At 64.0% G+C, this 57,671-nt stretch carries 42 protein-coding genes and 1 pseudogene (1 of these 43 cut by a window edge); 21 read left to right on the top strand and 22 right to left on the bottom strand.

Translation table 11 applies throughout. The features are described 5' to 3' along the window. A protein-coding gene (locus ACWIEX_RS00315) for an ABC transporter ATP-binding protein (RefSeq protein ID WP_454031171.1) crosses the window boundary here: on the top strand, window positions 1-339 show its end. Its footprint begins 642 nt before the window's first position; the window shows 339 of its 981 coding nt (coding positions 643-981); the start codon falls outside the window, past its left edge; its stop codon occupies window positions 337-339. Next, entirely contained in the window at window positions 336-1,319 is a 984-nt protein-coding gene (locus ACWIEX_RS00310) for an ABC transporter ATP-binding protein (protein ID WP_454031170.1), read from the top strand. The genes ACWIEX_RS00315 and ACWIEX_RS00310 overlap by 4 nt, the downstream gene beginning before the upstream one ends. On the opposite strand, the gene ACWIEX_RS00305 is transcribed toward ACWIEX_RS00310, so the two are convergent. Then, window positions 1,316-2,479, bottom strand: coding sequence for an AGE family epimerase/isomerase (locus ACWIEX_RS00305; RefSeq protein WP_454031169.1), 1,164 nt, complete (start codon window positions 2,477-2,479; stop codon window positions 1,316-1,318). The two genes, ACWIEX_RS00310 and ACWIEX_RS00305, sit on opposite strands and share 4 nt — an antisense overlap. A 118-nt stretch (window positions 2,480-2,597) precedes the next feature. Then, complete coding sequence (locus ACWIEX_RS00300) at window positions 2,598-3,059, bottom strand: Lrp/AsnC family transcriptional regulator (RefSeq protein WP_454031168.1); 462 nt, start codon at window positions 3,057-3,059, stop codon at window positions 2,598-2,600. A gap of 128 nt (window positions 3,060-3,187) precedes the next feature. Here ACWIEX_RS00300 and ACWIEX_RS00295 point away from each other — a divergent pair, with 128 nt between their 5' ends. After that, window positions 3,188-4,345 (top strand): trans-sulfuration enzyme family protein, encoded by a 1,158-nt coding sequence (locus ACWIEX_RS00295; RefSeq protein ID WP_454031167.1) that lies wholly within the window; start codon window positions 3,188-3,190, stop codon window positions 4,343-4,345. A 6-nt stretch (window positions 4,346-4,351) separates the two neighbouring features. Continuing rightward, on the top strand, window positions 4,352-5,266 hold the full coding sequence (locus tag ACWIEX_RS00290; RefSeq protein WP_454031166.1) for a DMT family transporter: 915 nt from the start codon (window positions 4,352-4,354) through the stop codon (window positions 5,264-5,266). 55 nt (window positions 5,267-5,321) lie between these two features. Here the strand turns inward: ACWIEX_RS00290 and ACWIEX_RS00285 are convergent, their stop codons facing one another. Further along, entirely contained in the window at window positions 5,322-6,269 is a 948-nt protein-coding gene (locus ACWIEX_RS00285; protein WP_454031165.1) for a carbohydrate kinase family protein, read from the bottom strand. Window positions 6,270-6,512: 243 nt separating this feature from the next. On the opposite strand from ACWIEX_RS00285, the gene ACWIEX_RS00280 reads away from it, so the two are divergent. The 6 genes from ACWIEX_RS00280 to ACWIEX_RS00255 all read left to right on the top strand — a co-directional run bounded on the left by ACWIEX_RS00280 (window position 6,513) and on the right by ACWIEX_RS00255 (window position 11,935). Further along, window positions 6,513-7,685, top strand: a complete 1,173-nt coding sequence (locus tag ACWIEX_RS00280) for an ABC transporter substrate-binding protein (protein WP_454031164.1) — start codon at window positions 6,513-6,515, stop codon at window positions 7,683-7,685. 202 nt (window positions 7,686-7,887) lie between these two features. Then, window positions 7,888-8,814 carry a branched-chain amino acid ABC transporter permease gene (locus ACWIEX_RS00275; RefSeq protein WP_454031163.1) on the top strand — a complete coding sequence of 309 codons (927 nt, stop codon included), beginning with the start codon at window positions 7,888-7,890 and terminating at the stop codon, window positions 8,812-8,814. 2 nt (window positions 8,815-8,816) lie between these two features. Then, window positions 8,817-9,815 (top strand): branched-chain amino acid ABC transporter permease, encoded by a 999-nt coding sequence (locus ACWIEX_RS00270; RefSeq protein WP_454031162.1) that lies wholly within the window; start codon window positions 8,817-8,819, stop codon window positions 9,813-9,815. Next, window positions 9,808-10,557: an ABC transporter ATP-binding protein gene (locus tag ACWIEX_RS00265; RefSeq protein WP_454031161.1), complete on the top strand. Its 750-nt coding sequence runs from the start codon at window positions 9,808-9,810 to the stop codon at window positions 10,555-10,557. The genes ACWIEX_RS00270 and ACWIEX_RS00265 overlap by 8 nt, the downstream gene beginning before the upstream one ends. Before the next feature lie 165 nt (window positions 10,558-10,722). Beyond that, window positions 10,723-11,421, top strand: a complete 699-nt coding sequence (locus tag ACWIEX_RS00260; RefSeq protein WP_454031160.1) for an ABC transporter ATP-binding protein — start codon at window positions 10,723-10,725, stop codon at window positions 11,419-11,421. A gap of 55 nt (window positions 11,422-11,476) precedes the next feature. Continuing rightward, window positions 11,477-11,935, top strand: a complete 459-nt coding sequence (locus tag ACWIEX_RS00255; protein WP_061966591.1) for a cupin domain-containing protein — start codon at window positions 11,477-11,479, stop codon at window positions 11,933-11,935. Between the two features lie 147 nt (window positions 11,936-12,082). Here the strand turns inward: ACWIEX_RS00255 and ACWIEX_RS00250 are convergent, their stop codons facing one another. Further along, window positions 12,083-13,327, bottom strand: a complete 1,245-nt coding sequence (locus tag ACWIEX_RS00250) for a flavin-dependent oxidoreductase (RefSeq protein WP_454031159.1) — start codon at window positions 13,325-13,327, stop codon at window positions 12,083-12,085. 194 nt (window positions 13,328-13,521) lie between these two features. Here ACWIEX_RS00250 and ACWIEX_RS00245 point away from each other — a divergent pair, with 194 nt between their 5' ends. Then, the gene (locus ACWIEX_RS00245) at window positions 13,522-14,994 is read left to right on the top strand and encodes a protein adenylyltransferase SelO (protein ID WP_454031158.1); all 1,473 of its coding nucleotides are present in this window, start codon (window positions 13,522-13,524) and stop codon (window positions 14,992-14,994) included. Here the strand turns inward: ACWIEX_RS00245 and ACWIEX_RS00240 are convergent. The 7 genes and pseudogenes from ACWIEX_RS00240 to aspT (ACWIEX_RS00210) form a co-directional block, all read right to left on the bottom strand. After that, a pseudogene (locus ACWIEX_RS00240) lies at window positions 14,937-15,149 on the bottom strand (hypothetical protein); the annotation flags it as partial. The gene ACWIEX_RS00245 and the pseudogene ACWIEX_RS00240 sit on opposite strands and share 58 nt — an antisense overlap. A gap of 51 nt (window positions 15,150-15,200) precedes the next feature. Then, entirely contained in the window at window positions 15,201-16,319 is a 1,119-nt protein-coding gene (locus tag ACWIEX_RS00235) for an acetate/propionate family kinase (RefSeq protein WP_454031157.1), read from the bottom strand. Next, complete coding sequence (locus tag ACWIEX_RS00230; RefSeq protein ID WP_454031156.1) at window positions 16,316-17,263, bottom strand: bifunctional enoyl-CoA hydratase/phosphate acetyltransferase; 948 nt, start codon at window positions 17,261-17,263, stop codon at window positions 16,316-16,318. Before ACWIEX_RS00230 ends, ACWIEX_RS00235 begins: the two co-directional genes overlap by 4 nt. A 9-nt stretch (window positions 17,264-17,272) precedes the next feature. Next, window positions 17,273-18,394 (bottom strand): alpha/beta fold hydrolase, encoded by a 1,122-nt coding sequence (locus ACWIEX_RS00225; RefSeq protein ID WP_454031155.1) that lies wholly within the window; start codon window positions 18,392-18,394, stop codon window positions 17,273-17,275. Between the two features lie 125 nt (window positions 18,395-18,519). Then, the gene (gene aspT, locus ACWIEX_RS00220) at window positions 18,520-20,187 is read right to left on the bottom strand and encodes an aspartate-alanine antiporter (RefSeq protein ID WP_454031154.1); all 1,668 of its coding nucleotides are present in this window, start codon (window positions 20,185-20,187) and stop codon (window positions 18,520-18,522) included. 255 nt (window positions 20,188-20,442) lie between these two features. Further along, on the bottom strand, window positions 20,443-22,089 hold the full coding sequence (locus ACWIEX_RS00215) for a bifunctional aspartate transaminase/aspartate 4-decarboxylase (protein WP_454031153.1): 1,647 nt from the start codon (window positions 22,087-22,089) through the stop codon (window positions 20,443-20,445). Window positions 22,090-22,106: 17 nt separating this feature from the next. Further along, window positions 22,107-23,795: an aspartate-alanine antiporter gene (gene aspT / locus ACWIEX_RS00210; protein WP_454031152.1), complete on the bottom strand. Its 1,689-nt coding sequence runs from the start codon at window positions 23,793-23,795 to the stop codon at window positions 22,107-22,109. 493 nt (window positions 23,796-24,288) lie between these two features. Between aspT (ACWIEX_RS00210) and ACWIEX_RS00205 the strand changes: the two genes are divergently transcribed. Next, a complete protein-coding gene (locus ACWIEX_RS00205) occupies window positions 24,289-24,759 on the top strand; it encodes a DUF502 domain-containing protein (protein WP_454031151.1) in 471 nt (156 codons plus the stop codon). 226 nt (window positions 24,760-24,985) lie between these two features. On the opposite strand, the gene ACWIEX_RS00200 is transcribed toward ACWIEX_RS00205, so the two are convergent. The 11 genes from ACWIEX_RS00200 to ACWIEX_RS00150 form a co-directional block, all read right to left on the bottom strand. Then, window positions 24,986-25,165: a hypothetical protein gene (locus tag ACWIEX_RS00200; RefSeq protein ID WP_454031150.1), complete on the bottom strand. Its 180-nt coding sequence runs from the start codon at window positions 25,163-25,165 to the stop codon at window positions 24,986-24,988. 53 nt (window positions 25,166-25,218) lie between these two features. Next, a complete protein-coding gene (locus tag ACWIEX_RS00195) occupies window positions 25,219-26,217 on the bottom strand; it encodes a helix-turn-helix domain-containing protein (protein WP_454031149.1) in 999 nt (332 codons plus the stop codon). Window positions 26,218-26,596: 379 nt separating this feature from the next. Further along, window positions 26,597-27,178, bottom strand: a complete 582-nt coding sequence (locus ACWIEX_RS00190; RefSeq protein ID WP_454031148.1) for a hypothetical protein — start codon at window positions 27,176-27,178, stop codon at window positions 26,597-26,599. 357 nt (window positions 27,179-27,535) lie between these two features. After that, window positions 27,536-29,146 (bottom strand): mechanosensitive ion channel family protein, encoded by a 1,611-nt coding sequence (locus ACWIEX_RS00185; RefSeq protein WP_454031147.1) that lies wholly within the window; start codon window positions 29,144-29,146, stop codon window positions 27,536-27,538. 374 nt (window positions 29,147-29,520) lie between these two features. After that, window positions 29,521-31,113, bottom strand: coding sequence for an MltF family protein (locus ACWIEX_RS00180; RefSeq protein ID WP_454031146.1), 1,593 nt, complete (start codon window positions 31,111-31,113; stop codon window positions 29,521-29,523). A 176-nt stretch (window positions 31,114-31,289) separates the two neighbouring features. Beyond that, the gene (locus ACWIEX_RS00175) at window positions 31,290-32,939 is read right to left on the bottom strand and encodes an arylsulfatase (RefSeq protein WP_454031145.1); all 1,650 of its coding nucleotides are present in this window, start codon (window positions 32,937-32,939) and stop codon (window positions 31,290-31,292) included. 93 nt (window positions 32,940-33,032) lie between these two features. Then, window positions 33,033-33,407 carry an HdeA/HdeB family chaperone gene (locus ACWIEX_RS00170; protein ID WP_454031144.1) on the bottom strand — a complete coding sequence of 125 codons (375 nt, stop codon included), beginning with the start codon at window positions 33,405-33,407 and terminating at the stop codon, window positions 33,033-33,035. 184 nt (window positions 33,408-33,591) lie between these two features. Further along, window positions 33,592-33,888, bottom strand: coding sequence for a hypothetical protein (locus ACWIEX_RS00165; RefSeq protein WP_454031143.1), 297 nt, complete (start codon window positions 33,886-33,888; stop codon window positions 33,592-33,594). Between the two features lie 132 nt (window positions 33,889-34,020). Continuing rightward, entirely contained in the window at window positions 34,021-34,992 is a 972-nt protein-coding gene (locus ACWIEX_RS00160) for an HAD family hydrolase (RefSeq protein WP_454033430.1), read from the bottom strand. A gap of 164 nt (window positions 34,993-35,156) precedes the next feature. Beyond that, window positions 35,157-36,788, bottom strand: coding sequence for an arylsulfatase (locus ACWIEX_RS00155; protein ID WP_454031142.1), 1,632 nt, complete (start codon window positions 36,786-36,788; stop codon window positions 35,157-35,159). 122 nt (window positions 36,789-36,910) lie between these two features. Continuing rightward, a complete protein-coding gene (locus ACWIEX_RS00150) occupies window positions 36,911-37,285 on the bottom strand; it encodes a hypothetical protein (RefSeq protein WP_454033429.1) in 375 nt (124 codons plus the stop codon). 417 nt (window positions 37,286-37,702) lie between these two features. Here ACWIEX_RS00150 and ACWIEX_RS00145 point away from each other — a divergent pair, with 417 nt between their 5' ends. The 9 genes from ACWIEX_RS00145 to ACWIEX_RS00105 form a co-directional block, all read left to right on the top strand. Next, window positions 37,703-38,488: a porin family protein gene (locus ACWIEX_RS00145; RefSeq protein WP_454031141.1), complete on the top strand. Its 786-nt coding sequence runs from the start codon at window positions 37,703-37,705 to the stop codon at window positions 38,486-38,488. A 127-nt stretch (window positions 38,489-38,615) separates the two neighbouring features. Next, a complete protein-coding gene (locus ACWIEX_RS00140; protein WP_454031140.1) occupies window positions 38,616-40,337 on the top strand; it encodes a sensor histidine kinase in 1,722 nt (573 codons plus the stop codon). A gap of 133 nt (window positions 40,338-40,470) precedes the next feature. After that, a complete protein-coding gene (locus ACWIEX_RS00135) occupies window positions 40,471-41,103 on the top strand; it encodes a response regulator (RefSeq protein ID WP_454031139.1) in 633 nt (210 codons plus the stop codon). A 179-nt stretch (window positions 41,104-41,282) separates the two neighbouring features. Further along, window positions 41,283-42,275, top strand: a complete 993-nt coding sequence (locus tag ACWIEX_RS00130) for a hypothetical protein (RefSeq protein ID WP_454031138.1) — start codon at window positions 41,283-41,285, stop codon at window positions 42,273-42,275. A gap of 31 nt (window positions 42,276-42,306) precedes the next feature. Further along, window positions 42,307-43,893, top strand: a complete 1,587-nt coding sequence (locus ACWIEX_RS00125) for a TolC family protein (RefSeq protein ID WP_454031137.1) — start codon at window positions 42,307-42,309, stop codon at window positions 43,891-43,893. 6 nt (window positions 43,894-43,899) lie between these two features. Then, the gene (locus tag ACWIEX_RS00120) at window positions 43,900-44,643 is read left to right on the top strand and encodes an efflux RND transporter periplasmic adaptor subunit (protein ID WP_454031136.1); all 744 of its coding nucleotides are present in this window, start codon (window positions 43,900-43,902) and stop codon (window positions 44,641-44,643) included. Window positions 44,644-44,723: 80 nt separating this feature from the next. Beyond that, the gene (locus ACWIEX_RS00115; RefSeq protein WP_454031135.1) at window positions 44,724-46,100 is read left to right on the top strand and encodes an efflux RND transporter periplasmic adaptor subunit; all 1,377 of its coding nucleotides are present in this window, start codon (window positions 44,724-44,726) and stop codon (window positions 46,098-46,100) included. Then, window positions 46,097-48,229, top strand: a complete 2,133-nt coding sequence (locus ACWIEX_RS00110) for a site-2 protease family protein (protein ID WP_454031134.1) — start codon at window positions 46,097-46,099, stop codon at window positions 48,227-48,229. Before ACWIEX_RS00115 ends, ACWIEX_RS00110 begins: the two co-directional genes overlap by 4 nt. A 112-nt stretch (window positions 48,230-48,341) precedes the next feature. Then, a partial coding sequence (locus ACWIEX_RS00105) for an Ig-like domain-containing protein (protein ID WP_454031133.1) occupies window positions 48,342-57,671 on the top strand: 9,330 nt, incomplete at its 3' end.

Below are 57,671 nucleotides of genomic sequence, written 5' to 3'. Positions count from 1 at the left end.
ATGGGCGTGGTCGCCGATCTCGCCGACGATGTCTGCGTGATGTATGGCGGCCGGATCGTCGAGAGCGGCCCGGTCGATGCCATCTTCGCCGAACCGAGCCATCCCTATACCCGCCTGCTGCTGGGCACGATCCCGAAGCTCGACGGCGCGAGGAAGACGGTACTGCGCACGATCGAGGGCATGGTGCCGCCAGCCGGCGCCTGGCCGGAAGGCTGCCGCTTCCGCACGCGCTGCCCACTCGCCGATGAGGCCTGCGTTGAGGTGCCGCCCGCCGTCGCTGTCGGCGCCTCCCACCGCGCCGCCTGCTGGCATGTCGACCGGCTGGAGGCGATGGCATGAGCGAGCCTTTGCTGGAAGTCCGCGACCTCAAGGTGCATTTCCCGCTGCGCGGCGGCATCGGCACGCCGGGCGGCGTGGTCAAGGCGGTCGACGGCATTTCCCTCAACCTTCAGCCTGGAAAGACGCTGGCGCTCGTCGGCGAATCCGGCTGCGGCAAGTCGACGACGGCCTATGCCGTGGTCGGGCTGGAGCGGGCGACGGCTGGCACGATCCGCTTCGACGGGCGCGACATCACCGCGCTCAAGCGGCGCGAGCGGGCGGCGCTGGCGCAGGATATCCAGATCGTCTTCCAGGACCCGTCCTCGGCGCTCGACCCCAAGATGACGATCGCGGACAGCATCGCTGAGCCGCTCGCCATCGCAGGCCGCAGCCGCGTCGACCGCAAGGCCCGCGTCGCCGAGTTATTGGATCGCGTCGGCCTGCCCGCCGCGCTGGCGGAACGGCTGCCCAGCGCACTTTCGGGCGGGCAGCGCCAGCGCGTCGTCATTGCGCGGGCGCTCTCCCTGTCACCCCGCCTGCTCGTTCTCGACGAGCCGGTCTCGGCGCTCGACGTCTCGATCCGCTCGCAGGTGCTCAACCTGCTGCTGGAACTGCAGCGCGATCTCGGCCTGTCCTATCTCTTCATCTCGCATGACCTCTCGGTCGTCCGGCACATCGCCGATGAAGCGATGGTGCTCTATCTCGGCACGGTCGCCGAGCAGGGTCCGGTCGATGCGATCTTCGAGCGGCCGCAGCACCCCTATACCAAGGCACTGCTCTCGGCGATCCCGCTGCCGGACCCGCGGGCGCAGCGCAACCGGGAGAAGATCATCCTGAGCGGCGACCTGCCGAGCCCGCTGTCGCCGCCGGTCGGCTGCCCCTTCGTGACGCGCTGCCCGGAGCGGATCGCGGTCTGCGCCGAGGAGCGTTTTCCGCTCGCCAAGGGCGATGCGGGCACCGAGGCGGCTTGCGTCCATGTCGGGCGGCAGGCGATCCGCTAGCCGCGGACGCGCTCCCATTCCGCGAGGGCGAGCAGGAGATGGTAGAGCACTCGCACCGGGATCACGGTCTGGGTCGGCGTTCCATCCTTCGCGAGCTGGTTGAACCAGAAGCCCGTATCGGGCGCGACAAACCAGCGGAACAGGCTGGCGAGATGCTTGTCGAGGCGCGCTGCCGCGTCCGCATCATCCAGGAATTCGATCCGGGCCAGGAAGGCCTTGATCGCCTCGGTCTGAGGCCAGAGCAGCTTCGTCGACGCCGTGACATTGCCTGATCGGTCGAACACGTCGAAGGCGGCGAGCGGACCTGCCGAACCATCGTCGAGGCCATGCCGGATCGCGAAGCCATAGAGCCTCTCCGCCAGATCGCGCGCCTGCGTGTCACCCGTCAGGCGCCAGTGGTGCAGCAGAAGCCAGGTCCATTCGAAATGATGGCCGGGCTCACAGACCAGACCGGCCGCACCGGAAGCCGGCTTCCAGTCATCGGTAAAATACTCGCCGAGCGTGCCGGTTCCGGCATCGACCAGATGCTCGCGCGCGAGCCGAACGATTGCACTGGCATGGTCGAGCCAGCGTTGTTCGCCGGTCGCCTCCGCCAGCGCGTGAAAGGCCTCGAGCAGATGCATATGCGGGTTCTGCCGGCGCGGCAGCGTGCCCAGCGTATCCTCGGCGAACCCGCCTTGCGGATGCGCCATTTCGCTTTCGATGAAGCCGATTACCTCGTCGGCAATCACCAGCGCGGCCTGATCCCGCGTCGCACGATAGTACCAGGCCATAGCGAAGAGGACGAATGCGAGGTCGTAGAGATCGGTGCGGGCATCGACCGGCGTGCCATCCTCGCGAACGGAGTGCAGGAAGCGCCCTCGTCCACCTTCGCGGCAGGCATCGCGCAGGAAGGCGAAGCCGTGGCGGGCAGCAGCCAACGCATCCCCTTGCGGATCGAGCAGATGGGCGTGGCTGAAGACATAGGTCAGACGGGCGGTGACCAGAGTCGTTTTCACCGGGCCGGGCTCGCGATCCGGATCGGCCGGATCGAACATCTCGACGAAGCCGGCGTGACCGGGGCGAACGGCGCGATCGATCCAGGCCGGGATGAGGGTTTCCTTGAGCCACGCCTTTGAAGGCAGGCCGGACACAGCCTTCGGGGCCTCTTCATGCGTCATCAAGCGATATCCTCGGCGAGGAAAGAACGGGCGACAGCGGCGCTTCTCGCCGCGCCGCTACGGCTTTGAGCCGATAGCGATAGCCGGGACCTGCGTCCACATCGCCCAGCGCAGAGCGCTACAGCGCACCCCGGCCGACGACTTCCCGCATGGCGATAAAGCTGTGGTATTCCGCGACATTCGGATCGTCATGGAAGACCTCGCGCGTGAAGGCCGCGTAAGCGGCCATGCTCTCGACCTGGAGATGCAGCACGAAATCGGCGCTGCCGGTGACATAGGAGGCCTGCTTGATCTCGGGCCGGGCCTGGAGCTTGCGGGCGAAATCGCCATAGGTCCGCGAGCCCTGGATGATCGAGACGGTGACATGCACCGTTACCGGCACGCCCATGACTGCCGGGCTGACGACCGAGACATCGGCGGTGATGACCTTCTCCGCCCGCAGGCGCCGGAGCCGCCGCAGCACAGCGCTCTGAGACAGGCCCACACGCTCGGCCAGCACGCGCGCCGGCGTCTGGTTATCGGCCTGCATCTCCTTCAGCAAGGCGTAATCGAACTTGTCGAGATCGACCGTTTTAGCCACCGGAAGTCCTATGATCGGCGAAATTCGTCATTCAATAGCAAAATTGGGCGACAATCGCCAAGCACTTGCCGGCATGGTCACCTTCGATGCGCCGACCCGCCGGCTCTGACGAAATCGGAAAACAGATCATGACTGCGACGAAGTGGACCAAGAGAAGCCTTGCCGCGCAGGCCATGGGCAAGATCGACCCGACCACCAGGGGCGTGGTGCCGCCGATCCATATCTCGACGACCTATATCCGCGACGAGGATAACGGCTATTCGACCGGCTTCATCTATGGCCGGCCCGACAACGAGACGGTGCATGAGGCGCAGGCCGTGCTCGCCATGCTCGAGGAGGCCAAGGCCGGCGCGCTGCTGTTCGGCTCCGGGATGGCGGCGGCGACCGCCGTGTTCCAGGCGCTCTCGCCCGGCGACCATGTCGTCGCCTCCAAGGTCATGTACTGGGCGCTCAGGGCGTGGCTGCTCAACGAGGCGACGCGCTGGGGCATCAAGGTCGATTTCGTCGAAACCGACGACCTCGCCGCGCTGAAGGCCGCAGTGAAGCCGGGTGCGACCAAGCTGGTCTGGATCGAGACTCCGTCGAACCCGCTCTGGACGATCACCGATATCGCCGGCGCGGCTGAGATCGCGCACAAGGCCGGCGCGAAGCTCGCGGTCGACTCGACTTGCGCCTCGCCGGTCCATACCCGCCCGCTGACGCTCGGTGCCGACATCGTCATGCATGCCGCCACAAAAGTGCTGAACGGCCATTCCGACGTCGTCGCCGGTGCGCTCTGCGCCCGCGAGGACGATGAGTTCTGGAACCGGGTCAAGACGGTGCGGAAGGGCCAGGGCGGAATTCTCGGCCCGTTCGAGGCCTACCTGCTGATGCGCGGCATGCGCACGCTCCATGTCCGGCAGGAGCGCCAGTCGGCCTCGGCGATGGCGCTGGCCCAGCGGCTCTCGGCCCATCCGCTGGTGGCACGCGTGCTCTATCCCGGCCTGCCGCAGCATCCCGGCCACGATATCGCGGCGCGGCAGATGGAGAACGGCTTCGGCTATATGCTCTCGGTGCAGGTCACCGGCGGCGAGACGGCGGCGGTTGCCACAGCGGCTCATGTCGAACTTTACAAGCGCGCCACCTCGCTCGGCGGCGTCGAAAGCCTGATCGAGCATCGCGCCTCGATCGAGGGCGCCGGCTCGCCCTGCCCGACCGACCTGCTGCGCCTCTCGACCGGCATCGAGGATATCGATGACCTCTATGCCGATCTCGACCAGGCCCTGAAGGCCGGGCATCACGCGTAAAGCGCCATGCCGATCTCCGCGACAGGTTCCGCGTCCGTACCGGCCAGCCAGACGGTCGGCAAGGTCCTGCTGCTCGTGACGGCCTTCGGCTGGGGCCTGAACTGGACGGTGCTGAAATTCGTCCTGCAGGACTGGCCCCCGCTCTTCGCCCGTGGGACGGCCGGCTTGCTCGGCGCGCTGTGCCTCGCCCTGCTCGCGATGGCTCGCGGCGATAGGCTTGCCGTGCCGCGGGAAGCGCGCGTGCCTCTCGTGATTGCGGCCTCGATCAATGTCTTCGCCTGGATGGGCTTTACCGCGCTCGCGCTGAACTGGCTCAAGGTCTCGGAAGGGGCGTTGATCGCCTATTCGATGCCGATCTGGGCGATGATGATGGCCTGGCCCCTGCTCGGCGCCCGGCCGACCCGGCGCAGCCTGGTGGCGCTGGGCCTGAGCCTCACCGGCATGGCCGTTCTGATGGGCGGGCCCGAATTCACGGCGGCCAAGCTGCCCGGCGTGCTGTTCGCCTTCGCGGCGGCCGTGCTGTTTGCGCTCGGCACGGTGAAGGCGCGGAAACCTCTCGCCATGCCGGGCCCGGCCGTTGCGGCCTGGCAGGTCGCCCTCGGCTGCCTGCCGATGGTCGTTCTGGGCCTTGTGCTGGAGCGGCCGAACATCTCCGCGCTCTCGGCCCCGGGTGCGCTCGGACTCGCCTACATGGCCGTCGGCCCGATGGCGCTCTGCTATCTCACCTGGTTTGGCGCGCTCAGGCGGCTGCCGACCGCGGTCGCCGCGACCAGCATGCTGATCGTGCCGGTGGTGGGAACGCTGACCGCCGTGCCGCTCCTCGGCGAGACGCTCGGGCTCCGGGAACTGGTCGCGATCGTGCTGACCATCGGCGGCGTCGCCCTGGCGCTGCGGCGCGAGCCGGCACGCCGCGAAGCCTGAATTCGACAAAGCCGCGCCGTCATCGCGAGCGCGGCGAAGCCGGCCCTTCCCGGAGCTATCGAAACCCGATGGCCTCGACCTCGGCCGCAGTCGGGAGGTCAGCGCCCCGGCGCGTGACCGTGATCGCCGCAGCCGCGGCGGCGTAGGAGAGGAGGCCGGCCAGGGCCTCGCGGTCGAGCTCCGCGATCGCCTCGGGGTTGAGCCGGCCGGTCTGCGCAAGCCGCGCGAGCAGCGCGGCGTGGAAGGTATCGCCCGCACCGACGGTGTCCTGCACGGCAACCGCGTGGCCCGGCACGGAAACCTGCCCGGCCGCGGAGAATGCGGTGGCGCCCTGCCCGCCCTGCGTGATGACGACGAGCCGCGCACCGAGACCGAGCCAATAGGCAGCGGCCTCGGCCATGCCGAGCTGCCCGTCCCAGGCGATGTGGATATCCTCGTCGCTCGCCTTGATCACCGTCGCCGTCCGATAGAAGCGCTCTGCCGCCCGATGCCAGCCGGACATGTCGCCGATCACGGTGGGGCGCAGGTTGGGGTCGACGCTGATGACGCGCCGGCCGCGTTCCCGCTCGGCCAACGCCGCGAAGGCCGATCCGACAGGCTCGACTGCCATCGTGTAGGACCCGAAGGTCAGCGCCCGGACCGTGTCCGGCAGAACCGATGGCAGGTCGGCAGAGGTAAGCGAGCGGTCGGCAGCGCCTTCGCCATGGAACGAATAGCTGGGATGACCGTCCTTGCCGGTCGCCACGACCGAAATGGTGGTGAGCCGCTCGGTCCGGACCAGATGGCGGCTATCGACACCTTCCCGCGCCAGCAGGTCGGCGAGCAGGGTGCCGAAGCCGTCGCGCGAGACGCCGCCGAGAAAGGAGGCCTCGACGCCGAGCCGGGCCAGGCCGATCGCGACATTGAAGGGCGAGCCGCCGGCCACGATCCGCGCCGGCATCTCGCTGCCCTCGCCCGCTCCGGCGAACAGGTCGACCAGCGCTTCCCCGCAGACCAGGATCATGGCAACCGACTTTCGATATCCGTCATAGCGCGATCATTGAACAGCACGCCGCGCGTTCCGGGAAGCCGCGCCGGTGCTGCGGGCGGCTGGCGTGCAAAGCCGCACCATCCGCCTTGGAGACCTCGCGAAATTTCCGTAAACTGCGACTTGCAGATATTTTAAGCTTGAAACATTATGGTCCGCGCGAGCCAAAGAAATCCAAGGGAACGGGGCCGCGCTTCAACTTCGTCCGGGAGGACATCGATGACGACACTCAGGTTCGGTCTGGCACTCGGTTGCGGCGCGCTGGCGCTATCCATCGCCTCGGCCCAGGCGCAAGAGCCGATCAAGATCGGCGTGGTCAGCGTCCTGACCGGCCCGGCCGCCTCGCTCGGCCAGCAGGTCCGCGACGGCTTCCAGCTCGCGGTCGACAAGAACGGCGGCAAGCTCGGGGGCGTCCCGGTCAAGATCACCGTGATCGACGACGAGCTGAAGCCCGATGTCGCGGTCGAGCGCGTGCGCTCGTTCGTCGAGAGCGAAAAGCCCGCCTTCGTCGTCGGCCCGGTCTTCTCGAACATCCTCGGCGCGATCGCCAAGCCAGTGCTCGATTCCGGCGCCTTCCTGATCAGCCCGAATGCCGGCCCGTCCACCATGGCCGGCAAGGCCTGCAACAAGAATTTCTTCGTCACCTCCTACCAGAACGATCAGGTGCACGAGGTTCTCGGCAAATACGCGCAGGATCAGAACTACAAGAAGGCCTATATCATCGCGCCGAACTATCAGGCCGGTAAGGACTCGCTCGCCGGCTTCAAGCGCTACTTCAAGGGCGAGATCGTCGACGAGGTCTATGCCCCGCTGAACGCGATGGATTTCTCGGCCGACCTCGCCAAGATCGCCTCGTCCAAGCCCGATGTCGTCTTCGCCTTCCTGCCCGGCGGGCTCGGCGTCAACTTCGTCAAGCAGTGGTCGCAGGCCGGCCTGCAGGGCAAGATCCCGTTCCTCTCCGCCTTCACGGTCGATGAATCGACCCTGCCGGCGCAGCAGGACGCCGCGGTCGGCCTCTATGGCGGCATGACCTGGGCGCCCAACATGGACAACCCGCAGACGAAGGATTTCGTCAAAGCCTATGAGGCGGCCTACAAGATCGTGCCCGGCTCCTATGCCCAGCAAGCCTACGACGCGGCCATGCTGATCGACTCCGCGGTGAAGGCGGCGGGCGGCACCGGCAATGCCGACAAGCTGCGCGAGGCCATCAAGAAGGCCGATTTCACCTCGCTGCGCGGCAAGTTCAAGTTCAACACCAACGGCTATCCGATCCAGGACTTCTATCTCGTCAAGGTCGCCAAGCGCGCCGACGGCAAGTTCCAGACCGAGATCGCCCAGAAGGTGTTTTCGGACTACGCCGATCCGCACGCCAAGGATTGCGCGCTGAAGTAAGGCAAAGCGTCAGATATCTCTGACGCCATCCGTCCGCCGTCATGGTCGGGCTTGTCCCGACCATCCACGTCTTCTCTCGTTGAGGATCGTGTTCAAGACGTGGATGCTCGCCACAAGGGCGAGCATGACGGGTTTAAGCAATCGCCTTCCGGAAAGACGGCAACGGCTCCGTGCCCTGAGTGAACAGGCGACAGCACCTTCCATGACCCTCAGCCTCCTGATCGTCCAGCTTCTCAACGGCCTCCAATTCGGCGTCCTGCTGTTCCTGGTCGCGGCCGGGCTGACGCTGGTCTTCGGCGTGATGGACTTCATCAATCTCGCCCATGGCGTCCAGTACATGCTCGGCGCCTATCTCGCCGTGACCTTCGTCAGCCTGACCGGCTCCTTCCTGCTGGGGCTCGTGCTCGCGCTTGCGGCCGCGCTGCTGCTGGGGCTCGCCCTCGAATTTTTGGTCTTCCGACATCTCTATGAGCGAGACCATCTCGATCAGGTGCTGGCGACCTTCGGGCTGATCCTGCTGCTCAACCAGGCGGTGAAGATGATCTGGGGGGCGGCGCCGCTCTCGGTGCCGGTGCCGGAATTCCTCTCCGGCAATGTCCGATTGATGGACGGCATCCTCTACCCCGTCTACCGCTTCGCGCTGATCGGGGCCGGCTTAAGCGTCGGTGGGCTGCTCTGGTTCGTGGTCGAGAAGACGCGCGCCGGCATGCTGCTTCGGGCCGGTGCCTCGAACGCGCCGATGGTCTCGGCGCTCGGCGTCGATATCCGCAAGCTGTTCATGGTCGTCTTCGCCTTCGGCACCATGCTCGCCGGCTTCGCCGGGGCGATGGCGGCGCCGATCCTCTCGGTCGAGCCCGGCATGGGCGACACGGTGCTGATCCTCGCCTTCGTGGTCATCGTCGTCGGCGGCATCGGCTCGATCCGCGGCGCCTTCGTCGGGGCGCTGATCGTCGGGCTCGTCGACACGCTCGGCCGCTCCTCGATGAACGACCTGCTCCGGCTGTTCATGGCGCCGGCCTCGGCCCGCGCCACCGGGGCTGCCCTATCCTCGATGCTGATCTATCTGGTCATGGCAGCGGTGCTGTTCGTGCGGCCGGAAGGGCTATTGCCAGCCAAGGGACGCTCGTGAGCATGGCGAGCGCTCCTTCGATACCCACTCCCGTGATTGCGGCGCGGCCCCCCGCGCCGATTGCCCGCCGGCTCGCGCCACTCGTCATCTTCGCCCTGCTCGCCCTCTTGCCGCTTGCTTCCACGCTCGGCCTGCCCGGGCATTGGCTGACACTGGTGACGCGGGCAATGATCTTCGCGATCGCGGCGCTCTCGCTCGACCTCGTTCTCGGCATCGGCGGACTGATCTCCTTCGGCCACGCCGCCTTCGTCGGCATCGGCGCCTATGGCGCGGGCATCCTGATCACCGAGGGACAGACCGAACTTCTGGTCGCGCTGCCGGTCATTCTGCTGGCCTGTGCCATCTTCGCGACCGTCACCGGCTATGTCTCGCTGCGGACGCGCGGCGTCGCCTTCATCATGATCACGCTGGCCTTCGGGCAGATGGCCTTCTATTTCGCGCAGGCGCTCTCGGCCTATGGCGGCGATGACGGCCTGACGCTCTACGAGAAGAGCACGTTCTTCGGGCACGAGATCTTCGGCAACCGCACCGGCTTCTACTACATCGCGCTCGGCACGCTGGCTTTCTGCTACTGGCTGGCACGTCGCCTTGTCGCCTCGCGCTTCGGCCGGGTGCTCAGGGCGGCGCGCGAGAACGCCGTGCGCGTCACCGTCACCGGCTACGACGTTAACCATGTCCGGCTCGGCGCCTATGTGATCAGCGGCATGATGGCGGGCCTGTCGGGCTTCCTGCTCGCCAACCAGACCGATTTCGTCAGCCCGGCCTATATGTCCTGGTCGCGCTCGGGCGAACTGATCTTCATGGTCGTGCTCGGCGGCGTCGGCTCGCTCTATGGCGCGATCCTCGGCGCGCTCGCCTTCCTCGTCACCGAGGACGTGCTCTCGTCGCTGACGCATAACTGGAAGGTCATCTTCGGGCCGTTGATCGTGCTTTTCGTGCTGTTCACCCATGGCGGCATTGCCGGCCTCGCCAACAAGTTCAGGGGGCGCCGCGATGACTGAGCCGGCGCTCGCATTGAAAGGGCTCGCCAAGTCGTTCGGCGCGCTCAAGGTCACCAACGGCGTCGACCTCACCATCGCGCCCGGCGAATTGCACGCCCTGATCGGTCCCAACGGCGCCGGCAAGACCACGCTGGTCCACCAGATCTCCGGAACGCTGAAGCCGGATGCCGGCGCGATCCTGTTCGGCGGACAGGACATCACCCGCCTGCCGCCGCAGGCGCGGGCCCGGGCCGGGCTCGCCCGCACCTTCCAGATCACCTCGACGATTCCCTCGCTCTCGGCGCTGGAGAATGTCGCCCTCGGCGTGCAGGCGCATAGCGTCCATCCGCTCTCGCTCTTCCGCGATGCTGCCAGCGACGAGGCGCTCAACGCGCCCGCCTGGGAGGCGCTGGAAGCGGTCGGCCTCGCCGAGCGTGCCCATGCCTCGGCCGGCAGCCTCTCGCATGGCGAGAAGCGTGCGCTGGAGATCGCGATGGCGCTGACCCTGCAGCCGAAGCTCATTCTGCTCGACGAGCCGCTCGCCGGCGTCGGCCATGAGGAAGGCGAGCGCCTGATTGCGCTGCTGAACAGTCTCAAGGGCCGCTTTGCGATGTTGCTGGTCGAGCACGACATGAGCGCCGTCTTCGCGCTGGCCGACCGCGTCACCGTGCTGGTCTATGGCGGCGTCATCGCCTCGGGCGCGCCGGCGGCGGTCCGGGCCGACCCGGCGGTGCGGCAGGCCTATCTCGGCGAGGAGGGGTGAGATGGCAGCCTATTGCTCTCACCTTGTCATTCCGGGGCTTCGCGAAGCGAAGAACCCGGAACCCACGACTGGGCGAGCCCTTACCAACGTCTCGGGCTTGTCGAACCCAGTCGTGGGTTCCGGGTTCGCTGCGCGCCCCGGAATGACAACGGGTGCGCGCGCGCCATGTTGACGGTTGAAGGGCTCGATGCCGGCTATGGCGAGGCGCAGATCCTGTTCGGGGTCGATCTCAGCGTCGGCGAAGGCGAGGTCGTGACCCTGCTCGGCCGCAACGGCATGGGCAAGACCACGACGGTGCGCACGATCATGGGCCTGCTGCCGGCAAAGGCCGGACGCATCGCCTTCGGCGGGCGCGACCTGACCGGCGCAGCGCCCTTCCGCATCGCGCAGGCCGGGATCGGCCTCGTGCCGGAAGGCCGCCAGATCTTCCCGACGCTCTCGGTCGAAGAGAACCTGATCGCCACCGCGGCCGACCGCTCCGGCAAGAAGCGCTGGGACCTCGAACGCATCTACGCCTTCTTCCCGCGACTCAAGGAGCGGCGGGAGAACCGCGGCAACCAGCTTTCCGGCGGCGAGCAGCAGATGCTGGCGATCGGCCGGGCCCTGATGACCAATCCCAGGTTGACGATCCTCGACGAGGCGACGGAGGGGCTCGCCCCCCTGATCCGCGAGGAGATCTGGAACTGCCTGACGGCCTTGAAGGCGGAGGGCGAGTCGATCCTCGTCATCGACAAGAATGTCGATGCGCTCGTCCGGATCGCCGACCGCCATGTCGTACTGGAGAAGGGGCGCGTCGTCTGGCGCGGCTCCAGCGCTGAACTGCGCAGCGACAGCGCCGTGAAGGACCGCTTCCTTCACTTCTAGCAGATCACGCCAACAACCTCCGGCCAGCCTGCCGGGAGATGAGGAGAGCCAAACCATGAACCCGCTGACAGCCGGCGTGACGCGCGCCAATGAAGGCCTGGAGGGCATTTCCTGGAGCATCCTCGGCCAGACCTATGTGCCGAAGACGCTGACGGAGGAGAGCTTCTCCTGGCATGCGACCCTGCCGCCCGGCACCTTCGTGCCGCCGCATATCCACACGACGCAGGAGGAGTTCATCTACATGCTGGAGGGCCGGCTCGACCTCCTGCTCGACGGCAAGGAAAGCTTCGCCACCGCCGGCGACCTGATCCGCCTGCCGCGCAACATCCCGCACGGCCTGTTCAACAAGAGCGACGCAACGGTGAAGTGCCTGTTCTGGGTCTCGCCGACGGCGCGGCTCTACGATCTGTTCTGGGGGCTGCATTCGATGGCCGAGCAGAAGCCGGCCGATGTCGTCGCGCTCGCGGCCAAGCACGAGGTCGACTTCCTGCCGCCTCCGCCCGACGCGGGTTGAGGGGGAAGAGCATTGTAAGGAAACACGCCGTCATCCCGGGCTTGACCCGGGATCCATTCCGGAGCGCCTCCGGTAGAGGTTCAGGCATGGTTCCCGGATCTTCGCTTCGCTGCGTCCGGGATGACCCGCCTTGGAAGGCGCGTTCGCCTAACCCTTCCGCGCCAATTGCTCCGCCGAGAACCCGGCCTTGCCGGCATAGCCCTTGACGATCTGCTCGCGTGAAGTGCGGTCGAGTACCTTCTCGACATCATCGAAACCTTGCGGCGCCAGAGCTTCGACGGCATCGATGACCCGCTCCGGCCCGCCGACCCGGTTCATCGCCACCACCTCCGCCGTCGCCGGCAGGCGCTCGGCCTCATAGGCTGCCAGCGCCTGGCGCGGATGCTCGGCTTTTGCCAGCCAGTCGGCGAGGCAGCGTGCATCGAGGATCGCCTGCGAGGCACCGTTGGAACCGACCGGATACATCGGATGGGCGGCATCGCCGAGCAGCGTGACGCGGCCATGGGTCCAGCGCGGCAGCGGATCGCGGTCGCACATCGGATATTCCCAGAAGGTAGAGGTCGCGCGGACCAGCCCGAGAATATCCATGCCGGGCACGCTGAAGCGCTTGGCGAAGGGCAGCACGTCTTCAAGGCGGCCGGGCTTCGACCAGGCCTCCTTCGGCGGGGGCTTTTCAGGATCGCCGGTGCGGATATTCACGACCCAGTTGGTCAGGCGCGTCTGCGGCGTCGCGCCCTTGCCGATCGGATAGAGCACCAGCTTTCCGGCCATGCCGCCGGCGATGATCATGCTCTCGCCATCGAGGAAGACGGGCCAGTCGCAGGCGCCGCGCCACATCTGCACGCCCTGCCAGCGCGGCGGCCCCTGATTGGGGAAGTAGTGCCTGCGCACGGCGGAATGGATGCCGTCGGCCCCGACCAGGATGTCGGCGCGCGCCGTCTCGCCGGCCTCGCCGAAGCGCGTATCGCTGAAATGCGCGGTGACGCCGCCCTCGTCCTGGATGAAGCCCTGCAAACGGCGCCCGGTGCGGATCGCATCCGCGCCCAGTCGCTCGGCAACCGCGTCGCGGATGACGCATTGCAGCCGGCCGCGATGGATCGAGAATTGCGGCACCGGCGCGCCGGCATGCAGGCCGCGCAGCTCGCGCCAGACCGTCTGTCCGAAGCGGTTCATATAATGCAGTTCGCGCGTGCGGATGCCGGCTTCGTCCAGTGCGGGCAGCAGGCCGAGATCGGCGAGCTCGCGAATCGCATGCGGCAAGGTGTTGATCCCGACGCCGACCTCGCGAATCTCGCTGGACTGCTCGTAGACGGTCGCGCTGAGCCCGCGGGCATGAAGCATCAAGGCCAGCGTCAATCCGCCGATACCACCGCCGACAATGATGACCCGCATGACGTCGCCCCTCAGCGATCTCGATATTTTAAGTTTGAAATATCCTGGTTTCCGTTGTCAATCGCGCATCGCACGGCGGGAACGGTCACCGGGCCGGCGCCCTGACACAGAACCTGTCGGGAGCCTCGTTCAACCGCCTACCGCAACAATCGCGGTGTTGTTGCGCGCCGGCCGATCGCCCATATCTACGACGGATGACGGTTCAGTTCGACAACTCCTATGCCCGCCTGCCCGAGCGCTTCTACGCGGCGGTCCATCCGACCGCCGTGGCAGAGCCCCGGCTCATCCGGCTGAATGCGCCGCTGGCGTCCGAGCTCGGCCTCGATCCGGACTGGCTGAAAAGCCCTGCGGGCCTCGCGATGCTGGCCGGCAACGGCCTGATCGACGGAGCGCATCCGATCGCGACAGCCTATGCGGGGCACCAGTTCGGCGGTTTCAGCCCACAGCTCGGCGACGGGCGCGCCATCCTGCTCGGGGAGGTCGTGGATCGCCACGGCCGGCGCCGGGACATCCAGCTCAAGGGCGCAGGTCCGACCCCGTTCTCGCGCCGGGGAGACGGCCGCGCCGCGCTGGGACCGGTGCTGCGCGAGTATATCCTCAGCGAAGCCATGGCGGCCCTGGACGTGCCCACGACGCGGGCGCTCGCGGCGGTCACGACCGGCGAAACCGTGCGGCGGGAGACGCTTCTGCCGGGAGCCATCCTGACCCGCGTCGCCTCCAGCCATATCAGGATCGGCACCTTTCAATATTTCGCGGCGCGCGGCGACATCGAGGCCCTGCGCCTGCTCGCGGACCACGTCATCGCGCGGCACTATCCCGATCTGTCGGGCTGCGAGGAGCGGTATCTCGCATTGCTGAAGGCTGTCATCGCCGCGCAGGCCGGACTGGTCGCGCGCTGGATGCTGATCGGCTTCATCCATGGCGTGATGAATACGGACAACATGTCGGTGGCCGGCGAAACCATCGATTACGGCCCCTGCGCCTTCATGGATGCCTACGATCCGGCGACCGTGTTCAGCTCAATCGACGAGCAGGGACGCTACGCCTATGCCAACCAGCCGCCGATCGCACGGTGGAACCTGACGCGTCTCGCCGAGGCGCTGCTTCCGCTGCTGGCCGACGACCAGGACAAGGCCGTGTCGCTCGCGCAGGATGCGCTCGACGATTTCGATCGGCAGATTCAAGCGGAGATGATCGCCGGCTTCCGCCGAAAGCTCGGTCTCGCCAGCGAAGACCCCGAGGATATCGCGCTCATCCGGTCGCTGCTCGAGACGATGCAGCTTGGGCAGGCGGATTTCACCCTGGTGTTTCGCGGGTTGAGCGAGGATGCCTCCGCGCCGGAGGACGGGCGCGCCTGCCGCGACCTGTTCGGAAACCCGGCTGCATTCGATGACTGGGAAGCCCGCTGGCGCGAGCGCCTGTCGAAGGAGGACAGGCCGGACGAGGTTCGGCAGCACGCGATGCGCCGCGTCAATCCGCTCTTCATCCCCCGCAACCATCGGGTCGAAGCCGTGATCGAGGCCGCCGTCGAGCGGCAGGATTTCGCGCCCTTCGAAGAGCTCCATGCCGTCTTGTCCAGCCCCTATGACAGGCAGCCCGGACGCGAGCATTACGCGCTGCCTCCCGCCGCCCATGAGCGTGTGCTGGCAACGTTCTGCGGGACCTGACTGCGCAGCCGTTTCGACCGGTTCCTCCCCGCACGACGGTGCTCAGCCGGCATGCTTATGTCCTCGAGACGATCGCGCAGAAGCGCCTCGGCATCGCGCAGGCTGTCGTCAAGCGCCGCGTTGACGGCCTGTTCGACCACGCATTCCGGCGCCTCGCGGCTACTCATCCACTCGCTTCAGCAGTTTGATGCTTTTTACCGCTACAATCACGACTCCTCCCGAGCGAGGCATGCAGTCGCCAGCAGCGCCATGACGCGCTCTTCGTTGGCCTTGATCACAACGACCTCGAAAGCTCCGAGGAAACGCAGGCGGTCGACGATCGCATCGCGCACCGGAGCTGCGTGCTCGCCGATGCCGCCGGTGAAGACGAGCGCGTCGATACCACCCATGGTGACAGTCATGGATGCCGCGAACTGGGCAACCTTGAGCGCGAAATAGTCGAGGGCGAAATGCGCACGCGGGTCGTCGCTCTTCAGCAAGGTCTCGACATCGTTGGAGAGGCCCGACAGTCCGAGCAGACCTGAGCGTTCATAGAGCGCGTCCGAGACCTGCTGCGCATTCATGCCCAGGCTCTGGAACATGTAGAGCAGGGCGCCCGCATCGAGCGCGCCACAGCGCGTCCCCATAGGCAGGCCATCGAGGGCCGTCATTCCCATGGTCGTGTCGACGCTGCGCCCGCTGCGGATGGCGCAGAGGCTCGCGCCGTTGCCGAGATGGGCTGCGACGACGCGGCCAGCGTGGAGCCTCGGATGCTTCTCCGCGAGCTCCATCTCCAGCCATTGATAGGACAGGCCGTGGAAGCCGTAGCGGCGCATGCCCTTCTCCCGCAGCCCCTGTTCGAGTGCGAAGTTGCGGGTCAGCGCATCGTGCCGGGCGTGGAAGGCTGTGTCGAAACAGGCGATATTCGGAACGCCGCCCATCAGGCGTTGGGCAGCGGTCACCGCGGCCAGGTTATGGGGCTGGTGCAGTGGCGCGAGCGGCGAAAGCGCCTCCAGCGCCGCGAAGACCTCGGGCGTGACCACGACAGCGTCGACAAAGCGCTCGCCGCCATGGACGATGCGATGGACGACGGCCTTCATCCGCCAACCATCGTCGTGGCGATCGACGAAGGCGAGGACGGCTGCGAGCGCCGTGTCATGGTCGCAGGCTTGCGGCAACGCGATGCGCTCGCTCGTGCCGTCCGCGAGGCTTGCGTCCATGGCGGGCTCCGGCTCACCGAGCCGCACGGCCTTGCCGCGCGCGAGAACGTCGAGATCGCCGACGCGAAAGACCTGGAACTTGAGGCTGGACGAGCCGGCGTTGAGGACGAGGACGGTGTCGATCACTTGATCCGCCCCGTGCGGCGCGCATCGGCCAGAAGGACCGCCAGGGCGCAGGAGAGCAGGCGCGCGCGCAGATTGTCGGCCCGGCTCGTCAGGATGATCGGCACGCGCGCACCGAGCACGATGCCCGCAGCGTCGGCGCCGCTGAGGAAGGTGAGTTGCTTCGCCAGCATGTTGCCGGCCTCGATCTCGGGCACGAGCAGGATATCGGCATGGCCGGCTACGGCCGAGGCGATGCCCTTCTCCTTCGCTGCTGCGGCGCTGATGGCATTGTCGAAGGCAAGCGGCCCGTCGACGATGGCGCCGGTGATCTGGCCGCGATCAGCCATCTTAGAGAGGGCGGCAGCGTCGAGCGTTGCCGCCATATGAGGATTGACGGTCTCGACGGCGGCGAGCACCGCGACCTTCGGCAATTCGTCGATGCCGTTCAGGGCGACATGCCAGAGATTGACGGCGTTCTGGACGATATCGGCCTTCGTCATGAGATCGGGTGCGATGTTGACCGCGGCGTCGGTGATGATGAAGGGCTTGGAATAGCTCTCGATATGCATCACGAAGGCGTGCGAGATGCGCCGCTCGGTCCGTAGTCCGGAATCGGCCCTGACGACCGCGCCCAGAAGCTCGTCGGAATGCAGCGAGCCCTTCATCAGCGCATCAAGCTCGCCGGCGGCGGCCAGCGAGACCGCCTTCGCCGCGGCTTCGTGGCTGTGCTCGGTATCGACGATCTCCCAGGGCGAGATGTCGATGCCGGCCTTCTGCGCGGCAGCGCGAATGCGGCCGGCCGGGCCGATCAGGACAGGCGCAATCAGCTGCTCGCTGACGGCATCGGCCACGGCCTCGATCACATTCGCCTTGACGGGGTGCACCACCCCGGTCCGCACAGCCGGAAGAGCCTCGCAACGGCCGAGCGCGAGCCGGAAGTACTCGGAGGAGGTCAGCGTCGTCATGGCGCCTCTCTAGCTTTGCGCAATGAGCCAGCGGGCAATGCCGGGCCATGTCTCGCCCAGCGTCTTGCGCCCCATGAACAGGCCGATATGGCCGCCGGGCACCAGTTTCTTCTCGATCTGCTTCTTCGGCGTGCCGACGAGGTCCTCCGCCGCGAAGACCTGCTCGCTGGTGGTGATGTCGTCCTCCGTGCCAGCCAGCAGATAGACCGGGCAGACCACGTCCTTCAGGCTGAGGCGCCGGCCGAGACCGACGAACGCGCCCTTGGCGAAGCGGTTCTCCTTGAAGATCTGCTCGATGGCCTGGAGATAGTAGACGCCGGGCAGGTCGAGCGGGTTCTCGTACCAGGCGGCGAAGGTCTCGGTCCGGTCGAGATAGTTCCTGTCGGCGAGGTTCTGGTAGAGCCGGACGAACTTGTCGACGTAGTGCTCCTCGGGATGCATGTTCTTCCAGCCGGCGAGCATGAAGCGCCCCGGCATCAGGCCGCGCCCGAGCTTGACCATGTCGCGATAGCTCTTCAGCGGCATGGTCTGCGCCATCTGCTTGATCGGGCCGTTGCCGGCATCGGCATCGATCGGCGAACCCGCCAGCACCAGCGACTTGACCTTGTGCGGGAAGCGCGCGGCCAGCATCGCACTCAGCCAGCCGCCCTGGCAGAGCCCGACCAGGTGCACCTCGCCGCCGAGATCGTCGATCGCAGCGTTCAGTTCAGCCAGATAGGTGTCGATGCTGAAATACCGCATCTCCTGCGTCGCCGGCTTCCAGTCCGTAACGAGGACATGGTCGACGCCGTTCGCCAGCAGCACCTCGACGAGGCTCTGGCCTTTGTCGTAATCGGCAATGGTCGCGCCATGGCCGGCATAGGGTGCGTCGACCAGGACGGGAATGCTGCCGGCAACGGCCTTGCCGAACTCGCGCAGGCGCATGGTGGGCAGGTCGAGGCGCACCGTGTTCGGTGTCGCCCAGTCCGGCGGCGGCGGGCGGGTGATCTTCACGGCTTCGGACAGGAAATCGAGATTGCGCTCGGTCAGGCGCAGCGCGGCATCGACCGGCCAGAACCAGGGCAGGCTGAGCGCGGCGGAGCCGCTCTTCGGCTGACTCGCTGCCTTCGTCGCGTTGCGGTTGGTCGCCATGGTCGAAACACTCGCTAATCGATCGGCCCCGGAGGGTAGACAGGCAACCTGATAGAGGCAAACGCCTCTATCAGGTTGCCGCCGCAGGTGTGCAGTCCCACAGCGAGCGGAATTCGCGCTCCGCCTTACCCGATCGCTCCCACCATGCCGACGACGACAGGCCCCATCAGCGGCAGCAGCACATTCGAGATGGCATAGGTCACGGTGTAGCCGATCACCGGTGTCGAATTGCCCGCGAGTGAAACCAGCGCGCTGATGGACGGCGTGCTGCAATGCTGGCCGGCGATAGCGCCGAGCAGGATCGGCGCCTCGATCTTCAGCAGGTAGCGCCCGATATAGAGCGAGGCGAGACCGGGCAGGACCGAAACCAGCACCGACAGCAGCGGCAGCACGAGTCCGTATTGCTTGAGCAAGGCGAAGGCATCCGGACCGACAGAAAGGCCGACCGCGGCGATGAAGGTCGCCAATCCGAAATCCTTCATGAACTCGGCCGCCTGCTGTGGGATGGCACCGAACTGGGGATGGTGCATATGCAGCCAGCCGAAGACCAGACCTGAGACGAGTGCGCCGCCCCCCGTGCCGAGCGTCAGATTGAGCGGGCCGACTTGAACAGCTATCCCACCAATGAACAGGCCCACGAGGATGCCTAGCCCGAGCATGACGAAGTCGGTCGTCGAGGTTGCAGGCAGCGGATGTCCAAGCTCGGACGCAGCATGGGTGATCGCCTCTTCCGAGCCGTAAAGTGTGAGGACGTCGCCTTGTTCCAGCACGGTCCCAGGCAGGGCGGGGACGGCCTGACCGAGGCGACGGACCTGCGAGATGAACACGCCTCGCCGCTGCTGATCACTGGCCAGCCGGCGCAGATCACGGATCCGCAGCCCCACAGCTTCGCGCCGAACCAGCACGACCTGGCGCTCGACCAGCGGAGCGTTGTCTCCGGCCGGCATCGCGACCTCTGCTCCAAAGCGCTCCCGGATTGCGATGACCGAACGCCGCCGCCCGATGACCAGCACGACATCCTCGGGTTCGAGCAGGGTGTCCGGCGTCGCCTTGGCGAAGCCGGAGCCGGTTCCGACCTGCTCGATCGTCACCACGCCGTTGACACTGCTCTCGAAGGCCCCGACCGTGCCGCCCCCCGCCGAGCCGGCGCGAAACGCGCGCGAGACGATCTCGGGCACGCCGTTTTCCTTGCTCCCGTCATCCTCGGCGCCAAGCTGCCGCGCCAGGGCGGCGGCCTCCTGTCGCAGGTCGATCCGCAGCAGCAGCGGACCGAGCTGAGTCGTGAAGACGACGATGGCGACAAGCCCGAACAGGTAAGTCACGCTGTAGGCGGTCGCCATGTTGGATTGGAGCCGGGCGATTTCGGCAGCGGGCAGGGACAGGCGGCCGATTGCGTCCGAAGCCGTGCCGAGCACGGCCGATTCCGTCGCCGAGCCCGCAAAAAGGCCGGAAGCCGTGCCGGGGTCCAGGCGAAACAGCAGGATGGCGACCACGAGCAGCGCCAGCACGGTACCGATCTCGACGAAGGACAGGATGCCGTAGCGCAGGCCGCCGCGAATGTTGTTGAAGAATTGCGGGCCGGCGGTGAAGCCCAGCGCGTAGATAAACAGCGCGAAGGCGACGTTCTTCAAATCGGCGCTGAGCGTCACGCCGAGTTGCCCGATTGCCAGTGCAACGAACAGCGTTCCGCAGACGCCGCCGATCTGCACGGGGCCGATTCTGATCTTTCCGATCAAATAACCAAGGGCGAGGGACAGGAAGAGGGCGACGACGGGTTGCGCGACGAATGACACGATGACACCCGGGTATGAGGAAGAATGACTTCGATTGGTTGATGGGCCGCGTCATACTGCTGATCATGACGCAAAGGCACTAAGCATTTTTGAGCGAAGTCGACCTCGGTTCGCGTGAAGAAAATGCGATAAAACGAAGACCTAGAGCTACTCCGCGATTCGAAGAATTGCGGAATTGCTCTAGGAGCATTCCGCCGTCGGATTCCGGAGCCGCGTCGGCTCCGGCCCTGTTGCATCGAACAACGGTGAAGCGCCTCAGCCTTTCGGCTTCTTGCTTCCGGCTTTGCCGCCGCTCTTCTTGCCGGAGGAACCCCCGCCCTTCTCGAAGACCGCGTGCAGTTCCTCCGCCATGCCGCGCAGAGCACGGCCGATATTGGCGTATTGGTATTCGTTCAGATTGGCGAGCGAAGCGCGCCCGGCGGGTTGGCGCGTGCCGAAGCCCCGGCCGGGCAGCAGGACGATGCCGGTCTCGTCGGCAATCCTGAACAGGAGTTCGTCCGGGTTGACGTTCTTCTTGATCCAGGCCGCGAACGCCGGCCCGTAAAGGCTCAGCGCCACCGCCTCGAGGTCCAGCAGCGTGTAGTAGTCGACCGCATTCGGATCATTCTCTTGCGGCACGCCGAGTTCGCGATAGAGCGCGGCCTCGCGCCGGCGGATCAACTTCTTCAGCTCGGCCTTGTAGCCGTCAGCCTCGTCCATCAGGGCGAAGAGCGAGAACAGCACCATCTGGACCTGCTGCGGCGTCGAAAGCCCGGCGGTGTGATTCAGCGCCACGGTGCGGCTGTCGGCGACGATGCGGTCGATGAAGCGCAGCTGGCTGACGTCCGGCAGAAGCGAGCCATAGCGACGGTCCAGCGCCTGCCTGGCGCTCTTGGGCAGTTCGTCGAGAGCCTTGTCGAAGATGGAATCCTGATGCGTCGCGATAACTCCGAGGCGCCAGCCGGTCGCGCCAAAATACTTCGAGAAGGAGTAGACCAGCATCGTGTTGTGCGGGCAGATCGCGAACAGCGAACGAAAATCATCGGCGAAGGTGCCGTAGACATCGTCGGTCAGGATGAAGAGGTCCGGCCGATGCTCGCGCACGATGGCCGCGACCTTCTGGAGGCTGCGATCGTCCATCTTCACCGAGGGCGGGTTGCTCGGGTTGATGCAGAAGAAGATCTTGATGGCCGGGTCCTTGAGCTTCTCCAGCTCGGAATCCGGATATTGCCAGCCCTTTTCGGGGTCGGCGTCGATCTTGACCTCGACCAGCCCGTATTCGTCGAGCTCGGGGATTTCGATATAGGGCGTGAAGACCGGCATGCCGATCGCCACCTTGTCGCCGCGCTTGACCAGTCCGTTCTGCTTCAGCGTGTTGAAGATGTAGGTCATCGCCGCGGTGCCGCCCTCGACCGCGAACAGATCGACGCTGCTCGGCGGGATGAAGCCGCCGATCATCTCCTTGACGATGTAGTGCCGGACGATCTCCTCGCTCACCTGGAGCATCCGCGGCGGCACCGGGTAGTTGCAGCCGAGAATACCTTCGACCATCTCGTGCAGGAAGGCCGAGGCCGAGAGACCGAGCTGGTCGCGGACATAGCTCAGCGCCCGGCCAAGAAAGACGACGCCGGGATGTTCGCGGTTCTCGGCGATGAAGCGTTCGAACCGCCCTTCGATGCCCTCGATCTGCGGCAGCCCGCCAATGCCGTTGGGCATGTAGGAATAGGACAGCTCCGCCTCTGTCGTCGCGAACAGCCCGAGCCGGAAGAAGGCCCGGCGCGGCAGCGTCGCCAGGAAGTTCGGATTGCCGCGCCCGGCATTCAGCATCAGGCGGTTTTCCTTGCCTGAAGCGAGCTTGATCAGTTCGTCCTTGAGCTCGAATGGGCTGAGCTTCGAATACTTGCTGTAATCGGTCGCCATCATACGTCTCCTCGATCAGATCAGGCGAAGGCCACGACAAGCGGGCCGAGCAAAGTCAGGAACACGTTCGCCAGCGCATAGGTGATGGCGAAGGGCGTGGTCGGGATCGAATTCCCGGCCTTGTCCAGCACCTCGCCGAAGGCCGGGTTGGCGCTGCGCGAGCCCGAGAGCGCGCCGGCAAAGACCGCCGTGTTGTCGTAGTGCAGAATGTAGCGGCCCACGAGCATGGTGATGATCATCGGCAGGATGGTCACAACCACGCCGATCAGGAAGATCGACAGCCCGTGCTGGATGACGGTGCTGACCGCCTGCTGGCCCGATTGCAGACCGACCACGGCGACGAAGCCGGCAAGGCCGAGATCGCGCAGAAGCGTCGAAGCCGCCGTCGGCATGTTGCCGATAGCGAGGTTGCGGCTGCGATACCAGCCGAACAGCAGGCCGGAGAGCAGCGCACCGCCGCCGCTGCCCAGCGTCAGCGGAATCGAGCCGATGCGGACGACGATGAGGCCGATCAGCAGGCCGACGACCAGTCCGAGCCCATGGAAGACGAAGTCCGTCTTGTCGCTGGCGACGAGAAGCGTGCCGACGACCTTGGCCACGCGCTGGACATCCTCGGCCGTTCCGTAGAGCGTCGCGACGTCGCCGGCTTCGATGACGGTGTCCGGCTGGAGCGGAAGCGGCTTTCCCGCCCGCTGCAGCCCGATCACATAGATGCCGTGACGCAGGCTTCCGGCGGTCGCCTCGTTGATCTGCTTTACGGTCTTGCCGATGAAGTCGCGATTCGCGACGGCGACGTCGCGGCTGAGCACGACCAGATCCATGCCCTCGGAGGATTGGAGCTCCGGACCGATCTGGCTGGCCACGTTGACGACGCCCCCGCGCCTGCCCACGATGAGAACGATGTCGTCGGCCATAAGCTTGAGATCAGGCTCGACGCCGATCACCGAGCCGCTGCGCTTCAACCGCTCGATGGCGAAGGGGGAGCTGCCCGCGAGTGCCTCGACCTCGGAGACCGTGCGGCCGGCAACACCCTCGACCTTGAACAGGCGCCCAACCAGATCGGGCGCCGCCGGGTGCTCGCCAACGCCATAGACGCGGATGCCGGCGAGCATCTCGGCTTCCGCCTTCATCGCGTCGTCGCGGATGCTGCGCCCCATCAGCCAAGGCAGGATGTTGACGCAGACGATGATCGCTCCGAAGGAGCCGAAGATGTAGGTAACCGCATAGCCCACGGCGACATTGCCCTGGAGACGCTGAACCTCTTCGGCGGCCAGGCCGAGCTTGCCGATCGCCGCGCTCGCCGTGCCGATGATCGCCGATTGGGTCAGCCCGCCGGCCGCAATCCCTGCCGCCAGCCCCTTGTCGAGCCCGAACATCCTGGCGAGGATGACGACGGTGGCGAGCCCGCTGAGCGCCAGCACAGCCGCCATGACGATCTCGCGGAGGGATTGCCGACCGAGCGAGCGGAAGAATTGCGGCCCGCTCTCGAAGCCGACCGCGTAGATGAACAGGGCAAACAGCACCGACTTGACGCCGTTGTCGATGGTGACCCCGACCTGGCTGATCAGGACCGCTGCCAGCAGCGAACCGGCGACGCCGCCAAGCTGAAACTTTCCAAATTGGAATTTCCCAACCCAGTAGCCGACTGCCAACGACAGAAACAGGGCGATTTCAGGGGATTGATGGAAAATTGAAGCGAGCGCTATCATAAATCCCCCCAAGCCATCGGAAGCCACCGAAGGTCGATCGATATCGGTCCCGGTTCTTACTTTCGCTCGCAGATCAAAAGCCGCCGCGGTGCTTGCAAAATTCCATCCGCGATGCGACCTCGCCGCACGCGGCAGATCCTTCGAAGCCTGACGCTATGCGATGCAAGGCCTCGCGAACATCGGGAGAATCCCGGTGGAGGACCGGGAAATACCCTTTGGTTGTGGTCGGGCGGGCTCAACCGTGGCAGGCAACCGGGCTTTGCCCACCCCAAATACAGCGTTACTCCCGATAGACCGATGTCGCGTGGCCGAGAGATGATCGGTGCATCCAGGCGGTGAAGCGACCCTATGCCAATGCCGGAAATGGAGGCGCCGAAAACGCGGCCGACGTAATCAGATCACCTCACCTTACGCCAAGATTTGCAGACGCCCTCAGCCTGGGCGACCTGCGCAGCGCATATCGGCGATCCAATCTGCACATGTCGAGGCTAATATGCGGGTATTCATCAAGACAACGATCATCGGCGGCCTGGTCTTCCTCCTCCCGCTGGCCATCATCTCCGTTCTGCTCGATCACGCCCTCCGTTTCGCGCTCAAGGGGGTCGAGCCGGTCTCGCACGCGCTCAGGCTGGAACAAATGGGCAAGGTCGCCGGAATCGGGGCCGCCACCCTCATCGCCATAACCCTGCTGGTTCTCGTCGCATTCGCAGCCGGCCTGGCAGCTCGAACCAGATTCGGCTATCGCCTCTCGCAATGGCTCGAGGCAATCAACGGCGAATGGGTCACGGTTTTCGTTCCCCAGGCCCCGACACCTTTGTCCGGCAACGTCATGTACCTACCGAAAGGCCGCATTCGGGCCATGGATATTGGAATCGTCGAGGCGATGACAATCGTGAGGCATATCGGCGCCGGATCGCGCGCCGCGCTCAAGAGCGTCGATCTGACGCCGCCGGCTGACCAGTAAGCTGCCTTGGTTATGAACGATCTTTGGGACGTCCCGCGGCGTGGCCTACCCCAACCCGCCGGATATGATGCGTGAATCGGAATCGTCATGAGCGGACTCGCCCTGCAGACTTGTCTGCCCGGGAGAGAACCGGCTCTCGGCTCAGCTCCCGGAAATCCGCTGATCGAGCGGGGTGCCGACGGATGCCGGCCGATGACTCACTTGAAGAGCCTGTGATCAGAATCGCTTAATGATACTTAATTCGCCCCATCTCAAAGAAAATTAACAATATAGCTAAAGTACTAAAACCTGCAACAGCCACAAAACTCAGAAAACGCAACCAAAAAACAGCGCGAGAAGTTTGACTCGCAATCAATTCCTGAATTTCGCGCCCTGCCAGCTCACTCAAATCGGGCATTTCTTTCATAGCTTTGCCGCCTCCGCCAAGCGCAGAAAGCTATTGCCAGGCCCCGCTGGGCGCTATGCAGATTCTGCCAATTTCGCCCCAGACAAAGGAGCCGCCGGCGGCGCCCGCCTGAGCGTCGCAGAAGGCAATTCACCGAACATCTTGCGATACTGACCGGACAAGCGACCAAGCTCCGAGATGCCCCACCGATTGGCGATCGCCGCGATGCTCGCATCGTCACGAACGGCGTTCAGATCCTCTCGGATCCGATGCAGGCGCGTTCTTTGGACATATGAATATGGCGGCTCGCCAAGCACCGCTTGAAAGGCTCGGTGCAGCGTTCGATGCGACGTCGCAGCAGCCGAGGCGATCGACCGGATCGTCAAGGGCTGCTCCAGATTCGCGTCGATGAATTCGCGTGCGCGAACCACGATACGGGCCAAACCGGTTGGATCGTAATGCGTCATCTGCGGGTGCGGCGGCCGGCATAACTGGCCAACAATCCCCTCCAGCAATATGCGCCCCACCGCGGGCAAGACCGTTTCGTTGGCCCCGTCTTCGGCCGCGTGGATTTTCTGGAACTGGAGCTGCAGGTATTGCAGCAATCCCCCCTCTAAGGGACGGCTGGAGACGCCGCTCCGCGAAGGGCGGTGGTCAATGAGGATCAAGCCCATCTCCTCGGCGACCTGGTCCATCTGCGCCGTGCTCAGCGTCGCTGACGCATACAGCGAATTCGGCATGTAGATTCCATCATGCAAGTCACCTTGCAGGTAGACGCCGAAATCTCCCGTGCCCACTTCATTGAACCATTGTCGCGAGCCGGGCGGCAGGCGAAGCCCCAGGCCCAAGGTCACCATGTCCTGGGAAAGTACCCCCTTGATCGACACCATGCCGTCGATCAAGCCAGTATTGTAGATGACGCCCTCATGCTCGGCGACAGCCAGTGTCCCGTTCAGGGATGGGCGCGACAACTGCACGGCCGAGAGCCCTGCACCATGGACGGCGTCGGCCAAGTCTTCGATTTTCGAAACGGAATGACGCGACCAGCCAGGCAACTGTTTTGGATGGTTCATCGCCCCCCCTCGAACAAGCACCCAACCTAGCATCGAGGAGCGGGGTCCTCATTGCAACTTTGGGCGGGGGGATTTCCTGTTCTACAATGGGCAGTTCCGGGAGATTTCCGAGCGCCCGACGCAAGACTCGCCTCGACGCTGCCGTCGAGAATGTCCTCGAACAAGCGAACCATCGGGAAAAACCGCGGAGCCTTACAAGCTCCGCGGGGGGAGCGGCTGCATCACCCCAAAGGCCGTCGCCGCCCGGGCGAACGGGTCGGTGACAGCCAGCCAGATTGATAGAGAAATTCAGCGATCCTTGAATCGTAAAATTTCTCTATTTTATCGTTTTATAGCACTTTCCTTACGCGAGCCGATGTCGGCATCGCTCGAAAATGCTCTAGCTGACGACGATATGGAAGGCCTCGGCGAAAGTCAGGTCGACCATGTCGCCTCGCCGCAGTCTCTGCAGCGCCGCCTTGACGGCTGGATCCACGACTTTGAGGGTGCGCGGACCAAACGGGCCGACATAATTAACAAGGCTGGTTGCGGCGTCGAACTGCTCGAACTTCGCCGTCAGCGTAACGGCCCGCACGACGTATTTGTCCGGCAGATTCTGGAACGTCGATTGCGTTGTCGCGTCCGCATAGCCGATCCCCGGCCTGGCATTGCGCCTATTGCGACGGACATCGACGACGGCGCCCTCGACCCGGCTGATATCAACCATGTCGCCTGCCCGGAGCCGCTCGAGATTGCCGAATACCGGCGGAACCTCGACGAGCCACCTGTAGCCGCGCTGTTCGACCATCACCGCGCGGTTGGGCCGGTCGACCGAGACCACCTGGACCCTCAGACGCTCAACCTCGACCGGCCCCACCCCGGAGACGATCACCGTCTGGGTGGTAATCTCCGGGTAGGTGGCGCAGCCGGCAATTCCTGCGGCAATCGAAAGGGCGAAAATCAAACCAATATGCTTCCGCATGCGGCACCTCTTCGCTGAATGGAAACGACGGCCAGAATCCGGCGTGTCGTTCGGATCGCAACCACGGTAGCGCAATCCACCACCTCAAGTTTCGTCTAAACGCTGACGAATGCCCATCTCGGCAAACCCCTGTACGCCCCTCGGGGAAACCCGCGTATCGGCGGCGTAATGCTCCCGAGACCCGGGCGATTGGCTTTGCCCATGCTCCCCGACATCCTCCGGCCAGGCCCGGAAGCGCGCAGACTGGCACGAATTGCTGCCGAGCGTCCAAACATTATGCGATCTCCCAAGATCGGAAACCGTGCGAAGCGCCTATCGGCGAGCGATTAACTGACGGTCGACCTCGGCGCTGTGTCCTCACCCCTGAACTTCCGGCACGTGAAGCGGCTTGGGCACCAGCTTGATGCCGTTCTCCTGAAGCGTCAGCCGCACCCTGGCGAGGATCGCCTTGCGAATCTGAAACTGCCGGCCAGCCTTCGCCTTGAACTTGCCGCGGATTACCAGCGTGCCTTCCTCCAGGGCAGCGATCCCCTGACTCTTGAAAGGCTCAAGCAGGTCGGGGTTGAGCTCGGGGTCTTCCGCGATTTCCTGGCCCACCTTCTTGAACAGCTTCCGCACGGTGTCGACATCGGTGTCCAGCGCGACGCGAAACAGCATCTTCTCGATGACCCATTCCCGGCTGAAATTCTGGATCTTGCCGATCTGCCCGTAGGGAATTGTCGCGACGGCGCCGCGCGGATGCCGCAGGGAAACCGATCTCAACGAGATCTTTTCGACGGTGCCCTTGGCGCCGGAAGTCTCGATATATTCGCCTTGCCGGAACGCATCGTCGACGAGGAAGAACAAGCCTGCCACGACATCCTTGACCAGGGTCTGCGAGCCGAGGCCGATCGCCAGGCCGAAGATCGAAAGCCCCGTGATCAGCGGCCAGACATTGATGCCCAGCATGACGAGGACGGTGAGTGCGCCGAGCGTCAGAAGCGCCGCCTTGGCGAAACCGACGATCAGCGGCCCGACCGTACTGAGCCGAGTCGCGACCAAAGCCGGTTCGGCCTCGGGATCATCCGCCGGCCTGCTCCGGAAGCGCCCGGCGAGGATGGCCACCCAGTTCCAGCAGAAAGCGATCACCAGAACGAGGAGGAGGATCTCCGCGGCCTTGACCGCGACCACTCTGCGCGGGATCCCGACGGCATCGACAAGAGGCTGGAGCCAGAGCATCGCAAGGGCGGCAAGGATCGCGGCCGCCACGACGATGCGCAGGCTTCGCCAGAGGGCGCCGGATAATTCCCCGCCCTGCGCACGCGCCGCTCTCCTGCCGCGCGTTTCGATCGCTGCATCCAGATGCGGACCGGCCAGGACCAGCAGAAGCGACAGCAGCAGCGGCCCGCCGCGCGTCGGCCTGCCGAGGATCAAACCGATCTGCGTGAAACCGAAGGCGAATATCACGAGCGCCACGACCAGCCAGGGCCACAGCGTCGCCAGCTTGTTGCGCAGCGATCCCGCCCGGCCGCCGAAGGACACCGCCTTTGTGACCAGCCGGTGATGGCGGATATAGGCTATGGCAACGAGGGCGGTGAACGGCAGCGAAACAGCAAATGTCGCGAAGATGTCCCGAACGGCATAGGCGGCGTTCCAGGCGCGCAGGCAGGCCAGTACCACCAGTCCTGCGCACGCGAAGCCGATCGCGATGGCCAGATCCCGCCGCCACGGCCCAAAACTCGACCTGCCGCCGCCGGCCAGAGGAAGGCAGATCGCCGCAGCCGCAGCCGAGATGACGACCGAGTTCACCAGCGCTCCCCGCAACACCGGCTCCGGGACGAGCCATAGCAGGAGCGCTGTGAACACCGCCGTGACCACGATCGCGGCGCACGACCACACCGCCACATGAAGCAGCAGCCCGGCGGCTCCCCGCTTCGTGAGTTGCCTGGCTGCTGCCGCCGTGGCGGCAACCGCGAGCGCGCAGAGCAAAGCCGCTCCCAAGGCCAGGAGCACCGGGCGATACCCCGCGGCTTCGAGCGCCGCGACGTAGTCGCGCCAGCCGTCATGGGCGGTCGCCCATCCGGAGAAGCGGCTCGACAGCCCAATCTCGAATTGGGAAGCGAAGCGATCGACCAGGGCCGGCGCTGCTCCCAGATCGTCCGTCACACCATCCGTAGCCATACCGCCTCATCCGCTCAATTGACCCAAACTGTCGAGGACACGCATCCGCATCGCTCCCGCACATCCGGCTGCCGGCCCCGCGCCGGCAAAGAAAGCTACGGGATCGGGAGGCTCGATGGTGCGATTGCGCAGAGGCAGGAACATGCGAGGCCGCCGAGCACCGGCATGGGCGCGACTGGCAATCACGGCTTGGCGCCGCATCCGCCCGCGGCCGCGCTGGCGGCATTGTCCGCGGCTGGCGGCTTCGAGGTGGCGGAAGCGATGTCGCAGTGCGACGCCCGCTCGTCCCGAAGCATCTTGTAGGCCACGTAGTATTTGTAGATATTGGCGACGTAGTCGACCGTTTCGCGCCCGACCGTCGCCGCCGCGCCGTGTTCGACATTGTCGAACCAGCGATCGGGATCGAGCCCCATCTGTTTCGCCCTTGAGCGAAATTTCCGCAGATTGCCCGGGCCTGCATTATAGGCGGCAAAGGCGAACAGAACACGTTCGGTTTCCGGGAGGTCGGCATCCCCAATATAGGTGCGGATGAGGTGGCGCAGATAGATTGCCCCGGCCTCAATGTTCCTGGCGGCATCACTCTCGATACCGGTGACGCCCACTGCCTTGTCGGCAGCGGTCGCGGGCAGGAGCTGCATCACGCCGACCGCCCCGCGTTTGCTGCGGCGGCTCTGGTCGAGCTGCGATTCCTGGAAGCCCTGGGCTGCCAGCATCAGCCAGTCGAACCCCCGACGCTCTCCCTGTTGCCGGAATGCGATTTCAAGCGAAGTGAAACGCTGCAGCGTTTCCGGCGCCTGAGCATTCTTCAAGATCTTGTCGCTGTTGAAATAGCGCCGGACGATGTCGTTGCCGATCGCCGTACCGAGCCTGTGTTCGGCGACGAAGGCTGCAAGCACGGCGGCGAGTTCCGGGCTTCCCTTCCTGAACGCCCAGGCAACGGATTGCCCGCTCGCCACGGCGAGATCGGGCCGCGGCGTCAAGTTGGGGAGGATGGCAGACCAGACCTTGGCCTTGTGATCGTCGACGACGACATAAGGCAGCAACCCGGCCTGAACCATGTCGAGAGCGTCCTCGTCCTCCAGCCGCTCGTCGAGCGCCGTGATCCTGATCGGTTCGCGCCCCTTGGCGACCAGCTCTGCGCTCAGCGCCTGGAGATGCAAGGCATAGCTGCTCGATGTGCGGACACGGACCTCGCGGCCAGAAAGATCGTCAAGCGTCGCGAGGGCCGGCGCCGACGGGCCCGTCACGAGGATTTCCGCGACCTTGTCGGTCCAGGGTGCGGCGAAGGCGACCTGCTTTTCACGCTCCGGCGTGATCGTCAGGTTGGCTGCGGCGATATCGCCAAGGCCTCGGTCGAGCGCCGGCAGTATCCGATCCCGCCGTGTCGGCACGAACACCACCTGGATCCGGAATTTCCCGGTATGATAGCGCTTGTTGAGCCAGTCCTCGAAACGCCTGCCGAGCTCGGCGGCAACACCCGCCCGCCGTCCACGATCGACGAAGAACAAGGTTCGGCTATAGGGCACAAGAACGCGCACGATGCGGCGCTGGCGCATCGCCTCGAAGTCGCCGAACCAGGATTTGACGAGGGGCAATCCGAGCGTGTTGGAAGACCCGGAGGGCACTCCGGTTTCCGCCCGCCCGGCGATGGGAAGGCAGATGAACGTCGCCAGGAGCACCCGCCCGAGCCATCCCGCCATCGACACCTTCACGGGATGCGCTCCATCGGGCCACAAGGCTCCTTGCCAATACCCTGCACCGCCCTCGTTGAACACCGAGTCGGACGGTGCGGGCCAGCTTCGGAATCAGATGCTCCCGCCAAATTCGGAGCATGGAAGGCTTTAACTGCCGTCGCTCCCGTTTTTCGGGAGCGACGGTGTAACGTTATCTCGGCGAAGCCAGGCCGGACCAGCGGATTTTACGCGCGGTCAGCCCGGCAACGCCGGTTCGATCAGCGTGGCGCCAGCCTTTCGAGATCGCCCAGCCGCTTGAGAGCCGCCTGCTGCTGCAGCAGCCCGTAATTGATCCCGGCCGCGTTGAGGGAGCTTCCCGTCTGGAAGGGGTAGTCGCCGAAATCGGAGAAGAACTCCTTGACCTTCCCTTGGATCGGTACCAGCAGCCACATCTGCTGGCCGAAGAACTTCATCGCCTCGCCGCCCTCCTTCATCCCGCGCTCATAGGGATCCATGCGGAGATTGGTGATCATCGCCCAGGATGTCACTTCGCGCGTCGCGGTCGCGATATTGCCTTCGCTGGCGACGGCAAAGCTGACTTTCCAGTCGTTCCAGCGCACGGCGTTGAGGTTGCCGCCCTGGTCGAAGTAGAACATCGTTTCGCGGGGTCCCTTCTTCTCGTCCCCCTTGAGGAAGGGCATGAAGTTGTAGCCGTCGAGATGGACCTTGAAGGTCTTGCTGCCGCTCTGGAAGCCGGTCTTCATCTTCTCCTTGACGTCGCCGAGCCCGGCGGCGGCGCAGAAGGTCGGGAACCAGTCCATCAACGTAATCATCTCGTTGACCTGCGTGCCCGGTTTCACCGTGCCCGGCCAGCGCACCATCATCGGGATGCGGAGACCGCCTTCCCAGGTCGTGCCCTTCTCGCCCCGGAACATCGTCATCGCGCCATCCGGCCAGAGCGCGATCTCGGCGCCGTTGTCGGTGGTGTAGAGCACGATCGTGTTGTCGGCGATCTTGAGATCGTCGAGCTGCTTGAGCAGCTGTCCTACATGCCCGTCATGCTCGAGCATGCCGTCGGCATGGATGCCCATTCCGGTCTTGCCGACCGAGTCCGGCTTGAGATGCGTGAAGACATGCATGCGAGTCGAGTTGAACCAGCAGAAGAACGGCTTGTTCGCCTTGGCCTGGCGGTCGATGAAATCCTTGGCGCCGGCCAGGAACTCCTCGTCGACCGTCGGCATGCGCTTGGTGTCGAGCGGGCCGGTATCCTCGATCTTGCCATCCGCGCTGGATTTGATGACGCCGCGAGGCCCGTATTGGCGCTTGAAGGCCGGATCCTTCGGGTAGAAATAACCTTCGGGCTCCTCCTCGGCATTGAGATGGTAGAGATTGCCGAAGAATTCGTCGAAACCGTGCCGCGTCGGCAGATGCTCGTCGCGGTCGCCGAGATGGTTCTTGCCGAACTGGCCTGTGGCGTAGCCTGCAGTCTTCAGCGCGTCCGCAATCGTCGGCATCCAATCCGTAATGCCATGGGGGTCGCCCGGCATGCCAATCGTCAACAGGCCGGTGCGAAACGGCTCCTGCCCTATGATGAAAGAGGCACGGCCAGCGGTGCAGCTCTGCTGGCCGTAGGCGTCGGTGAAGATCGCGCCCTCATTGGCGATGCGGTCGATATTGGGGGTGCGATAGCCCATCATCCCCATCGTATAGGCGCTGATCTGCGGAACGCCGATGTCGTCACCGAAGATGACGAGGATGTTCGGCTTCTTGCCGCCGCCGGCGGCCGGCGCCGGCTGCTGGGCCTGGGCTGTCTGCACGGGGGCGGCCGTCAAGGCACCCGCCGTCGCCGCCAGAGCCGTGCCGCCGAGAAGAATGCTGCGCCGGTTGAGAGCCTGCTGATCTCTGGACTGCGTGGACTTCTTTTCCATGGAACCGTCCTTCCGTCGATTGCGTGGCGCAGCACAATCCGCCGCCTCCGCGAGGGAGAGCAGGCTCAGCGCTGTGAAGTATCTTCGGTTCGATCACTTCTTTGATTTGAAGATCTTATCGATCGCCTTGATGATCGTGACGTTCGGATTGGCTTTGCAATAGACGATCACCTCGTGCTGATCCTCCTTGACGCGCGTAATCTTGGCACGGTGAGCCTTGGCAAGACCGTTATACCAGCCGCTATACCAAGTCGCCAACATGTCGGCATCCTCCTGGAAGGTCCCCGCGAGCTGCGCGCAGGTCAGCTTTTGAACATCGACATAGCCGTTCTTGTCCGCATAGGCCGTCAACGGCGTCTGGGCGGAAGCCGCCGAGCAGGCCAGCACCGCAACGCTCAACAGAATGGCTCTCATCATGGAACATGCCTCCGCATTGTCTTCATTAAGCAATATATTGGCGAGATTCATCGAAAATTACCTTCATCCTGAAAGTAATTTTCAAATCAACAAATCCCATCATCTTGATTATCGTCCGGCCATAAAGGCGGGCAAATCAGGGAGAGCCCTGAATCGAATGCGGGCATTCCCTGATATTCGAACGAGTTCCGGATGGACCGCCGGCTTCCTTTGCAGGGCCGGCGGAGCCTCGACGTCACCCGTCAGGAGCATCCCCTTCCCCCGCCGGCGTCCTGAACACCGGAAAAACGAGCGCACCTTCGAGATCGGCGTTGCAGGCACGACGATCGTCGAGCCATGACAAGGCGACATCCTTGCGCTGGAAGGCCTGGAGCCGCTCTGTCCCTCCTTCAGACCAGGAAACGGCCCATGCGACCGGACGATTGCCGCGAAGCAGCGCCAGAACCCGGTCCAAACCCGACGCGACGCCATGACGCCCGGATGAGCGCAGCGCCAGGATGGCCTCTGCGATCACCCCCTCCACGTCGCTCATCGTTCGGTTCGCCAGCCTGTCCCCTCCTCGCGGGAGCGCCTCACGTGACGGGCGTCCCTGGTTTCGGCCAGGCAGCGCAACCATCATCTCCAATCCCGTATGGGAGCCGTCGCCGCGCGGATGCCGCCGGCGCTATGGCCGCTCCGGCGGGAAAACCGTCTTCCAATCCGCTTTCATGTCGACAACCACCCAGCCTCGGGTGCGCGCCTCGTCGAGGGCCTTGTCGAGCTTGCCGAAAGTCGATTTGCGATCGTAGGCCCATTCCCGCTCACCATCCGTGTGGTGGACGAGCAAGGCCAGGCGCGGGCCGCTTCCAGCGACGGTGTATTGCAGCATCTGCAGGTCTCCGTCGGAATTGCCGAATGCGAGGATCGGACGACGCCCGATGAAGCGATTGATCCCCACCGGCTTGCCGGCGCCATCATCGATGAACTCGACCTTGGGCTGCTTGACCAGATGGAACTGGCCGTTCGGGCTGGCCATGAACTTGACGACACCCGACGATCCAACGACCTGCTCAGGCGGGATTCCATAGACCCTCTCTGCGAAGACGCGCATGAACTCGACGCCGCCACCGGACACGATGAAGGTCTTGAAGCCGTTCGCCCTCAGATGGGCCAGGAGCTCAAGCTGGGGCTGATAGACGAGCTCGGTGAAAGGGCGCTTCTTGGTCGGGTGGCGGGCGGTAGCCAGCCAATCGGAAACAGTTTTCTCGAAAGCCTCGGTCGTCATGCGGGAATGGGTCGCGGCGACCAGCTCCAGCAGCCCCTTCTCCCCGGAGGCGGCAAGGCCTTTCATGTCCCCGGCCAGAACCGAGCGGTAAGGCTCCTTGTTTTTCCACTCGGGATGCTGCGGCGCCAAGCGCTTGATTTCGTCGAAGGCGAAAAGCAGCTGGAAATAGCCGGGCTGCTCGGACCAGAGGGTCCCGTCATTGTCGAAAGTGGCGATCCGCTCGGCCGGCTTGACGAAATCGGCACCGCCTTCCTTCGTCACTTTGCCGACGAAATCGAGGATCGCCTGCTTGGCCTTGCCGTCGTTCCAGGAGGGCAGCGGGTCGGTTTGCGCGAGGACGCTGGCGGGCGCGAAGCCGAACAGCGCGAACATCGCCACGGCAAGGATCGTACGCAGCTTCGACATCGAATTCCCCACGATTTTGGCAAGCGGTGTGAGCCGCTGCTCCGCGCTCACCTCGAATTCACTGCCTATGACGTCCGGATTGCAATGCAGGGGCCGCGGCGTTTCAACGCCGCGGCCATGATGAGAGCTTGCTAGTTGTTGGCCGCGCGCAAGCGTTCCTCGATCTTGGTCAGGTTGAAGGAGCCCGGCGACTGGCTCGGCGGGTAGTCCTTCATCGATTGAAGGAACTGCGCTGCCAGCCCCTGGATCGGAACGATGACGAAAACGCGAGATAGGAACCAGTCATTGTAGACATTCGCGTTGTGCTGCGCCTTCTCGAACGGATCGCGACGCAGGTGGAACAGCAAGGGGACGCGCAGTTCGGTGAAGGGCTCGCGCCAGACGCCGAAGGCCTCGCCCCGATTCTCGAGAAACACCACCTTCCAGTCCTCGTAGCGCGCGGCGACGACCTGGCCGTCGTCATTGACGTACCAGAACTCCTTGCGCGGCGATTCCTTGGTCTTTCCGGAGAAATAGTCGAGCTGGTTGTAGCCATCGATATGGTTCTTGTAGGGGCGCCCGTTCAGCGTCACGCCCTTGAGCAATTGCTCCTTGATGTCCGCTGCGCCCGCCGCGGCGGCAAAGGTCGGCAGCCAGTCCTCATGCGCCACGATGCCGTTCAGCGTCGTGCCGGCGGGGAACTTGCCTGGCCAGCGGACGAAGGCGGGGACGCGATAAGCGCCTTCCCAGTTCGAGTTCTTCTCGCTGCGGAAGGGCGTGGTGCCGGCATCGGGCCAGGTGTTGTAGTGGGGGCCGTTATCGGTCGAGTAGAACACGATCGTATCGTTGGCGATGCCGAGATCGTCGACGAGCTTGAGCAGTTCGCCGACCATTCCGTCATGCTCGACCATGCCGTCCGAATACTCGTCCTGTCCCGACTTGCCTTGGCTGGCCGGCTTGATGTGGGTGCGGAAATGCATCCGCGTCGCGTTCCACCAGGTGAAGAAGGGCTTGTTGGCACGGACCTGGCGTTGGATGAAATCCTTCGCCGCAGCGAGGGTTTCCTCGTCGATGGTCTCCATGCGCTTCTTGGTGAGCGGTCCGGTATCCTCGATCTTGCCGTCGGCGGAAGCCTTGATGACCCCGCGCGGTCCGAATTTTTTCCGGAACTCCGGGTTCTTCGGATAGTCGGGGTTCTCCGGCTCTTCCTCCGCGTTCAGATGATAGAGATTGCCGAGGAACTCGTCGAACCCATGCTGCGTCGGCAGATGCTCGTCGCGGTCGCCCTGGTGGTTCTTGCCGAATTGGCCGGTCGCATAGCCTCGCGACTTCAGTACGGTCGCCATGGTGACGTCGGTTTTCTGCCAGCCCTCCTTGGCTCCTGGCAGGCCGACCTTGGTCATACCGCTCCGCACAGGCACGCTACCGCCGATGAAGGCGGCGCGGCCGGCGGTGCAGCTCTGCTGGCCGTAATAGTCTGTGAAGGAGACACCTTCCTTGGCGATGCGGTCGATGTTCGGCGTCTGGTAACCCATCATGCCGCGGTTGTTGTGGCTGATGTTCCAGGTGCCGATATCGTCACCCCAGATGACCAGGATGTTCGGCGGCCGCCCTGAGCCCGTTGCAGGCTGTGGTGCCGGCTGCTGGGCCTGAGCCTGGACTTGCGAACCGACGGCCGCAGCCGTGACGAAGGCCGTGCCCGACAGCAGAATCTTGCGCCGGTTCAGATCGCAACTGTCCCGCGCGGGAGTAGGCTGACTGTTCTCACTCACTTTCGAGGTCATGCTACTTCTCCTTGAAATGACGTTGAGCAACGGGCGGAAAGAGAAAACGGGAAGCCGCTCCATGGGACGGGTCGGGATCTCACAAAACCTGTGCTGAAGAGGCCACTCCCGTGCGCCGCTCGCTACGGGCAAACATCCCAGAAACCCTGCGTGCGCTCGGGATTCGAGTAGTACCAGCAATAGCCGGAGGCCGGCGGCGCACCGGCATAGGAGGCCGCGGCGGCCGCGGTGACGAAGCCGATGGCGGCCCCCGCAGCGATAGCTCCGCCCGGACGCCACCAGTAGGAGGCGGGACGCCGCCAGCCCGGCGCCACGACGGCAGGACGCCGCCCGGGCGCGACGACGCCTGGGCGGGGACGGGTTTTCACCGCCGCCCTTCCTCCCGCTGCGGCAACACCGCCACGCGGCCCCCGGACCACGGCACCACCACGACGAACGGCCGCGGCGGTCCAATCGATATTGGCATCCACGGGAATGACGAGACGACCTGAAACAATCTCCGGACTCGCCCGACCGACGGAATCAGGCGCGTCCAAAGCAAGCGCGGGGGCTGCGATACACATCGCGGCAGCCAGCCAGGCGGCGCGCGATACGATGACCCTGCCTTGATCGATAATGCGTGACGGCATGACGACCCCCTCGACGATCCGGCAGGAGCATGCCTCACATTCCGGCTGCCTTCTTCTAGGGAAATTGCTGAAACGCGGCGTCGAAGACCCTGAATCGCGATCTTGAGGTACATGAAAGGCTGGAAGGCCCGGAGGTGTCGTGGCGAGGCCCCTCACCGGGGAATCGCGACGGCCAACCAGGCCGACATCGGCGGACACGGCGCGCGAGCTTCAGGGTTTGCCCCAATAGACCTCAGGGCGGAATCATGGTGCTCCTAGCCGCAGAGACATCCCGGTGGATTGCCAATGACCCGAATCGCATCGCTGCTGGCAGTGGGCAGCCTGGCCTTTGCGGGGGCCGTCCAAGCTGCCGATCTCGCCCCGGCACCGTACCAGGCGGCTCCACGGCCCGATACGGAACTCCGGATCACGCCCTTTTTCTGGGCGGCCGGCCTCAACGGGACGATCGGCACCCGTCGCAACCTCCCGACCGTCGATGTCGATATCGCGTTTCGCGATATTCTGCACAACCTCGACTTCGCGGCGATGGTGGCAGGCGAGTACCGCAACGGCTCATGGGGTGTTCTCGCCGACCTGACCTATGTCGCAATTTCCGTAGAGAGAGATCGCGACCTGACTCTGCGCGCCCCCGGCTACACGAGCGCACAGCTTGCCTCGAAGACCTTCACCGCGACGGCGACTGGCTTCTACCGCTTTTTCGACAACGGGACCGTCAGCGCCGACCTCTTGGCCGGCGGTCGCATCTGGTCGATCTCAACCGATCTCGATCTTCAATTGGCCGGCGTGCTGCCGGTGAGCGCCGGCTCGTCCGAAACCTGGATCGACCCCGTCGGCGGCCTCCGTGTCCAGGCCAAGCTCGGCAACGGCTTTGGCATCAGCGGCTACGCGGATATCGGCGCCGGCAGCTCCCGACTGACCTGGCAGTTGCGCGGAACCGTCGACTATACCTTCAACCAGAACTGGACGGCCTCCATCGGCTATCGCCACCTCGCCGTCGATTATCGCCGTGGCGGGTTTGTCTACGACACCAGCCTGAGCGGCCCCATCGCCGGAGTTTCCTATCGCTTCTAGGGCGGTTCCAGCCGCATTTTGGACTGCACGGCGCCTCGAAAAAGTCTGACTATCTCTCGACAGCAAAGCCACTCAGGGTTTACCGTAGGAGCGATCTTCGTCGTTCGGCTCCAATGCGGCAGGCGTCATGAATGACTACGCGGTCGATGATATATTGGCCAGATCGCCCATACACTCCCTCAGGAAGCGCCGAGGCGTAGCCTTTGGCTTTCTGGTCGTGGGAATCATCACCTGGCTCTTTGCCGCGGTCTTGCTGATCGCCCGAGCCCGGGGCGAGAGCGAGCAGATCGTTCAGCGCGCGCAAAGCCAGGCCGCCAGCCTGTCCTTCCGGTTCGACCAGGAAATCGCAGCCATCCGCTTTCTTCTCAAAGGCCTCGCCAAATCGCCTGCGCTCCTCTCGGGTGACCTGAAGGCTTTCTACGACCAGATGAAAGCTACTGAGACACCCGAGGGAACCTGGCTGCTTCTCCAGGACTTGGAGAAGCAACTGATCAACACCAGGTTCCCGTTCGGAACAGAACTTCCACGACACACCTCCGTCCCAAACTACAAGGAGGTCCTGGAGCAGGTTCGCAGCCGTGGCTGGCGAGTGTCCGGCCGGGCGCGAGGGCCGGCAACCGGCAGCACCATCATCGGCCTGCACCTGAGGGTCAACGATTCCACCGGCCAGATGAGTCATATCCTGACATCGATCGTCAGCGAGAGCCGCCTCGCCAGCATTCTGAGCGATCAGAAGATCCCTGCTGGCTGGATCAAGGGTCTTTACGATGAGAATATTAAGCCGCTCGAAGCGCTCCCGGCTCCGGCCGGTCTTTCTGCCCGGATCGGACGTCGCGCGGGAATCGAGCCAATAGAGGGCGCATATTCCGACCGGAACGCCGACGGCCAACCGGTGGTCGTGGCCTATCATGTCTCGGGCGCAACCAACTGGACGACAGTCGTCGAAGTCCCGCTCGCAAGCATCAACCAGCCGATCAAATCAGCCGCGTGGCAGATAGGCTGGCTGGGCCTCACTCTGTTGGTCACAGGCATTTTGGCCACATTGCTGATCGCGCGCAGGATGGAAAAGCCGCTCCATGACCTGGAAGGCATCGTCTCATCGTCGACAAGGCAGATCAATGAGCTCTCGACCCAGCTCCTCGCTCTCCAGGAAGATGAGAGGCAGAGAATCGCCCGCGAGCTCCACGACTCGACAGCTCAACATCTGGTTGCCGCCAGCATTGGCCTGATGAATTTGGGAAACAGATCAAAAAGAAGCGAGAAGGAGAATAATCTAATCGAGCAGATTGAAGGTATGGTTGATCGATCTCTGAAGGAATTACGCATCTTCACGTACCTACTTCATCCACCTGACCTTGAACGAGATGGCCTGCAAGCTACGCTGCGGGACTTCACGGAAGGCTTCGCCTGCAGGACCGGACTCGTAGCCCAGATTCGGGTGCCCGAGGAGGTAGATGCACTGCCCAGCGATATTCAGTGGTCGATTCTGCGCGTTGCCCAGGAAGCGCTGGGAAACGTCCACCGGCACGCCAAGGCCTCTCGGATCTTTCTCAACATTCGCATCAACGCCAGCCGCCTGGTCATGCAGGTTCGCGACGATGGCCGAGGCCTGATGGGGGCGCGAGAGGCCGATACGGCCAAAATCAAACTCGGCGTCGGCGTTCCCGGCATGCGGGCGCGGCTGAAGCAATTCGGCGGCGACCTCCGCATTCGCACCGGACCGGACGGAACCACGGTGGTTGCCACCGTCCCCCTGTCGCGGATGGGGCGCGCCTCGCTCGCGGCCGAGCGTCTGGCTGATGCGCTATTGCCGTTCAAGACGAAAGTGCCCCGCACCGCGCAGCGCTGAACTTTCAGGGTATGCCACCACCGTTTTCAGGACTCTAGGTAGGTTGGCGCACCACCGCGGCCGTGTATCCTGATAGTCGGAATCGATGCGATGCAATTTGACAGAGCAGATTTCGACGAAATAGGGGGCTCGGTTGACGCGCATCCTCATCGCCGACGATCACGACGTCGTCCGTTCCGGCGTGCGAGCGATCCTGGAAGCCCATCCGGGCTGGGAAGTGATTGCCGAGGCTTGCGATGGCAAAAGCGCCATCAGCGAAGCAGCCAAGACACGTCCCGATGTCGTCATTCTCGATTTCGGGTTGCCGCTGGTAAACGGCGTCGAGGCCGCGCGGCAGATCAAAGCTCGGCTTCCCGGAACAGAAATTCTGATCTTTACCATGCACGACACCGACAATTTGGTGCGTGATGCGCTTGAGGCCGGCGCGCGAGGCTTCCTGCTGAAATCGGACGCCCGACAACTTCTGACCTCGGCAGTCGAGAGCTTGGTGAACCACAAGCCGTTCTTTACGGGGAAGGTCTCCGAGGCATTGCTGGAGTCCTACCTGTCCAAAGGCAGCGGCAAGCAGTCGGTCCTCTCGTCGCGTGAGCGGTCCGTCATCCAGCTCATCGCTGAAGGCAAGACCAACAAGCAGATCGCGGACGTCCTGAGCCTCAGCACCAAGACGGTTGAAACACACCGCGCTGCAGCCATGCGAAAACTTAATGTCGACACGACGGCCGCCCTTATTCGCTATGCCATACGTAATAGTCTTGTAGAGGCTTAATATATTATGTAATTAAAATTAGCGTAATCAGAAAATCTTTAATTGCCATACAAATTATTTTGATATTATCTGATAATGTTTAATGTTTGCTTTTAGATACCCCCTTCAACTGACGAATAAACTACAAATACCCGCGTAAGTCACAGCTACAATCTTGTTTTGGAGGCAAAGAAAGATTCATGAACTGGACGAAGGGATGGGCGGCGCCATCCCGGTCGGACCCAGTGTTGGAATTGCTGGAAGACCGGCGCCTGTTTGCGGTGCAACCCGTCGTCACGTTTGACGGCGGCGACGCGACGCTGATCGGCGAGACCGCCCGTATCACAGTCACCTTATCGAGCGTCCCGGACGGGTCTCGCGGCAGCGATGCCGGCTATTCGCCCGATATCGACCTGATCCTGCTGACCGAGGGCGCGGATGGCGGCACCTCCGATGCCAATCTGGCGCAGATCAAGGACGGCGACGCTTTCCAGCGCGCGCCCCTGAACGGGCAATTCACCCAGGCGACGCAGACCGAGATCGACTCCAGCAGCACGACCATTCACCCGTTTGCCCGCGACCAGAACCGCGACCTTCGCGTGGTAGGCGCGGGCGACTACGGCGCCCAAGCGCGCGATACCCTCGTGGTTCCGTGCCTACCTTTCGGCCCTTATGCCCCCAGCCAACCGGCAGCTCCCATTCGTGTCACGTTCGGCGCCTCACCGCAGACGGACCTGAATGTCCCGCGCTCCGTTTCGGCGGCCCGCCCCTTCGCGTTCGGACGCGACGCGCTTAACAATTCAATGCAGGATGCCCCGGCTCTCGGCAGCGCTGCCAACAACGCGATCGCGCCCGCCCTGTTCACGGTGAACAAGACGTCGGATCTCGCGGAAAGCGAAACCGCGTTGGGGCCGAGCTTTCCCCATCGACGCACAGTGACACTCGACATCGCGTATCGGCGGACGATCGACAGTCACGCCTGGCGGACATGCCGCCGAGCGGAGGCGCCGTCACCGGTGCGACGTCCTCTCCGGCGCCTTTGGCGTCGCCAATTACAGCGTCACGCCGAGCGGCACGGGAACACAGATCGCTTTTCGGGTCGCCGACGGGAAAGCGTCAACCGACGCCTAGTCCTAGCATCCCAGTGTAGATGCCTTCGCTGCCGAGCGCATCAGAGCCAAGTGACCCCTTAATTATGCAAGGTTTGCAATGAATCTACGGTGCTTGCTTCTGCTCTCCACCGCCCTTCTCGCCTCTGGGTGCACAGTTGTTCCAGAGCCCATTGACCAGGCAGGTCTGGCCAAGATTGCTGACGACAATATGTCTCGGGTGGTGTCGGCGCAGGAGCCGGTCAGCGGTTCTATTGATGTCTACGAGGCGATTGCCCGGTCGTTGAAATACAATCTCGATCAGCGCGTCGAATTGATGCAGGAAGCCGTGAAGCTGCAGGAACTCACTCTCGCCAGTTACCAGGGCCTGCCGAATCTTGTCATGGCCTCCGGCTACACAGGTCGAAACAATGTTCTGGCGAGTTCGAGCACTTCGGTTCTCACGGGCCGGCAGTCTCTCGAGCCGTCGACCAGTTCGGACAAGGACATTCTTGAATCCAACATCGGGCTCAGTTGGAATGTCCTCGATTTCGGTCTCTCCTATGTCCGGGCGCAGCAGGCAGCCGACAAGGTGCTCATACAGCAGGAATCGCGCCGCAAGGCGCTGAACCGCATCGTCGAGGATACGCGTACGGCCTATTGGCGAGCGATTGCCAGCGAGAGGCTGTTGTCGCGTCTCGGTGCTCTCGAGAACAAGACGCGCCGGGCTATAACAGACTCTCGTGCGCTGGCCGCCGAACGCAATACGTCGCCTGTCGTTGCGCTGACCTATGAGCGTGAGCTGCTCGAAATCCGTCGTGAAGCGCAGCGAATCCAAGGTGAGCTGAGCGTCGCCCGCAGCCAGCTTGCGGCGTTGATGAATCTGCCGCCTGATTCGAAATTCCGCCTTTCAGGCAAGCGCTCCGGTACGGGCAAGGCGCCCCTCGACGTCGACCCGCGCAAGCTGGTCCGTGTCGCGATCATGAATCGCCCGGAAATACGCGACGTCGCATATAATTTGCGCAGCAACGAAAAGGAGCTCGATGCCGCACTTCTGAAGATGCTGCCAGGGATCAATGTATTTGTCGGGCCGAACATCAGCACCAATTCGTTCCTGTACAATCAAAATTGGATCGGCTGGGGCGCACAGGCCAGCTGGAACCTGATGAAGGTATTCGAATATCCGCAGACGAAGAAGCTGGTCGAAGCTCAAGCAGAGTTGCTGGATCAACGTTCTCTCGCCTTGACCATGGCCATCATGACCCAGGTCTATGCGAGCCGCGCACGCTATCTGCATGCCCGCAGGGAATTGTCGACCGCCGACCAGCTGAAGAATGTCCAGAACCGGTTGCTGGACGGGGTCAAGGCGTCGACCACAACCGATCAAACCAGCGAGCAGACGCTCATTCGCGAGGAGATGAACACGATCGTCTCCGATGTTCGTTATGATCTCGCCTACGCAAATCTTCAGAACGCCTACGCCAACATCTATGCTTCGATCGGTTTGGATGCCTATCCGCCGGTCGATATCGACAAGGCAAGCGTTTCCGAGATCAAGGATGCGCTGCGCAGGACATGGGTCGGCCGCGGCAACCTGAGCGTCATGCTTGCTGAAGCCGATACCGCGCCTCAGCCTGGTCTGCGACGTGAGGGGCAGGCGGGCATGACGCCGAGAACGCCCGCGAGCACGGGCAAGATCGTCACGGCCTCATCGGGAGAGTGAGGGAGGATGCGTGAGCCATTCATCGCTGCATCGACGAGCCTGATGCTTCTTTCCATGGCCGGAATGGCAGGCGCGGAAGATGTGCGCGAGCCGGTGCGCGGCTTGGTTCGGGCGGTTGATGAGGCGCTGATTTCGACGGAACTCAGCTCTCGGATTGTGAAAATCACGCGCCGCGAGGGCGAGGATTTCAGGAAAGGCGATATCCTGGTCACGTTCGACTGCGCCAAGCATCAAGCCGCGCTCACGGCGGCACGCGCCGAAGCAGAATTCAACAAGATCGCCCTGGACAACAGCGTCGAGCTCGACAAACGCAAGGCTATCGGCCTTTTCGAGGTCAAGCAGAACCGCGCCAAGTATGACAAGGCGAAAGCGGACGTTGAAAGCCTTCAGATCCAGGTTAAGGAGTGCGAAATCCTGGCCCCTTTCGATGGGCGCGTCGCGGAAATGCGCGCGAAAGCCTACGAAATCTCTAAGCCCAACGAGCCGCTTATGCGGCTTGTCAATACCAATCGTCTTGAGATCGAACTGATCGTTCCTTCAATATGGCTTCGCTGGATCAAGCCGGGCCTGAAATTTCATATCAAAGTCGACGAAACCGACACCGCGCACGACGCAACGGTGCAGCGCATTGCCGCGACAGTGGATTCGGTAAGCCAGACAGCAAAGATCATGGCGGTTTTTGCCGAAGGCTCCCGGAACATATTGCCCGGTATGAGCCTCACCGCGGAATTGAAGCAACCCGGACCCTGAAGGTGAGTGCGTTGGGTATACAAGCGCCCAGCCCGGTCGGGCACATTGACAGCAGCCCCGGCACGCCGAAGCGCGCCTCGTTGGCGCCTGTTGTCAATCACGCCAAGCCGGCAGCAGTCCAAGTCAGCCAGGATGCCGCGGTCGCGTCCCTGCGTCATTTGCTGCGTGTCGAAGGCGAGATCCGCGCCTGCCGCAGTGTCGACGAGCTGAGCGTCCTGCTGGTCAACGAGATCCGCAGGTTGACGGACGCGCGTGGGGCCTATTTCCTTGATCTGCACTCGGGAACGCCTCGCGTCATGAAGGTGTCCGGTGCAGGCGAGCTCGATCGCAATGCGCCAGGTATCCGCTGGCTCGAGAAGGAGCTGAGCGCGCGGTCGCCAGTACCGGGTTGGGAAAAGGCCTCCCCTCTGACTTTAAGAACCGGCTCCGCGGCCCAGGAAGACGAGGGGCGCATATTTCCTTTCTCGCGAGGATATTGGCTGCCGCTGAAATTCCTGAGCGAGAAACCGGCCTTCGGCATTCTTGTGGTCTCCGAACGGGTGTTTCCGGAAGGGGCGATAGCGCTTGGCGAACGGCTCGCAGGAACTGCCGCGCACGCCGCGGTCGTCCTTGTTCGCAAATCGCCAAGGCACAGAATGCGGCTTCGCTACCGGGTGCCGCTCTACGTGCTCTGCGCCGCCGTGGTGGCCGCCATGTTCTATCCTGTGCCAATGACGGCGCTGGCGCCGATGGAAGTCATCCCGCAAGATGCGTTCGTGATCGCCGCGCCGATCGATGGCGTGATCGACACCGTCGTTGCCGCTCCCAATTCCACGGTGCGGACCGGCGATGTCATCGTCCGCTATGTGGACACCGTTCCCCGCAACCAGCTGCAGGTCGCCGAACAGGAAGTGAGTGTCGCGGAAGCCAAGCTGCGGCAACTCCGGCAAAGCTCGTTCGTCGACGACAGCGCAAAACGCGAACTCGCACAGTCGCGCGCCGAGCTGAAGCTGAAGATCGCCGAGCGCGATTTCGCCCGGGACACGTTTGACAAGTCGCAAATCCGCGCGGCGCGAGACGGGATCGCGGTTTACGCGGACCGCAAGGAATGGGTCGGCAAGCCCGTGGTGACCGGCCAGCGCATTCTCGAGATCGCCAATCTGGACAAGGTGGAACTGCGCGCCAACCTGCCGATCGCGGAGGTGCTGAACCTGAAGCCCGGCGCGCGGGTCCGTGCCTTTCTCAACGGCGATCCGTTACATCCGCTCGATGCCAAGATCACGTCCGTCAGTCATCAGGCGCAAATGGTGGAAGGACAAGGGCTCGTCTATCGGATCGATGCACGGTTCGACGGCGGTCAAACGCTGCCCCGCCCCGGGGTGCGCGGAACCGCGCAGCTGTTCAGCGACGACGCCCCGCTCGGATACTATCTTTTCCGGCGGCCGCTGACCTGGATACGGCAGAAGGTGGGGCTGTGACCGCCCCCGCGCAGGAAGCGATGGCCCTCGTGGCTCCGGCCTTACGCGAGGATCTTCGCCTGCATCCGGGCGCCCGCGAGGGCCACGAGGAACGCTGGCTGATCTACGATCCGATCGCGCATCGCTATCACGAGATCGACGAAAGAGCCTATCAGATATTGCGGCATTGGCGCGGCTACATGAAGCTCGATGCGCTGGCTGCCGATCTGACCGCGCGACTGGGGGAAGAGGTCACACTCGAAGATCTCTACCAGTTGACCATCATGCTCGATCAAGCCGGCTTGTTCTGCGAGCCGATTTCAGGCTGGAAATCCGTCTACAGGAAGCAGCAGGACCAGCGTCGCGGCGCCGTTTCGTGGCTGTTGCACAACTATCTCTTCATCCGCGTGCCCTTGCTCAAGCCCGACGCGTTTCTGCGCGACACATTGCCCGTCGCCCGGCTGTTGGCATCCCGTGCTGCGCTTGTCGTCATCTTCATGCTGGGGCTGGCGGGCCTGTTCATGGCATCGCGCCAGTTCGACACGTTCTCCCATACGTTCCTCTACTTCTTTTCGCTGGAAGGCGTGGCAGGTTACGTGCTGGCGCTGCTCTTCGTGAAAACCTTTCACGAGTTCGGCCACGCCTATATGGCGAAGCATTTCGGCTGTCGCGTGCCGACCATGGGCCTCGCATTTCTCGTGCTTGCCCCGGTTCTCTACACCGATGTCACCGACGCCTGGCGTTTGCCATCCCGCCGGCAGCGCATGTTGGTCAGCTCGGCTGGCATCATGGTCGAGATCGCCATAGCGGCGATTGCGACGTTTCTCTGGGCGTTCCTTCCCGATGGCATCGTCAGAAGCGCCTGCTTCTTCGTCGCCACGACGAGTTGGGTGTTGAGCCTTGCGATCAACCTCAGCCCGTTGATGCGCTTCGACGGCTATTACCTGCTTGGTGACTACTGGCGGATTTCCAATCTGCAGCCGAGAGCCTTCGCGCTCCTTCGCTGGTCGATCCGGGAGATTCTGTTCAATCTTCAGGCGCCCTGTCCGGAAGAATGGCCTCGGCGCCGGCGTGCGGCGGTGATTGCGTATGCCATCGCCGTATGCATCTACCGCCTCGGCTTGTTCATAGCGATCGCGCTGGTCGTGTACCACATGACGCAGGTGAAGCTCCTCGGCATCCTGCTGTTTTCCGTCGAGATCCTGTGGTTCGTCGCCAGGCCCATTGCCAGCGAGATCGCGACATGGTGGTCCCTGCGGCGCGACATCCGTCGGCGCCGCCGGTATCGATTCTCGGCGGCCATTGGGGCCTGCGCCATCGTTTCGGTCATGGTGCCATGGCCGCATCGGGTCGAAGTGCCGGCAGTGATGGAACCTGTCTCGGTCCAGCGGATCGCCACTCCCGTTGCCGCGCAGCTGAAGCGGGTCATGGTCAAGGATGGTGATCACGTCCGACCGGGCGACATCCTGTTCGAACTGGATTCGCCGAAGCTGCGGCTCGACCTCCTCAAGACGGCGGCCAACCGCGACCTGGCTTCGTTGCGCCAGGCGCGCCGTGTCGCCGACCGACTAGACCGGGACGCGACCATCGTCATCGAGCAGGAATTATCGAGCCTCGATGAGCAGATGGCAGGTCTGCGCCGCCTCGAGGGCGAACTGACGATAAGGGCGACCGTCGCCGGCGTCGTGGAGGACATCGCGCCTGATCTTCATGTCGACCGCTGGATCGGCAAGGGAGAGGAGCTGGCGCTTGTCGTTGCCCAGGATGGGCACCAGGTGCGCGGATATCTGCCCGAAGATCTCGTCTCCGCGGTTCAGCCCGGTGCGCAAGGCCAATTCATACCCGACGAGCCCCTGACTCCCAGATCGAGCACTCGTCTCGCCTCGATCAGCGCCGGAGGGGTATCAAGGTTGGATCTGCCTTATCTCGCCTCCACGAATGGAGGAGCGATAGCTGTCAATGAAGACAAGGAGAAAGGCGCGGTTCCGGTGGAAGCGCAATATCAAGTCATCATGACGACCGATGCTGATCCGCCATTGACCTTGCCGGTCTTGCGCGGAATCGTAAGGATAGATGCCTCTCCTGAAAGTATCCTCAGCCGGATCGCAAGGCGAGCTGTTGCTGTAATTATTCGAGAAGCCGACTTCTGAGCCATTTCCTGTTTGAATGATCGGGTAGAACGACTGGTTTTCTGACGTATCACGCAAATTGTACTCAAAATCATGTCTTCTACCCTTCGCGATCGAAACGAGGCATGTGGTTATGTTCCGAGAGCACCGTGGCAGTTCGAACGTGTTTCCTCAGGGAAGCCAGGTCGGTGGCGAAGCTGCCGACATTCCGGGCAAAAAGTCGAAAAAGCCGGTTTTCCGAACGCTCGAACCGCGCATGGTCTTTGACGCGGCCGCGGCGGTTGCGGCGGAACAGGCCGCACAGGCGCCAGCTCGCCACGAGCCCGTGGCGGATACCGGGCAGCACACGGAGCTCGCCGCGCCAGCATGGAACCATCTGGAGGCGGCGCTGAAGGCCGCTCCTGTCACACCGGTTGACAAACCAACCCCGACGGGCGGCCCGGCTCTTGCTCCCGTCGAGCCCGTCGCAGCGGACAAGGCCGTCGGCGGAACAAACGGCGTCGAGGCTCCCGCCACGATTGCGGGCACCGGCGTTCCCGGTATTGCCGAGCAGGCACCGGCAACTGACGAGAAAGTCGTCACGCGCGCCGAGCCAACCGGGATTCCAGAGGCGCGCGGCGACGCTGCCGCAATCGTCAGCGGCGCGGCGGACAAGACGCAGACACCGCCCCACGCGGATATAGCCGGCGGAACCGACCATCCTCAGGCCCACCTGCCGGAGGCGCTGGAGGCAGCCCCGCTTTCTCCGCCGGACACCTCAGATCGCTCTGGCGCCATCGATCCGCCTGACCCGCGATCGCAGGCTCATGAGGCCGCTATTGTCGCGGCTGCGGTTCCCGCCGAGAGGTTGGAGGCCCGCACCAGCGCGGTTCCCGTCGAGCTTGCACTCAAAGGCGCGGCCGAGCCAACGCATGCCGATGCCACGGGGAAAGCGAACCAACCCTCGACGGTGGAGGCAACACCCGACACGCCATCAGATGCGGCAAGGCCCGGCACAGCCGTGGGCGCGGCGCGTGAGCATGATCTGCCTGCCGCATCCGATCGGGTCGTGACCGATCCGCGAGCCGGCACCGCCACGAACGTGGACGCCAGAAGTGTGGATGTCACCGCTGCGGCCGGGGTGACCTCGTCCGCGCCGACAGAAGTGTTCTTCATCTGGAACAATGTGACGAACTGGCAGCAGATCGTAGCGAGCCTGGGCGTCGATGCGCGGGTTTACGTGCTCGACGCGAGCAAGGACGGCGTGGAGCAGATCGCGGGCATTCTGAAGGGCCAAAGCAATATCGGCGCGCTCCATATCATCTCTCACGGCTCCGAAGGGAGCCTGACACTGGGAACCGCGGTGCTCGATGCCGAAAGCATGCAGGGCGAGTACCGCGACGAATTGGAGACGATCGGGCAGGCACTGTCCCAGAACGGCGACATTCTGATTTACGGGTGCGATTTCGCCGCCGGCGCCGACGGGCTGCAGGCCGCGACCATCCTCAGCGGCATCACGCACGCGGATGTCGCGGCTTCGACCGATCCGACCGGCGCCGCGGCGCGCGGCGGCGACTGGACCCTGGAGGAGCATACCGGCGCGATCGAGACCCGCGTCTTTGCGGACTATGACTACCAGTTCCTGCTGGCGAATCCGGCCGTCGATCTCAATGGTGCGCAGATTGGCGGCAACACCACCGTTGGCTATATCGAGCAGGCTGCGCCAGCCTCCATCGTAGCGACGGGGGCTGCCGACGGCGCAACCGCTACCGATACCGACAATGATCTGCAAAGCATCACCATCGTTGCCAACGCGGCACCGAACGGCAATTCGGAGCACCTGACTTTCGGCGGGACGGCGGTCGGCCTGGGCAGTGACTCGATCACGACGGTCACCGTCGCCGGCACCACCTACAGCATCCTCTACACGGCTTCCACACGCACCTTCGTCATCACCAACAGCGCGGGGGGCAACATCCCGAGCGGTGGCGCCACGAACGCGCTCGTGCGCTCGATCACCTACGATAACGGCTCCGACAACCCGACCAATGGCGGCTTGAACGCCAATCGCATATTCACCTTCACCGCGACCGACGCGGCGGGAGGTTCGTCGGCTGGACGCACCGCCACCGTCAATATCACCGCGGTCAACGACAACCCGGTCGATGGCAACGAGACCAGAACCGTCACCGAGGACGTGACGCTTTCGGCCCCGGCCGCGAGCGGGCTGCTTGCCAATGCCAGCGATCCGGACGGCAATCCGCTGACGATCGCCAGCTATACGATCGCCGGCGTCCCCGGCACGCAGACCGTAGGCAGCGCCGTGGCGATCGCAGGCGTCGGCACGATCACCATCAACACCGATGGTTCCTACAGCTTCGCGCCGACGGCGAATTTCAACGGCACGATTCCCGTCATTACCTACACCGTATCGGACGGTGCCGGCGGCACCGACACCTCGACGCTGACGCTGACCATGGCCGCCGTCAACGATGCCCCGGCCGGCACCGACAACACGGTGACGCTTGGCGAGGACGCGGCCTACACGTTCTCGGCCGCTTCCTTCGGCTTCACCGATCCAGGCGACACGCCCGCCAACGGCTTCCAGGCGGTGATCATCACGACGCTGCCTCCGGCCGCGCAGGGCACGCTGCTGCTTTCGGGCGTCGCGGTGACGGCGGGCCAGACGATCGCCCTGGCGGACATCCCCAACCTGACATTCCAGCCCGCTGCCAATGTCAACGGCAACGGCGTCGGGTCCTTCACGTTCCAGGTTGTCGACGATGGCGGCACTGCCAATGGCGGCCAGAACACCGACCAGAGCCCGAACAATTTCGCCTTCAACATCACGGCGGCAAACGATGCGCCGGCCGGCACCGACAACACGGCAACGATAACCGAAGACACCTCCTATACGTTCACGGCCGCTTCCTTCGGCTTTGCCGATCCCAACGACAGCCCGGCCAACGGTTTCCAGGCGGTGATCATCACCACGTTGCCGCCGGTCGCGCAGGGCACGCTGCTGCTGTCGGGCATCGCGGTGACCGCGGGCCAGACGATAGCGGTGGCGGACATCCCCAACCTGACGTTCCAGCCCGCGGCCGACGTCAACGGCAACGGTGTCGGGTCCTTCACCTTCCAGGTTGTCGACGATGGCGGCACTGCCAATGGCGGCCAGAACACCGACCAGAGCCCGAACACCTTCTCCTTCAACATCACCGCGGTAAACGACGCGCCGGTGGCGAACGACGACACGACGACCACGCCGGAAGATACGACGCTCAACGGCAATGTGCTGGCCAACGACGCCGACGTCGACGGCGACACCATGACGGTCACACAGTTTTCCGCGCTGAATGTCACGGCCGTTGCCGGTCAGACCGGGACGATCCCAGGCGTCGGCCAGATCACGATCAACGCGGACGGCGCCTATACCTTCGTACCCGTCGCCGATTTCAACGGGCCGGTGCCGACGATTACCTACACCATATCCGATGGTCACGGCGGTACGGACACCGCCACGCTGAACATCACCGTCATACCGGTGAACGACCCGCCGATCGACGGCAACGAGACCAACACGGTGGTCGAGGACACGACGCTGACGGTTGCCGATGGCGCGTCGGGCGATCTGCTCAACAATGCCAGCGATTCCGACGGCGGCACGGTAACGATTACCGATTACACGGTCCCCGGGGTCAATGGCGGCAATCCGATCACCGCCGGTACCGCGACACTTATTCCCGGGGTCGGCACGATCACCATCAATGCCAACGGCAGTTACTCCTTCGCGCCTGCCGCGAACTACGACGGTCCGATCCCCGTGATCACCTACACGGTTTCCGACGGCCAGGGCGGCACCGACACGTCCACGCTGACCCTGACCATGACACCGGTCAATGATGCGCCAGTCGCGACCGACGACGCCACCACCACTCCGGAAAACACCCCCGTTTCGGGCAATGTGCTGACGAACGACACCGATGTCGACAGCACGAACCTGACAGTGACGTTCTTCACGATTGACGGCACCACCTATGGGGCTGGCACCACGGCGGCGATCCCCGGCGTCGGCACGCTGGTGATCAACACCGACGGATCGTACACCTTCACCCCCGCACCGAACTATGACGGTCCGGTTCCGACGGCGACCTATACCGTTTCGGACGGCCAGCTGACCGACACCGCCATCCTGACGATCATCATCACGCCGGAAAACGATCCGCCGGTCGCCACCGACGATACCGGGACGACGCCGGAGGACACGACACTCACCGGCAACGTGCTGACGAACGACACGGACGTCGATGGCGACGCGCTGTCGGTGACGCAGTTCGTCGTCGACGGAGCGACGTATACGGCGGGCCAGGCGGCGACGATCGCAGGCGTCGGCGACCTCACCATCAATGCCGATGGCAGTTACACGTTCGTACCGGCCCCGAACTATAACGGCCCCGTTCCCGTCGCCACCTACACCGTATCGGACGGCAATGGCGGTACCGACCAGGGCACCCTGACGCTCAACGTGACGCCGGTGAACGATCCGCCGGTGGCCGTCGACGACACCGGAACGACCCCCGAGGACACGCCCCTCAGCGGCAACGTCCTGGGCAACGACACCGATCCGGATACCGGCGATACGCTAACCGTCGTCGGCTTCACGGTGAACGGCATCACGTTCATTGCCGGCGCGACGACCACGGTTCCCGAAGGCACGATCACCGTCAACGCCGATGGCAGCTACACTCTGGTTCCAGCCGCGAATTACACCGGCCCGGTACCGGTCATCACCTATACGGTTGAAGACGAGAACGGCACCAGGACGACCGCGACGCTGACGCTCAATGTCACACCGGTCAACGACCCGCCGGTCGCCAATGACGACAACGCCTCGACGCCAGAAGATACAACCCTGAGTGGCAACGTCATCAACAATGATAACGATGTCGATGGTGATACGATCATCGTCACGGAATACACGATCCCGGGGGTTAACGGCGGCAACCCGATCCCGGCGGGCACGACGACGCCGATTCCGGGCGTTGGCACGATCACAATCAATCCGGATGGCAGTTACATCTTCGTGCCCGCACCCGGCTATGACGGGCCGGTTCCCGAGATCGACTATACGATCTCGGACGGCAATGGCGGCACCGACCAGGGCGCGCTGAATATCGATGTGATACCGCCCGGCGGCGCGGGCGCCAATGACGACGTCGCCACGACGCCGGAAGACACGACGCTGACCGGCAATGTCGTGAGCAATGATGTCAATCCCGCGGGAGGCACCATCACCGTTACCAGCTTCACGGTGGCTGGAGACCCCACGGTTTATGCTGCCGGATCGCCCGCGGCGATCACAGGTGTCGGCACGCTGACGATCAACGCGGATGGCACATACACGTTCGTTCCGGCGCCTGACTATTTCGGCCCGGTTCCGGTTGTAACCTATACAGCAACGAATGGAACGGCGAGCGACACGGCAACACTGACGATTACGGTGACGCCGGTGAACGATCCGCCGATCGCCGTCGATGATACCGGCACGACGCCGGAAGACACGACGCTCACCGGCAATGTGCTGACCAACGATACCGATATCGACAACGCCACGCTGACGGTCACCCAATTCTCGGTGAACGGTATCACCGCCACGGCCGGTCAGACGGGGACGATCCCAGACGTTGGCCAGATCACGGTCAACGCCAATGGCAGCTACACCTTCGTGCCGGCGCCGGATTACAATGGTCTGGTCCCGGTGATTACCTATACCGTGTCCGACGGCACGTTGACCGACACGGCGACGCTGACCATCACCGTGACGCCGGTGAACGACCCGCCGGTGGCCGTCAACGATACCGGCACGACGCCGGAAGACACGACGCTTACGGTTCCCGCCGCCTCGGGACTTCTGTTCAACGACTCCGATGTCGACGGCACCCCGCTGACCGTGACCGGGTTCCAGGTCGGTTCCAGGACATTCACGGCCGGCCAGACGGCGACGATTCCCCTCGTCGGCCAGCTGACGATCAACGCCGATGGCAGTTATACTTTCGTGCCGGCGCCGAACTACAACGGCCCTGTCCCGGTGGTGACGTACACCGTGTCCGACGGCGCGCTGACCGATACCGCGACGCTGACCATCACCGTGACGCCCGTCAACGATGTGCCGGTGGCCAATGACGACACGGCGACCTTGGCGGAAGACACGACGCTCACGGTTCCCGCCGCCTCGGGACTTCTGGCGAACGATAGCGATGTCGACAATGCCACGCTCACGGTGGAAGGATTCGAGGTCGAGGGAGTCCTCTTCGGCCCGGGTACGACGGCGAATATTCCCGGCTTCGGCGCCCTGATGATCGCGGCGGATGGCAGCTACACCTTCACGCCCGCCCTCAATTTCAACGGCACGGTTCCGCCGGTGACCTACAGGGTTTCGGACGGCAGCGGCGGCACTGCCAGCGCAGTGCTGACCATCACGGTGACGCCGGTCAACGATCCCCCGGTGGATGGCAACGAGACCAACACCGTCGTCGAGGACACGACGCTGTCAGTCCCGGCAGCAAACGGGCTGCTCAACAACGCAACGGATGTCGACGGCATCGATACGCTGACGATCGCCGACTACGCGATTCCGGGGATCAACGGCGGCAATCCAATCGCCGCGGGGACAGCAACCCTGATCCCTGGCGTCGGCACGATCACCATCAACGCCGATGGCAGCTACACGTTCGCGCCGGCTGCCGACTATACCGGCGCCATTCCCGTGATCACCTACACCGTCTCGGACAACGCCGGCGGCACGGACACCTCGACACTGACCTTGACGATCACGCCGGTCAACGATCCGCCGGTTGCCAGAAACGATCTCGTGTCGACACCTGAAGACACGACGCTCACGGGCAATGTGCTCGGCAATGACGTCGACGTGGACGGCGACCCGCTGACGGTCGATCTGTACGAGGTGGCAGGCGTCGGTGGCTTCCTTCCCGGTGCCCCGGCCGTGATTCCCAACGTCGGCACGCTGACCATCAATGCCGACGGCAGCTATACGTTCGTGCCCTTGCCGAACTACAACGGCCCGGTGCCGGTGGCGACCTACAGGATCCATGACCCAAGCGGTTTCCAATCCAGCGCCGATCTCATCATCTTCGTAACGCCGGTCAACGACCCGCCTGTCGATGACAATGAAACCAATACGGTCACCGAGGACACGCCCCTTACGGTGCCCACGGCTTCCGGCCTTCTCGCCAACACCACCGATATCGACGGGGGAACACCGAGCGTTATCGGATACACGGTTGACGGACTGACAGGGACTATCGGCACCGGCCACCTGATCGCTGGCGTCGGCACGATCACCATCAATGCCGACGGCAGCTACTCCTTTGTCCCCGTCGCCAACTATGCCGGCCCGATCCCGGTTGTCACCTATACCGTTTCCGACAACGCCGGCGGCACCGATACCTCGACGCTGACCCTGACAATGATACCGGTCAACGATCCGCCGGCGGGCGCCGACAAGACGGTGACGATCGCCGAGGACACGGCGTATGCCTTCTCGGCGGGGGATTTCGGCTTCACCGATCCGAACGACAATCCGGCGAATGCGCTGCAGGCGGTGATCATCACGACGCTGCCGCCCGCCAGCGACGGCACGCTCCTCCTGAACGGAGTTGCCGTGACGGTGGGTCAGACAATAGCCGTGGCGGACATCCCGAACCTGACGTTCCAGCCCGCAGCCAATGTGAACGGCATCGGCATCGGCGTGTTCACCTTCCAGGTCGTGGACAATGGCGGCACCGCCAATGGCGGTCAGAATACGGACCAGAGCCCGAACAGGTTTGCCTTCAACATCGCGCCGGTCAACGATCCGCCGGTCGATGGCAACGAAACCAACACCGTCGTCGAGGACACGACACTGACGGTCGCCAGCGGCACGGTGGACAATCTGCTCAACAACGCCACCGATGTCGAAGGCGATACGCTGACGATCACCAGCTATACGATCGCCGGTATGGCAGGTACGCAGTCGGTGGGCGGCCCCGTCGTGATCGCCGGCGTCGGCACGATCACCATCAATGCCGATGGCAGCTACAGCTTCGCGCCTGCGGCCGACTATACCGGCCCAATCCCGGTGATCACCTACACCGTCTCGGACGGCCAGGGTGGCACGGACACCTCGACGCTGACGCTGACGATCACGCCGGTGAACGATCCGCCGGTCGCCGTCGACGACGCCGGGACGACACCGGAAGACACGACGCTCACCGGCAACGTGCTGACCAACGACTCGGATGTCGATGGCGACGCGCTGTCGGTGACGCAGTTCGTGGTCGACGGCACGACCTATACTGCGGGCCAGACGGCGACGATCGTCGGTGTCGGCGCTCTCACCATCGGCGCCGACGGCAGCTACAGCTTCGTGCCGGTAGCCAATTATAACGGCCCGGTTCCGGTTGCGACCTACACTATCTCCGATGGTGCACTGGTCGACACCGCGACCCTCACCATCACGGTCACGCCGGTGAACGATCCGCCGGTCGCTGTCGACGACGCCGGGACGACACCGGAAGACACGACGCTTACCGGGAACGTGCTGGTCAACGACACGGATGTCGATGGCGACCCGCTATCGGTGACGCAGTTCGTGGTCGACGGCGCGACCTATACGGCGGGGCAGACGGCGACGATCGTCGGTGTCGGCGCTCTGACCATCGGCGCCGACGGCAGCTACAGCTTCGTGCCGGTAGCCAATTATAACGGCCCGGTTCCGGTTGCGACCTACACCATCTCCGATGGAGCACTGGTCGATACCGCGACCCTCACCATCACGGTCACGCCGGTGAACGATCCGCCGGTCGCCGTCGACGACGCCGGGACGACACCGGAAGACACGACGCTTACCGGGAACGTGCTGACCAATGACACGGATGTCGATGGCGACTCGCTGTCGGTGACGCAGTTCGTGGTCGACGGCACGACCTATACGGCGGGGCAGACGGCGACGATTGCCGGCGTCGGCGCTCTGACCATCGGCGCCGATGGCAGCTACAGCTTCGTGCCGGCAGCCAATTATAACGGCCCGGTTCCCGTTGCGACCTACACTATCTCCGATGGTGCACTGGTCGACACCGCGACCCTCACCATCACGGTCACGCCGGTGAACGATCCGCCGGTCGCTGTCGACGACGCCGGGACGACGCCGGAAGACACGACGCTCACCGGCAACGTGCTGACCAACGACACGGATGTCGATGGAGGCCCGCTGTCGGTGACGCAGTTCGTGGTCGACGGCACGACCTATACGGCGGGCCAGACGGCCACGATTGCCGGCGTCGGCGCTCTGACCATCGGCGCCGATGGCAGCTACAGCTTCGTGCCGGTAGCCAATTATAACGGCCCGGTTCCGGTTGCGACCTACACCATCTCCGATGGTGCACTGGTCGATACCGCAACCCTCACCATCACGGTCACGCCGGTC

Source organism: Allobosea sp. NPDC055353, assembly GCF_053644975.1.
Note: the sequence above shows the minus strand (reverse complement) of the source record. Positions and strands in the feature narration are given on the sequence as shown.

Excerpts from the sequence above, each read along its gene's own strand:
- ACWIEX_RS00310 (WP_454031170.1), top strand. The coding sequence starts at position 336 with ATGAGCGAGCCTTTGCTGGAAGTCCGCGACCTCAAGGTGCATTTCCCG.
- ACWIEX_RS00305 (WP_454031169.1), bottom strand. The coding sequence starts at position 2,479 with ATGACGCATGAAGAGGCCCCGAAGGCTGTGTCCGGCCTGCCTTCAAAG.
- ACWIEX_RS00295 (WP_454031167.1), top strand. The coding sequence starts at position 3,188 with ATGACTGCGACGAAGTGGACCAAGAGAAGCCTTGCCGCGCAGGCCATG.
- ACWIEX_RS00290 (WP_454031166.1), top strand. The coding sequence starts at position 4,352 with ATGCCGATCTCCGCGACAGGTTCCGCGTCCGTACCGGCCAGCCAGACG.
- ACWIEX_RS00285 (WP_454031165.1), bottom strand. The coding sequence starts at position 6,269 with ATGATCCTGGTCTGCGGGGAAGCGCTGGTCGACCTGTTCGCCGGAGCG.
- ACWIEX_RS00280 (WP_454031164.1), top strand. The coding sequence starts at position 6,513 with ATGACGACACTCAGGTTCGGTCTGGCACTCGGTTGCGGCGCGCTGGCG.
- ACWIEX_RS00275 (WP_454031163.1), top strand. The coding sequence starts at position 7,888 with ATGACCCTCAGCCTCCTGATCGTCCAGCTTCTCAACGGCCTCCAATTC.
- ACWIEX_RS00270 (WP_454031162.1), top strand. The coding sequence starts at position 8,817 with ATGGCGAGCGCTCCTTCGATACCCACTCCCGTGATTGCGGCGCGGCCC.
- ACWIEX_RS00265 (WP_454031161.1), top strand. The coding sequence starts at position 9,808 with ATGACTGAGCCGGCGCTCGCATTGAAAGGGCTCGCCAAGTCGTTCGGC.
- ACWIEX_RS00260 (WP_454031160.1), top strand. The coding sequence starts at position 10,723 with ATGTTGACGGTTGAAGGGCTCGATGCCGGCTATGGCGAGGCGCAGATC.
- ACWIEX_RS00255 (WP_061966591.1), top strand. The coding sequence starts at position 11,477 with ATGAACCCGCTGACAGCCGGCGTGACGCGCGCCAATGAAGGCCTGGAG.
- ACWIEX_RS00250 (WP_454031159.1), bottom strand. The coding sequence starts at position 13,327 with ATGCGGGTCATCATTGTCGGCGGTGGTATCGGCGGATTGACGCTGGCC.
- ACWIEX_RS00245 (WP_454031158.1), top strand. The coding sequence starts at position 13,522 with ATGACGGTTCAGTTCGACAACTCCTATGCCCGCCTGCCCGAGCGCTTC.
- ACWIEX_RS00230 (WP_454031156.1), bottom strand. The coding sequence starts at position 17,263 with ATGACGACGCTGACCTCCTCCGAGTACTTCCGGCTCGCGCTCGGCCGT.
- ACWIEX_RS00225 (WP_454031155.1), bottom strand. The coding sequence starts at position 18,394 with ATGGCGACCAACCGCAACGCGACGAAGGCAGCGAGTCAGCCGAAGAGC.
- ACWIEX_RS00215 (WP_454031153.1), bottom strand. The coding sequence starts at position 22,089 with ATGATGGCGACCGATTACAGCAAGTATTCGAAGCTCAGCCCATTCGAG.
- aspT (WP_454031152.1), bottom strand. The coding sequence starts at position 23,795 with ATGATAGCGCTCGCTTCAATTTTCCATCAATCCCCTGAAATCGCCCTG.
- ACWIEX_RS00205 (WP_454031151.1), top strand. The coding sequence starts at position 24,289 with ATGCGGGTATTCATCAAGACAACGATCATCGGCGGCCTGGTCTTCCTC.
- ACWIEX_RS00200 (WP_454031150.1), bottom strand. The coding sequence starts at position 25,165 with ATGAAAGAAATGCCCGATTTGAGTGAGCTGGCAGGGCGCGAAATTCAG.
- ACWIEX_RS00195 (WP_454031149.1), bottom strand. The coding sequence starts at position 26,217 with ATGAACCATCCAAAACAGTTGCCTGGCTGGTCGCGTCATTCCGTTTCG.
- ACWIEX_RS00190 (WP_454031148.1), bottom strand. The coding sequence starts at position 27,178 with ATGCGGAAGCATATTGGTTTGATTTTCGCCCTTTCGATTGCCGCAGGA.
- ACWIEX_RS00175 (WP_454031145.1), bottom strand. The coding sequence starts at position 32,939 with ATGGAAAAGAAGTCCACGCAGTCCAGAGATCAGCAGGCTCTCAACCGG.
- ACWIEX_RS00170 (WP_454031144.1), bottom strand. The coding sequence starts at position 33,407 with ATGAATCTCGCCAATATATTGCTTAATGAAGACAATGCGGAGGCATGT.
- ACWIEX_RS00165 (WP_454031143.1), bottom strand. The coding sequence starts at position 33,888 with ATGAGCGACGTGGAGGGGGTGATCGCAGAGGCCATCCTGGCGCTGCGC.
- ACWIEX_RS00160 (WP_454033430.1), bottom strand. The coding sequence starts at position 34,992 with ATGTTCGCGCTGTTCGGCTTCGCGCCCGCCAGCGTCCTCGCGCAAACC.
- ACWIEX_RS00155 (WP_454031142.1), bottom strand. The coding sequence starts at position 36,788 with ATGACCTCGAAAGTGAGTGAGAACAGTCAGCCTACTCCCGCGCGGGAC.
- ACWIEX_RS00145 (WP_454031141.1), top strand. The coding sequence starts at position 37,703 with ATGACCCGAATCGCATCGCTGCTGGCAGTGGGCAGCCTGGCCTTTGCG.
- ACWIEX_RS00140 (WP_454031140.1), top strand. The coding sequence starts at position 38,616 with ATGAATGACTACGCGGTCGATGATATATTGGCCAGATCGCCCATACAC.
- ACWIEX_RS00130 (WP_454031138.1), top strand. The coding sequence starts at position 41,283 with ATGAACTGGACGAAGGGATGGGCGGCGCCATCCCGGTCGGACCCAGTG.
- ACWIEX_RS00120 (WP_454031136.1), top strand. The coding sequence starts at position 43,900 with ATGCGTGAGCCATTCATCGCTGCATCGACGAGCCTGATGCTTCTTTCC.